The sequence below is a fragment of the Mesorhizobium sp. P160219 genome (genome assembly GCF_057786095.1).
The window spans coordinates 2,322,791-2,379,078 of sequence record NZ_JBYNWG010000001.1 but is presented as its reverse complement, the minus strand read 5'-3'; the positions used below and the strand labels follow the sequence as shown (position 1 = coordinate 2,379,078).

The 56,288-nt window shown below is 62.1% G+C and carries 53 protein-coding genes and 2 pseudogenes (2 of these 55 running past the window's edge); 16 read left to right on the top strand and 39 right to left on the bottom strand.

Annotated features, from left to right (window positions below; genetic code table 11):
- From AC3EMP_RS11450 to AC3EMP_RS11415, 8 genes are all read right to left on the bottom strand, one after another.
- On the bottom strand, window positions 1-1,464 hold the 5' portion of the coding sequence (locus AC3EMP_RS11450) for a thiamine pyrophosphate-dependent enzyme (RefSeq protein ID WP_023695158.1). The gene continues 303 nt to the left of window position 1, outside the view; only the first 1,464 of its 1,767 coding nucleotides appear in the window; its start codon is at window positions 1,462-1,464; the stop codon falls past the left edge of the window.
- Between the two features lie 9 nt (window positions 1,465-1,473).
- Window positions 1,474-1,635 (bottom strand): hypothetical protein, encoded by a 162-nt coding sequence (locus AC3EMP_RS11445; protein ID WP_023695157.1) that lies wholly within the window; start codon window positions 1,633-1,635, stop codon window positions 1,474-1,476.
- 116 nt (window positions 1,636-1,751) lie between these two features.
- Window positions 1,752-1,940, bottom strand: a complete 189-nt coding sequence (locus tag AC3EMP_RS11440) for a hypothetical protein (RefSeq protein WP_023707234.1) — start codon at window positions 1,938-1,940, stop codon at window positions 1,752-1,754.
- 174 nt (window positions 1,941-2,114) lie between these two features.
- Window positions 2,115-2,360 (bottom strand): hypothetical protein, encoded by a 246-nt coding sequence (locus tag AC3EMP_RS11435; protein ID WP_023667758.1) that lies wholly within the window; start codon window positions 2,358-2,360, stop codon window positions 2,115-2,117.
- A 13-nt stretch (window positions 2,361-2,373) separates the two neighbouring features.
- Window positions 2,374-2,589: a hypothetical protein gene (locus AC3EMP_RS11430; protein ID WP_023667757.1), complete on the bottom strand. Its 216-nt coding sequence runs from the start codon at window positions 2,587-2,589 to the stop codon at window positions 2,374-2,376.
- Window positions 2,590-2,776: 187 nt separating this feature from the next.
- Entirely contained in the window at window positions 2,777-3,904 is a 1,128-nt protein-coding gene (locus AC3EMP_RS11425; protein WP_352712820.1) for an NAD(P)/FAD-dependent oxidoreductase, read from the bottom strand.
- A gap of 60 nt (window positions 3,905-3,964) precedes the next feature.
- On the bottom strand, window positions 3,965-5,506 hold the full coding sequence (locus AC3EMP_RS11420; RefSeq protein WP_023667755.1) for an amino acid ABC transporter permease/ATP-binding protein: 1,542 nt from the start codon (window positions 5,504-5,506) through the stop codon (window positions 3,965-3,967).
- A gap of 94 nt (window positions 5,507-5,600) precedes the next feature.
- Window positions 5,601-6,443: an ABC transporter substrate-binding protein gene (locus tag AC3EMP_RS11415; RefSeq protein ID WP_023692311.1), complete on the bottom strand. Its 843-nt coding sequence runs from the start codon at window positions 6,441-6,443 to the stop codon at window positions 5,601-5,603.
- A 213-nt stretch (window positions 6,444-6,656) separates the two neighbouring features.
- Here AC3EMP_RS11415 and AC3EMP_RS11410 point away from each other — a divergent pair, with 213 nt between their 5' ends.
- Window positions 6,657-7,751, top strand: a complete 1,095-nt coding sequence (locus AC3EMP_RS11410; RefSeq protein ID WP_023692312.1) for a LacI family DNA-binding transcriptional regulator — start codon at window positions 6,657-6,659, stop codon at window positions 7,749-7,751.
- Window positions 7,752-7,937: 186 nt separating this feature from the next.
- On the opposite strand, the gene AC3EMP_RS11405 is transcribed toward AC3EMP_RS11410, so the two are convergent.
- The 8 genes from AC3EMP_RS11405 to AC3EMP_RS11370 form a co-directional block, all read right to left on the bottom strand.
- Window positions 7,938-9,356: an NAD(P)/FAD-dependent oxidoreductase gene (locus AC3EMP_RS11405; protein WP_352712822.1), complete on the bottom strand. Its 1,419-nt coding sequence runs from the start codon at window positions 9,354-9,356 to the stop codon at window positions 7,938-7,940.
- Complete coding sequence (locus AC3EMP_RS11400; protein ID WP_023695150.1) at window positions 9,353-10,216, bottom strand: PfkB family carbohydrate kinase; 864 nt, start codon at window positions 10,214-10,216, stop codon at window positions 9,353-9,355. Before AC3EMP_RS11400 ends, AC3EMP_RS11405 begins: the two co-directional genes overlap by 4 nt.
- Window positions 10,213-11,067 (bottom strand): sugar phosphate isomerase/epimerase family protein, encoded by an 855-nt coding sequence (locus AC3EMP_RS11395; protein ID WP_023686872.1) that lies wholly within the window; start codon window positions 11,065-11,067, stop codon window positions 10,213-10,215. Before AC3EMP_RS11395 ends, AC3EMP_RS11400 begins: the two co-directional genes overlap by 4 nt.
- A 21-nt stretch (window positions 11,068-11,088) precedes the next feature.
- A complete protein-coding gene (locus AC3EMP_RS11390; protein WP_023686871.1) occupies window positions 11,089-11,949 on the bottom strand; it encodes a carbohydrate ABC transporter permease in 861 nt (286 codons plus the stop codon).
- Window positions 11,946-12,905 carry a carbohydrate ABC transporter permease gene (locus tag AC3EMP_RS11385; protein WP_352538458.1) on the bottom strand — a complete coding sequence of 320 codons (960 nt, stop codon included), beginning with the start codon at window positions 12,903-12,905 and terminating at the stop codon, window positions 11,946-11,948. Before AC3EMP_RS11385 ends, AC3EMP_RS11390 begins: the two co-directional genes overlap by 4 nt.
- 11 nt (window positions 12,906-12,916) lie before the next feature.
- A complete protein-coding gene (locus AC3EMP_RS11380; protein WP_352712825.1) occupies window positions 12,917-14,239 on the bottom strand; it encodes an ABC transporter substrate-binding protein in 1,323 nt (440 codons plus the stop codon).
- 28 nt (window positions 14,240-14,267) lie between these two features.
- Complete coding sequence (locus tag AC3EMP_RS11375; RefSeq protein ID WP_023753932.1) at window positions 14,268-15,281, bottom strand: SIS domain-containing protein; 1,014 nt, start codon at window positions 15,279-15,281, stop codon at window positions 14,268-14,270.
- Window positions 15,282-15,454: 173 nt separating this feature from the next.
- On the bottom strand, window positions 15,455-16,477 hold the full coding sequence (locus tag AC3EMP_RS11370) for a LacI family DNA-binding transcriptional regulator (RefSeq protein WP_023753931.1): 1,023 nt from the start codon (window positions 16,475-16,477) through the stop codon (window positions 15,455-15,457).
- 1,011 nt (window positions 16,478-17,488) lie between these two features.
- Between AC3EMP_RS11370 and AC3EMP_RS11365 the strand changes: the two genes are divergently transcribed.
- The 6 genes from AC3EMP_RS11365 (at window position 17,489) to AC3EMP_RS11340 (ending at window position 24,391) form a co-directional block, all read left to right on the top strand.
- A complete protein-coding gene (locus tag AC3EMP_RS11365; protein ID WP_023692318.1) occupies window positions 17,489-18,568 on the top strand; it encodes a substrate-binding domain-containing protein in 1,080 nt (359 codons plus the stop codon).
- Window positions 18,569-18,933: 365 nt separating this feature from the next.
- A complete protein-coding gene (locus AC3EMP_RS11360; RefSeq protein ID WP_488494617.1) occupies window positions 18,934-19,926 on the top strand; it encodes a substrate-binding domain-containing protein in 993 nt (330 codons plus the stop codon).
- An 80-nt stretch (window positions 19,927-20,006) separates the two neighbouring features.
- Window positions 20,007-21,521, top strand: coding sequence for a sugar ABC transporter ATP-binding protein (locus AC3EMP_RS11355; RefSeq protein WP_023704356.1), 1,515 nt, complete (start codon window positions 20,007-20,009; stop codon window positions 21,519-21,521).
- Window positions 21,514-22,521, top strand: a complete 1,008-nt coding sequence (locus AC3EMP_RS11350) for an ABC transporter permease (RefSeq protein WP_352712827.1) — start codon at window positions 21,514-21,516, stop codon at window positions 22,519-22,521. Before AC3EMP_RS11355 ends, AC3EMP_RS11350 begins: the two co-directional genes overlap by 8 nt.
- On the top strand, window positions 22,518-23,543 hold the full coding sequence (locus tag AC3EMP_RS11345; protein WP_023667740.1) for an ABC transporter permease: 1,026 nt from the start codon (window positions 22,518-22,520) through the stop codon (window positions 23,541-23,543). Before AC3EMP_RS11350 ends, AC3EMP_RS11345 begins: the two co-directional genes overlap by 4 nt.
- Window positions 23,540-24,391, top strand: a complete 852-nt coding sequence (locus tag AC3EMP_RS11340) for a sugar phosphate isomerase/epimerase family protein (RefSeq protein ID WP_023704358.1) — start codon at window positions 23,540-23,542, stop codon at window positions 24,389-24,391. The genes AC3EMP_RS11345 and AC3EMP_RS11340 overlap by 4 nt, the downstream gene beginning before the upstream one ends.
- Window positions 24,392-24,594: 203 nt before the next feature.
- Here AC3EMP_RS11340 and AC3EMP_RS11335 read toward each other — a convergent pair whose 3' ends face one another.
- A complete protein-coding gene (locus AC3EMP_RS11335; protein ID WP_050588079.1) occupies window positions 24,595-25,119 on the bottom strand; it encodes an ABC transporter permease in 525 nt (174 codons plus the stop codon).
- A 120-nt stretch (window positions 25,120-25,239) separates the two neighbouring features.
- Between AC3EMP_RS11335 and AC3EMP_RS11330 the strand changes: the two genes are divergently transcribed.
- Window positions 25,240-25,569: a GMC oxidoreductase gene (locus AC3EMP_RS11330; RefSeq protein ID WP_023740511.1), complete on the top strand. Its 330-nt coding sequence runs from the start codon at window positions 25,240-25,242 to the stop codon at window positions 25,567-25,569.
- 151 nt (window positions 25,570-25,720) lie between these two features.
- Here the strand turns inward: AC3EMP_RS11330 and AC3EMP_RS11325 are convergent, their stop codons facing one another.
- Window positions 25,721-25,885, bottom strand: coding sequence for a hypothetical protein (locus AC3EMP_RS11325; RefSeq protein WP_155922419.1), 165 nt, complete (start codon window positions 25,883-25,885; stop codon window positions 25,721-25,723).
- Between AC3EMP_RS11325 and AC3EMP_RS11320 the strand changes: the two are divergent.
- Window positions 25,845-26,098: pseudogene (locus AC3EMP_RS11320) on the top strand (MBL fold metallo-hydrolase); the annotation flags it as partial. The gene AC3EMP_RS11325 and the pseudogene AC3EMP_RS11320 sit on opposite strands and share 41 nt — an antisense overlap.
- Window positions 26,099-26,121: 23 nt before the next feature.
- On the opposite strand, the gene AC3EMP_RS11315 reads toward AC3EMP_RS11320, so the two are convergent.
- The 7 genes from AC3EMP_RS11315 to AC3EMP_RS11285 form a co-directional block, all read right to left on the bottom strand.
- Window positions 26,122-26,865, bottom strand: a complete 744-nt coding sequence (locus AC3EMP_RS11315) for an ATP-binding cassette domain-containing protein (protein ID WP_023686849.1) — start codon at window positions 26,863-26,865, stop codon at window positions 26,122-26,124.
- A gap of 9 nt (window positions 26,866-26,874) precedes the next feature.
- The gene (locus AC3EMP_RS11310; RefSeq protein WP_352712829.1) at window positions 26,875-28,074 is read right to left on the bottom strand and encodes an alanine racemase; all 1,200 of its coding nucleotides are present in this window, start codon (window positions 28,072-28,074) and stop codon (window positions 26,875-26,877) included.
- A gap of 12 nt (window positions 28,075-28,086) precedes the next feature.
- Window positions 28,087-29,055 carry an ABC transporter permease gene (locus tag AC3EMP_RS11305; RefSeq protein ID WP_023825893.1) on the bottom strand — a complete coding sequence of 323 codons (969 nt, stop codon included), beginning with the start codon at window positions 29,053-29,055 and terminating at the stop codon, window positions 28,087-28,089.
- Window positions 29,056-29,089: 34 nt separating this feature from the next.
- A complete protein-coding gene (locus AC3EMP_RS11300; RefSeq protein ID WP_023825892.1) occupies window positions 29,090-30,151 on the bottom strand; it encodes a substrate-binding domain-containing protein in 1,062 nt (353 codons plus the stop codon).
- 68 nt (window positions 30,152-30,219) lie between these two features.
- The gene (locus AC3EMP_RS11295; RefSeq protein ID WP_023726198.1) at window positions 30,220-31,281 is read right to left on the bottom strand and encodes a substrate-binding domain-containing protein; all 1,062 of its coding nucleotides are present in this window, start codon (window positions 31,279-31,281) and stop codon (window positions 30,220-30,222) included.
- Window positions 31,282-31,312: 31 nt separating this feature from the next.
- The gene (locus tag AC3EMP_RS11290; RefSeq protein WP_352712831.1) at window positions 31,313-32,566 is read right to left on the bottom strand and encodes a M20 family metallopeptidase; all 1,254 of its coding nucleotides are present in this window, start codon (window positions 32,564-32,566) and stop codon (window positions 31,313-31,315) included.
- Complete coding sequence (locus tag AC3EMP_RS11285) at window positions 32,563-33,777, bottom strand: ROK family protein (RefSeq protein ID WP_352712832.1); 1,215 nt, start codon at window positions 33,775-33,777, stop codon at window positions 32,563-32,565. Before AC3EMP_RS11285 ends, AC3EMP_RS11290 begins: the two co-directional genes overlap by 4 nt.
- Before the next feature lie 696 nt (window positions 33,778-34,473).
- Between AC3EMP_RS11285 and AC3EMP_RS11280 the strand changes: the two genes are divergently transcribed.
- Window positions 34,474-35,820, top strand: a complete 1,347-nt coding sequence (locus AC3EMP_RS11280) for a family 1 glycosylhydrolase (protein ID WP_352712834.1) — start codon at window positions 34,474-34,476, stop codon at window positions 35,818-35,820.
- A 237-nt stretch (window positions 35,821-36,057) separates the two neighbouring features.
- Entirely contained in the window at window positions 36,058-36,399 is a 342-nt protein-coding gene (locus tag AC3EMP_RS11275) for an SDR family oxidoreductase (protein WP_460221634.1), read from the top strand.
- A 172-nt stretch (window positions 36,400-36,571) separates the two neighbouring features.
- On the opposite strand, the gene AC3EMP_RS11270 is transcribed toward AC3EMP_RS11275, so the two are convergent.
- The 7 genes and pseudogenes from AC3EMP_RS11270 to AC3EMP_RS11240 form a co-directional block, all read right to left on the bottom strand.
- Window positions 36,572-37,114 (bottom strand): protein TonB, encoded by a 543-nt coding sequence (locus tag AC3EMP_RS11270; protein WP_245260041.1) that lies wholly within the window; start codon window positions 37,112-37,114, stop codon window positions 36,572-36,574.
- A gap of 240 nt (window positions 37,115-37,354) precedes the next feature.
- Window positions 37,355-37,585: pseudogene (locus AC3EMP_RS11265) on the bottom strand (Arm DNA-binding domain-containing protein); the annotation flags it as partial.
- Between the two features lie 291 nt (window positions 37,586-37,876).
- Window positions 37,877-39,439 (bottom strand): glutamine-hydrolyzing GMP synthase, encoded by a 1,563-nt coding sequence (guaA, locus tag AC3EMP_RS11260; protein WP_352712836.1) that lies wholly within the window; start codon window positions 39,437-39,439, stop codon window positions 37,877-37,879.
- Between the two features lie 55 nt (window positions 39,440-39,494).
- Window positions 39,495-40,160 carry a 5'-methylthioadenosine/S-adenosylhomocysteine nucleosidase gene (locus AC3EMP_RS11255; RefSeq protein WP_352712837.1) on the bottom strand — a complete coding sequence of 222 codons (666 nt, stop codon included), beginning with the start codon at window positions 40,158-40,160 and terminating at the stop codon, window positions 39,495-39,497.
- Window positions 40,160-40,618 (bottom strand): PaaI family thioesterase, encoded by a 459-nt coding sequence (locus tag AC3EMP_RS11250; protein ID WP_023686843.1) that lies wholly within the window; start codon window positions 40,616-40,618, stop codon window positions 40,160-40,162. The genes AC3EMP_RS11255 and AC3EMP_RS11250 overlap by 1 nt, the downstream gene beginning before the upstream one ends.
- An 84-nt stretch (window positions 40,619-40,702) precedes the next feature.
- Complete coding sequence (locus AC3EMP_RS11245; RefSeq protein WP_352712839.1) at window positions 40,703-41,155, bottom strand: TspO/MBR family protein; 453 nt, start codon at window positions 41,153-41,155, stop codon at window positions 40,703-40,705.
- Between the two features lie 74 nt (window positions 41,156-41,229).
- On the bottom strand, window positions 41,230-42,519 hold the full coding sequence (locus AC3EMP_RS11240) for an RsmB/NOP family class I SAM-dependent RNA methyltransferase (protein ID WP_352712841.1): 1,290 nt from the start codon (window positions 42,517-42,519) through the stop codon (window positions 41,230-41,232).
- Between the two features lie 318 nt (window positions 42,520-42,837).
- Here AC3EMP_RS11240 and AC3EMP_RS11235 point away from each other — a divergent pair, with 318 nt between their 5' ends.
- Window positions 42,838-43,515, top strand: coding sequence for an MIP family channel protein (locus tag AC3EMP_RS11235; protein ID WP_023681822.1), 678 nt, complete (start codon window positions 42,838-42,840; stop codon window positions 43,513-43,515).
- 64 nt (window positions 43,516-43,579) lie between these two features.
- Here the strand turns inward: AC3EMP_RS11235 and katG are convergent, their stop codons facing one another.
- Window positions 43,580-45,775 (bottom strand): catalase/peroxidase HPI, encoded by a 2,196-nt coding sequence (gene katG, locus AC3EMP_RS11230; RefSeq protein WP_023751745.1) that lies wholly within the window; start codon window positions 45,773-45,775, stop codon window positions 43,580-43,582.
- Window positions 45,776-45,915: 140 nt separating this feature from the next.
- Between katG and AC3EMP_RS11225 the strand changes: the two genes are divergently transcribed.
- On the top strand, window positions 45,916-46,824 hold the full coding sequence (locus AC3EMP_RS11225; protein ID WP_352712729.1) for a hydrogen peroxide-inducible genes activator: 909 nt from the start codon (window positions 45,916-45,918) through the stop codon (window positions 46,822-46,824).
- A 107-nt stretch (window positions 46,825-46,931) separates the two neighbouring features.
- On the opposite strand, the gene AC3EMP_RS11220 is transcribed toward AC3EMP_RS11225, so the two are convergent.
- The 5 genes from AC3EMP_RS11220 to hisS all read right to left on the bottom strand — a co-directional run bounded on the left by AC3EMP_RS11220 (window position 46,932) and on the right by hisS (window position 53,614).
- Window positions 46,932-48,035 carry a calcium:cation antiporter gene (locus AC3EMP_RS11220; RefSeq protein ID WP_023704465.1) on the bottom strand — a complete coding sequence of 368 codons (1,104 nt, stop codon included), beginning with the start codon at window positions 48,033-48,035 and terminating at the stop codon, window positions 46,932-46,934.
- Window positions 48,036-48,130: 95 nt separating this feature from the next.
- The gene (locus tag AC3EMP_RS11215; protein WP_352712731.1) at window positions 48,131-49,891 is read right to left on the bottom strand and encodes an AMP-binding protein; all 1,761 of its coding nucleotides are present in this window, start codon (window positions 49,889-49,891) and stop codon (window positions 48,131-48,133) included.
- Between the two features lie 231 nt (window positions 49,892-50,122).
- The gene (gene hisG / locus AC3EMP_RS11210; RefSeq protein ID WP_352712733.1) at window positions 50,123-50,824 is read right to left on the bottom strand and encodes an ATP phosphoribosyltransferase; all 702 of its coding nucleotides are present in this window, start codon (window positions 50,822-50,824) and stop codon (window positions 50,123-50,125) included.
- A complete protein-coding gene (locus AC3EMP_RS11205) occupies window positions 50,821-51,939 on the bottom strand; it encodes an ATP phosphoribosyltransferase regulatory subunit (protein ID WP_352712735.1) in 1,119 nt (372 codons plus the stop codon). Before AC3EMP_RS11205 ends, hisG begins: the two co-directional genes overlap by 4 nt.
- 172 nt (window positions 51,940-52,111) lie before the next feature.
- Complete coding sequence (hisS, locus tag AC3EMP_RS11200; protein ID WP_023686833.1) at window positions 52,112-53,614, bottom strand: histidine--tRNA ligase; 1,503 nt, start codon at window positions 53,612-53,614, stop codon at window positions 52,112-52,114.
- A 203-nt stretch (window positions 53,615-53,817) separates the two neighbouring features.
- Here hisS and AC3EMP_RS11195 point away from each other — a divergent pair, with 203 nt between their 5' ends.
- A complete protein-coding gene (locus AC3EMP_RS11195) occupies window positions 53,818-54,060 on the top strand; it encodes a hypothetical protein (protein ID WP_352712737.1) in 243 nt (80 codons plus the stop codon).
- A 126-nt stretch (window positions 54,061-54,186) separates the two neighbouring features.
- Here AC3EMP_RS11195 and AC3EMP_RS11190 read toward each other — a convergent pair whose 3' ends face one another.
- Complete coding sequence (locus AC3EMP_RS11190; protein ID WP_352712738.1) at window positions 54,187-54,825, bottom strand: DNA-3-methyladenine glycosylase I; 639 nt, start codon at window positions 54,823-54,825, stop codon at window positions 54,187-54,189.
- A gap of 209 nt (window positions 54,826-55,034) precedes the next feature.
- Here AC3EMP_RS11190 and AC3EMP_RS11185 point away from each other — a divergent pair, with 209 nt between their 5' ends.
- Together AC3EMP_RS11185 and AC3EMP_RS11180 are read left to right on the top strand one after the other, a co-directional pair.
- Window positions 55,035-55,778 (top strand): L,D-transpeptidase, encoded by a 744-nt coding sequence (locus AC3EMP_RS11185; protein WP_352712740.1) that lies wholly within the window; start codon window positions 55,035-55,037, stop codon window positions 55,776-55,778.
- A 271-nt stretch (window positions 55,779-56,049) separates the two neighbouring features.
- Window positions 56,050-56,288, top strand: partial view of a bifunctional 5,10-methylenetetrahydrofolate dehydrogenase/5,10-methenyltetrahydrofolate cyclohydrolase gene (locus AC3EMP_RS11180; RefSeq protein WP_023804489.1) — the 5' portion only. Its footprint extends 682 nt past the window's final position; the window shows 239 of its 921 coding nt (coding positions 1-239); it begins with the start codon at window positions 56,050-56,052; its stop codon lies off the right edge, out of view.

Below are 56,288 nucleotides of genomic sequence, written 5' to 3'. Positions count from 1 at the left end.
GAATTGCGGGTTGCCGAGGAACATCATCTGCTCCCAGGCGATCTGATTGAGCATGCCGTTCTTGAGCACGAGCACCTTGAGTGGGACCCGGTACCGAACTGCCGTCGAGAACTCGCCGAGTTGCATCGCGAGACCGCCGTCGCCGACGACCGCGAAGACCGGCCGGCCGGGAAAGGCCAGGCCCGCGGCGATCGCATAGGGCAGTCCGCATGCCATCGAGGCCAGCGCGCCCGAGACGCCGAAGGCCTGCCCGTCACGCAGCTCGATATGGCGGGCCGCCATCTCGGTGTTCTGGCCGGAATCGGCAACCAGGATCGCATCATCGGGCAATCGTTTCCCAAATGCGCGTGTGACCACCTGGGGCTTGAGCGAAGTGGCGGCCTTTTGCTCCGACTGCGCCATCATCTCGCGCCAGCGTCGCATGCCCGCCTGCGCCTTCTCGAGGAAGCTGCGATCATCCTTGCGCTTCAGGCGCTTGTTCAGCAGTCGCAGCGTCACGGCGGCATCGCCGGCAAGGCCGGCCTCAATGGGATAGCGCAGGCCGATGCGCTGCGGGTCGCGCTCGATCTGCACCCCGCGCGCCTGTCCCGGCTTCGGGTAGTATTCGATGTAGGGAAAGGTCGAGCCGACGACGAGCAGCGCGTCACATTCCTCCATGATTTCCTGCGACGGCAGCGTGCCGAGAATCCCGATGCCGCCGGTCGTCAGCGGGTGATCGTCGGGCAAGGCAGCCTTACCGAGCAAGGCCTTTGCGACGGGGGCACCAAGCAGCTCCGCCGTCTCTTCCAACTCGTGCCTGGCACCAAGCGCGCCCCGACCGGCGAGGATCGCGACCTTTGTCGCCCCGTTCAGGATCTCGGCGGCTTTCGCAAGTTGTTCTTCGTCGGGAAGCCTGCTTCCTTCGAACCAACGATCCGGCGTATGCGACGGTTTGTTGCGCTTCGAGCGCTTGGCTTGGTCGAGCGTGTGCTCCTGCACATCGCTGGCGATCGACAGATGCGCAACGCCGCGACGTGCCAGCGCCGACCTGCAGGCGAGACCGGCCAGGCTTTCCATATGCGCCGCGTCGGAGACCTGCGCGTTGAAGACGGCGACATCGCTGAAGACGCGCGTCAAGTCGACATCCTGCTGGGTGAAGGTCTCGATAAGGTCGTGGAACTGCATGCCGGTAATGGCGAGCACCGGCGCTTGGTCGAGCTTGGCATCGTAGAGTCCCGTCAGGAGGTGTGTGCCGCCAGGGCCGGAAGTTGCGAGGCAGACACCGAGCTTGCCTGTCCATTTTGAGTAGGCGCACGCCATGAACGCCGCGGATTCCTCGTGCCGCACCTGAATGAAGCGGATGCGGTCCTGCCGCCCGCGCAGCGCCTCCATGATGCCATTGATGCCGTCGCCCGGCAGGCCAAAGATGATATCGACGTTCCAGTCGATCAGCGTCTCGATGAGGATGTCCGCGGCGGTCGGCATGTCTCAGTCCTACCGCGATGCGGATCCCGCCGCCTGGCTGCTCTTGTTCGCGGTCTTGTCAGTCTTACGCTGGTCTTTGTTGCCGCCGCGATTGCCGCCATGCAACTGGTCGGAAGATTGAGCGGTCTTGCCGTCTTCCAAATTAGTGGCCATGCGCAAAGCTCCCTTCATCCGGCCTGCCTAACCAGAAAGTCGGTGAGATGTTCCGTGCCCGAAGGCAATGCCGCCTACTCAGGTGCCCAAGGGAAACGTGTCAGGTATTACCCTCGATGAGGCGTGTTCGGCAGTTAGCGGCTGAACAGGCGAGGTGCGATCGAACAGACGAAGGCATCGAACTGCTGCGAGGCCGAGGATTGCATGTAGTGGCCGAGGCTGTCTGATCGCCAAAAGCTCTCGCGGCAGAGCTGGCCGATGTTCAGGTCGCGTCTTCGCAGGTCCCTATAGCCAGAGCGCAACGCCGCCCGGACCGTCCCCATAGGCGAACTCCTCGCACCCCTCGTCGACGATTTCTCGCCCGGGATTCCGCCTCAGTGGCGAAAGGACTCGTTCGTCGCGCACACCGCGGCGGGCGATGTGCGCCTCGACCATGCGGTGCCTGGCGTGCCGGTAGTCTGGGATGGCTCCTCGATAGCCTTAAAAAGACGGCAGGCTTAGTCGTCCTGCCTGCGCTTGTGGTGCTCGCTCTCCTGGTTTTCGCCGCGGATCATCTGGCGATCGTCCTTGTCGGTCAATTCCACGCCCTCGTCGCGTAGATTGGCGCCGTCTTGCCGCGCCTCGCGCTCCTGCTTGGTTCTCTTCAGCTCATCCTCGGCATTGAAATCGTCGCCGGCATTGCTGGTGTTCTCGCGCTTTTCGATGATGCGCAGCTGCTGCTCGTGGGTCTTCCGGCCGGCCATGGCAAGGCGCCTCCTACTTGTTCGTGCGTCCGGTCTGGTCAGGATTGATGCCGCCCTGAGGCGTGACATCGTTCTCGACATCGCCTTCGAACGTATTGTCCCCATCGAGAGCATCGTTCTCGTCGAGCATATCGCCGCCCTTGACCGCGCCCTTCGAGGTGCCGATTCCCGGGTTGTCTCGCAGATCCTTGTCCGTGGGCTGTTTAGTCTTGGGGTGTTGGTTGGTCATGGAATTTCTCAGCGCTGGTTGAGCTTGGACGAACGACGGTCCTGGCGCTGTCCAACTTCAACGTGGAGAAAATGTTCCGGAACATATTCGCTTGTCAGGTGCGCGTAAGCGGCCAGGCGGCCGCCGTCTCGGCTAGCGAAACTCCAGGCATGCCACATTACATCCCATTCCGAGGCGAATTGGCAGGCTAAAGTGAAAATCGAGACGGTCGAAAGCTTGCAAGGAGTGGGTGCTCTGTTCCGGTGGCGATCTCGGTTGCAAGCAGTTCGCCGGCAATCAAGCCAAGTGTTGCGCCGCTGTGGCTGAAGGCGACGTAATACCCCTCGATCTCCCGCAACTGGCCGAAGACCGGCTCGCCGTCTCCGGGGATCGGCTTGGGCCCGACACCGTAGCTCTCCAGTTCCAATTTCGGATGACCGTCGAGAACATTCGACGCTTCGTCGAGAAGCCCCTGGATGGTCGATGCTTTTACGCGATAAGTCCCGTCCGGATTGACTACCACCTCTTCTTCCGACCAGGCAGAATCGAGCGCGAGGGCGCCATCAGGCGTCGGCCGGATGGCGACGCGCGGCGTGTTGAGCACGGCGCGTAGCGGCAAGTCGACTGGCTTGGTCCTGACCAGCAGCGCGATCGGTGTCCCATCGGCAATACGCTGACCGGCCACTGCGACCATTCGCGGCACATCCGCACCGGTCGCCAGAAGCACCGCGTTGGCGGCGAAGCTGATCCCGCTGGTGGTGGTGACGCCGGTGGCGCGGCCGTTGGCGACGGTGACGGTAGCGCGTCCGGCCTCGGTGACCACCTGGCCGCCCCGCTCCACGAATTCCGCGATCAATATTTCAATCAGCGACGGCAGGTCGACCCAGCCCTCGCCCGGGTTGAAGATCGCGCCTTGAGGCGTGACAGCGCTTGCGCAGACACCCGGCGCGACCAACCTTATGGCGTCCGCGGACAGATGCTGCGCATCATAGCCGAGACGTTTTTCGTGAGCGAAGACATCGGCGATCTCGTTTGAGGCATCGTCCGCATCCCACGTCAGGCCACCGTCGAAACGCAGCCAGGCGGCATCCGGGCATCGCGCCGACAAACTGCGGTAGCGGTCGATACCGATCATGCGCAGGCGATGATATTCAGCCGAGCGCCTGCGCGCCGAATTGATCCAGGCGAGCGAGCGGCCGGAAGCTCCCTTGGCGAGCGGTCCATCATTGACCAGCACGGTCTCGATGCCGAGCCTTGCAAGATGAACGGCCGAGGAGACGCCAAAAATGCCGCCGCCGACGACAACGACCTTGGAAACCTGATGTGATGTAGCCATGAGATATCTTTCACTGGTGGAGGTTGGGTTGGGCGGCCGTCTTGAAGGGCTCATGCGTGATCAAAGCACTTCGGCAAGGAAGTGCTTCAGACGCGGGCTTTTCGGCGTGTCGAAAATCGCGGCAGGCGTGCCGGCCTCGATGATGCGACCTTCATCCATGAAGACGACCTGATCGGCGACCTTGCGGGCGAAGCCCATTTCATGCGTCACCACGACCATTGTCATGCCGCGCCGGCCGAGATCCGCCATGAGGTTGAGCACACCCTTCACCAGTTCTGGATCGAGTGCGCTCGTTACCTCATCGAACAAGATGACCTCCGGGTCCATCGCCAATGCACGAGCGATTGCCACACGCTGCTGCTGGCCACCGGAAAGGCTCCCTGGACGATGGTGTTTGCGGGTCGCAAGCCCGACGTCGGCAAGGCGCGCCTCGGCGATGCGCTCAGCTTCCTGTACAGGGAGCCCCTTTACCTTGGTCAGCGACAGCATGACGTTTTCGAGCGCGGTGTGGTCGGGAAACAGATTGAACTGCTGGAAAACCATGCCGACACGCCGGCGCAGTTTTTCAGGCTTCATCGCCAGGATGCTCGCACCATCGAGCAACACCTCACCGCCCTTGGGCTCGACCAGGCGGTTGAGGCAGCGCAGCAGGGTCGACTTGCCCGAACCTGATGGGCCAATCACGCATGTGACCGTGCCAGGCTTGACTGCCAGGCTGACGCCTTTGAGAACATCGAGGTCGCCATAGGCCATGTCGAGATCGGTGATGGCGAGACTGCCGCCCTTGAAGCGGGGCAGCGCTGAGCGGGCATCAGAGCCGGCCTCCGAAGGTGCACTGCCGGTGGCGCCCTCCAGTTCGCTCACTTCGGCCAGGCCGCTGATGACGAGGCCGGCCTTTTGCTTTCCGACCCGCAGCGAGTTGTCGATGTAGTTGACCACATGGGTCAACGGCACGGTGATGACGAGATAGAACACGCCGGCCAGAAGCAATGGCGAGAGGTTTCCGGTGACCACTGCCTGGTCCTGACCGACACGGAAGATCTCGCGCTCCGAGGCGAGCAGACCGAGGAAGTAGACAAGGCTTGAATCCTTGACGTTGCCGATGAACTGGTTGACGAGGGCCGGCAAGACGCGGCGGATGCCTTGCGGGATCACGATCAGGCGCATGCCTTGGCCGTAGCTCATGCTGAGCGCCCTGCAGGCCTCCATCTGCCCGCGCTCGACGCTCTGGATGCCCGAGCGGAAGATTTCGCCGATATAGGCGCCGGCGATCAGGCTCAGCGCAAGAATGCCGAGCGGGAAGGGCGAAGGGCCGAAGATTTCACGGCCGATGCGGGCAAAGCCCTGGCCTATCAGCAGGATGGTGACGATCGCCGGCAGCCCACGGAATATATCCGTGTAGACCCGCGCCGGAATGCGCAGCCAGCGCGATTGCGAGATGCCCATGACCGCCAGGATCATGCCGAGGATGACACCCAGCACCGTCGACGCGGCGGCGAGGATCAACGTGTTCTTCAATCCGATGGTGATCATGCTGGGCAGCACGTCCGCCATGGCCTGCCAGTCGAGGAAACTGCGCCGCAGGTTTTCGAGCCAGTTCATTCGCCCCCCTTTCGGTTGCGCTATTCACATCGTCCGCATCAAGGACGGCGGCGTAATCCGGCCGCCGGCATGAGAGCCAGCGGCCGGGTACGGTCTACTTCTTGGGAAGATACTGGTCGGGCATCGGCGAGCCGGGGAACCACTTTTCATAAAGCGTTTTCCAGGTGCCGTCCTGCATGGCCGCATGAAGGGCGGTGTTCAGCGCATTGCGGAGCTTGTCGTTGCCCTTGCGCAGGACGAAGCCGGCCGGCGCGTCAAAGGAAGGAATATTGACCGCGATCTTCAGGTTCGGATAGCGAACGCCATAGTCCTTGGCAGCCTCGTAATCGAGGAAGTGGGCATCCACGGTTCCGTTGTTAAGCGCCGAAACGGCGGAGTTGTTGTCGGGGAATTTGACGAGATCGGTTCCGACAAAATTCTTCGCCGCGTAGATTTCCTGGAGCGTGCCTTGCACGACGCCGAGACGTTTGCCCTTGAGCCCGTCCGCCGACGTGATCGCCTTGTCGGCAGTAAGCACGGACAGATAGCCTGCGATATACCCGTCGGAAAAGTCGACGGTCTTCTTGCGTGCTTCCGTCGTGCCGATTGCCGCGACCGCGACATCGAAACGCTCGTTTGCAACCGAAGGCATCAGCGCCGAGAATTCCTGGCCGGTGAAGATCACCTGGTCGGGCTTGAAGCCAAGGCGGCTCGCGACGTTGCGGAACAATTCGATGTCGAAGCCGGTGAACGACCCATCGGCCTGGGTGAAAGCGTAGGGTTTGGCATCGCCCATGGTTCCGACGCTGATGACCTTCGCATCAATGAGGCCATAGGGATTGTCATCCGCGGCGGCCGCTCCTGAAACCAGCCCGGCGCCGACGCACATCGCCATAAGAGCCATTGCGCCGGTTCTGACCGGGCACATCAACGACTTGAGAATTTCTTTCCTGCTCATGTCTTTCTCCACTCTGAAGGTCTGTTCTTCTTGGTATTTCCGTCGAGCCGCCATCTGGCGCGCCGACATGCCCTTGCCGAAATCACGGTCCGTCACGCCTCTCGGCTCCACTCCTTTTAAAGAGACCGGTCTCATATTGCGTGAGACCGGTCTCTTTGTTAATCGTTATCGCCACCTTGACCTCCCGTCAACAACTCTTGTAGTCGTCATCCGATGAAAAGGACCGCCCCCAAGACCCCGTCGATAACGGTCAGCGACGTCGCCCGCGCGGCCAACGTTTCGAAAGCGACAGCCGCGCGCGTGCTCGGCGGATACGGCGTCGTCAGCGACATGATCCGCGCGGAAGTCATGGCCGCGGCCAAGGCCTTGGACTATCGTGCGAACGAGCTCGCCCGCAGCATGACGACCGGCCGCTCCGGCATCATCGGCGTGGTTGTCGGCGACATCGAGAACCCGTTCTTCAGCCTCGCGGTACGCGGCATCAGCGACGCGGCAAAGGCAGCCGGGTTCAACGTCATCCTGGCCAATTCCGGCGAGAAGATCGAGGCGGAAAAGGCGGCCGTGAAACTGCTCATCGGCAAGCGCGTCGACGGGCTGATCGTCACGCCGTCGGAATCGCGCGACATCGCGCACCTGCGCGATATCCACCGCTCGGGCCGACCGCTTGCCCTGCTGGATAGGGCGCTGGCAGATCTGGATGTCGATACGGTCACGACCGACGATCGCGGCATCGCCATGCTGGCGACCCGCTTTCTAGCCGATGCCGGCCACCGCAACATCGCCTATGTGACCGCGGTCGACGCCGAAGGGCACGAGTACCGCGATCTCGGGCAGATCTACACCTCGTCGGTCCGTGAGCGCATCGACGGTTTCCTCACCGTGTGCCGAGAGGCCGGACTTGATCGGCCAGAACGCTTTGTTCGCCTTGGCGCGACAAGCCCCACCGAAACGCGCAGGGTTGCCGGCGAGATGCTGTCGGCGCCGGATCGGCCGACGGCGATCCTCGCCTCCGACAGCGTCATTGCGCTGGAGATCTTCAAGGTGACCCGCGAGCGCGGCCTGCGGGTTCCCGACGACATTTCGCTCATCACTTTCCATGATGCGGACTGGACGAGCGTCACCACGCCGCCCATCACCGTTATCGACCAGCCCGTCTACGCGCTTGGCAAGAGCGTCGCGGAATTGCTCATCCGGCGATTGAAGGGAGATTCCCGCCCGGCGGAAAGGCTCGTTTTGCCGACCGCCATCATTGCACGCGGATCCGTTGGCCCGCCCTTGAATGGAAAGCCCCAAGTGCGCCAAGCATAGGTGTGGCGGCGATACGGCCCACATTGAATACGCTAGGGAGCCAAGGTCGACGCACCCCCGCTTTAAGACTGATACGGGTCAATGAAGCCCAGCAAACACCCTGATCGCAATGCCACGTCCACCGTCATCGGGACGGCACGTGCCGGCTCATGGTTTGAAGAGCGTGACGATGAGCCAGATGCCCGGCTAATTCTTGCGCCTGCCTGGCTTCAGGGCCGCCAAAAGATTGGTGATCCTGCCCGCCTTGCGGTTGCGGATCTCGGCCTCGTTCTTGCGGCCCACCGCCGCGCGGACAAGTCTGGCGCCGAGATAACGCAAAGGCTCGGGCGGCAGCGACATGCGCCGCTCCATGCCGACCAGACCGCTTTCGCTCCAGCGATCCTTTCGCTCGAGCACCAGGCTCGCCAGAATGCGTCCGGCTATCGGCGTCTGCGCGATGCCGGTGCCGTTGAATCCCATGCCGTAGAAGATATTGGGATGATCGCGCAGGTGGTCGAAGACAGGAACGTGTTCAGGCACGCAGTCGATCGGCCCCGACCAGTCATATTCGATCGCCACACCGCGCAGCGACGGGTAGACCCGATGCAGCTCTCGCATATTGTCGCGACCGTGCTCCGGGCTGCGGTTGAAGCTGGCGCCGAAATTTCCACTGAAGGCGACGTTGCCGCTGCCACGACCGAAGACCACCCTGCCCCCGATGGTGCGCTGGTAGTAGAGCACCTGGGCCTGGGAATCGCAGATCGAGGCACCGTCGCGCCAACCGATGCTGTCGAGCAGTTCGGGAACGGCGGCAGTGGCAATCACCTCGCTGCCGACCACATAAAGATGTCGCCGCAGTTCCGGCAGCGCGGAAAGCCAGGCGTTGGCGGCAAGCACGATTTTGTCAGCCCGTACCGCGCCATGCGCCGTGCGCACCGTGCATGTCATGCCGGGTTCGATGGCGAGGACCGGGCTGCGCTCATGGATGATGACGCCGCGTGCCAGTGCCAGCTTGCGCAATCCGATGGCAAGTTTGGCGGGATGGACCGTGCCGGCAGTGGTCTCGACGACGCCGACATAGGAGGCCGATGAACCGGTGCGGCGTTGAATGTCCTCGGCTGTCAGCGGGCTGAAACGGTTTTCTCCAACAGCTGCCGTCAAGGCCACGGCGGTCTCCCAGGCGCCTTCCTGCGCAATGGAGCTTGCTGTCCACAACCATCCGTCCAGCCTCAGGTCCATGTCTATGGTGCCGTTTTGCTGCAGCGTCTTCAGCTCCGCGATCGATGCCACCGTGTCGGCGCACAGCAGGCGCGCTTCCTCGAGACCGACGACCGCACTGATCTGGTCGATTTCGGCGAACCATGAATGGACCTGACCGCCGTTGCGCCCCGAGGCCCCCGATCCGCACAGATCGGCTTCAAGGATCACCACCCGCGTTTGCGGCGCAAGTTCAAGGATCCGCAGCGCCGTCCACAGACCGGTATAGCCGCCACCGACGATCACCACGTCGGCGCGCTCGTCGCCTCGCAATGGCTCGGTCGCAGGGGCGGCGGCAATGTCCTGCAGCCAAAACGACCGGTCAGATGCAAGCGCGACCGCAGGCTGCCGCAAACGAATTGTACTCACGCTTGGGCTCCCTGCGCATCGACAATGAAGCTGGCATATTTGGCTGGCAGCCAATCGGGTATCGGACGCGGTCTCTGGGGAAACCCGCCAAGATGGGTGCAGGTCTGCGCCGCCGCGATCGACGCCCTGTGCAATGCCTCCAGGGCGCCGAGGCCGCCGAAATGGAAGCCGGCGAGGAAAGTGGCAATGAAACTGTCGCCGGCGCCACACGTATCCACGACATCGACAAGCGTCGCCGGCGCATGCACGACATTCGTGCCATCGTCGAAGTAGGAGCCGCGTCGACCACAGGTCAAAACTACCTGCCTTGCGCCGGCCGCCCTGAGCGCGCCCAGCGATGGCTCGATGGGAACATCGACATCGTCCGGTCCGGACGCAAACAAAAGCGGGACACCGTCGAGCGGCAGCGCCATATGGGCGGTCGATAGATCGATGCTGAACGGCACATGGTCCGCCACCAATCGTTGAACAAGGTGCTTGTTGGCGTTGGTGCCGAGATGCACCCAGTCGGCCGCGGCGATGACCGCATAATGCGCGGGCGCCGGCATGTAGTTTTCGCCCACACCGAAGGATTCGTGCAGGAACTTCCGGTCGCCGGATTCATCGCGCAGCAAGGTGACGGCCGTATCGCCGGGACGCCGTTCGACGTCGTCCGGAGATAGGCCGGCACCTTGCAGTTCGGCAAGCACCACGTCGCCTTCGGGATCGTTCCCGACGGCGCCGAAATAGCGCGCGGACCAGCCGTTGCGCCGCCATTGCGCCGCGACATTCAAGGCATTGCCGCCCACCGTCATCAAGTTGTTGGTCAAATAGGCATCAAGGCAATTGTCCCCGACCGCGATAAGCTTTTTCGACCTCATGCCGGCACCGTTGCGCGATCGATATACGGCGCGATGGCGCCAAGGCAGCGTGTCCAGGCTTTTACCGGATCGAGCGCGTAGGAGCCGTTGCCGAACGGCTCGAAGGTGAACTTACCGGCATAGCCGAGGCGCGCGAGTTCGCTGACATAGTGGTCGAGCGGCAGCGTGCCCTCCCCCCACACCAGATGCCCGCCTGGCGTGCCGTCGACCAGATGAACATGCGCCAGCCGCGAGCCGAACAGGTCGACATAGCCGGCCACGGTGTCGCCGGCCGTGGCCATGGCGACAGTGTCGAGCACGATATCGATATTGCCGGCGCCCACCTCATCCAGCATTTGGCGCAGGCCTGCCGCATTATTGACGAGGTTGCTCTCGAACCGCTGCAACGGCTCGAGCAGGCAGCGCACCCCGTTTGCGGCGGCGCGCCGGGCGATCTCGCCGATCGAACCGACCGCGCGGTCCCATGCCGGTTGCCGGGGTTCGCTCTCGTAGCCCCGGCCGGGCGTCAGGAAGAGATAGCGGGCGCCAAGCGCCGCGCAGATGTCGGCTGCACGCCAAAACCGCTCGATGCTGTCCTGGCGCAGTGCGGCGTCGCCGGAGGCAATGTTGATTGGATACAACACCTGCTCAGGCGTAAAGCACCAGGCCGACAGCTCGTTGTCGGCGAGTACCCGGCGAACGGATTCGACACGTGCGTCCGTGGCGTGGAACAGGTCCAGATGCTGGGCAATCCCCCACAGCTCGATCTCGCGCAGGCCAAAGCCTCGGATCGTCCTGGCGACCTCATCGAAGGGGAAGTGCTGGAAGCTGAAATTGGCTCCGATCAGCTGATGAGCAGCGAGCTGCGGCATGAAGGCTCCTTTCGGGAATTGTTATTTGCCGATGCCTTCGGCCAAGCCACGGATGAAGTAGCGTTGCGCGCCAAAGAACACGATCACGATAGGCAGCGCCGAGATCGTCATGGCCGCGAACACCACGGCATAGTTGGTCCCGTGGGTTGCCATGATCGACGTCAGTCCGACCGGCAGCGTCTGCACATCCGAGCCGCTCGTGAAGATCATGGCGAAGAGATATTCGTTCCAGGCGAACAGGACGTGCAGGATGACGCAGGAAATGATGATCGGCCGGCACAGCGGCAAGGTGATGCGCCAGAAGATCTGACCCTCGCTGGCGCCATCCATCGTCGCCGCCTCGTCGATGTCTTCAGGCAGATCCAGCATGTAGGCGCGGATGAGGAAGGTGGTGAACGGCACACGGAACGCCGTGTAGAGAATGATCAGCGCCCAGTAGGTGTTGTAGAGACCGAGCGCCTGCAACATCTTCACCAGTGGAATGATCGCCACCGTGGGGCTCAGCATCAAGCCGCCCAGAACGATGGCGATAACCAGCGGCTTTGCCGGCATCTTGGTGCGGGTCAGGCCGAAAGCCGTCCAGGCGCTGATCAGCACGGTGCATATGGCCGAAGCGACGGTCACCAGCACCGAGACTGTCACGTAGCCACGCACGCCCTGGTTCCACGCTTGCACGTAATTGTTCCACGACCAATGGGTGGGCAGGGCGAAGGGATCGCCGAAGATCTGCGCATTGTCCTTGAAGCCGCTCAGCGCCATCCAGATCAGCGGATAGATGACGACGACACCAAGGCAGACCAGGAATGAATAGAGCAACGTCCTGGCGATGACCGACCACACATTGACGTGCCGGCTGCGACCGGCTGCGACCATCGCACTCATAGCTGCACCCGGCGGCGCTTGGTGTACCAGAGCTGTGCCGCACCTGTGAGCATGGTCAACATGAAGATGACGGCGGCGATCGCCGCGCCATAGCCGAAATTGTCCTCGATGAAGGCCTTCTGGTAGAGCCACGTGCCCAGCACCTGGCTGCTGTTGTTGGGCCCGCCCGCGGTCATCACCATGACCTCGTTGAACACCTGGAACGCGCCCGTGATGGTGACGATGATCATCAACCCCGTCATTTCCCGGGTCAGCGGAAAGGTGATGCTCCACAGGCGGCGAAGCGGGCCTGCGCCGTCGATCGTTGCGGCATCGTAGAGGTCGCGCGGGATCTTCTGGATGGCGATGGCGAACAGCAGCGTCGAATAGCCAAAACCCTGCCATTGGCTCATGGCGATGATGGCATAGATGGCGGTGTGTTCATTGCCGAGCCAAGGCATGACGAGCTGGCTCAGTCCAACACGGCTGAGCGCGGCATCCAGCAAGCCGATCTGCGGCTGGTAGATGAAATAAAACAGCAGGCCGGTCACTGTGATCGAGATTGCCGACGGCACGAAATAGACGGCGCGCCACAGCCGGCGCCAGCTTTCGCTTTTCAGGTCCTCGATAATGGCCGCCAGCAGGAACGCGCCGAAGACCTGGAAGATGACGGAGATGAGAGCGTAGAGGCAGTTGTTCCACAGCGCCAGCAGCACGACCGGGTCATGCAGCAGCCGGTCGTAGTTGGCGAGGCCGACATTGGTGACCTCGCCGGTGTAGATGTCCTGGTCGGTGGTGCTGACGATGAAATTGTCGACGATCGGATAATAGACGAACCAGCCGATGAGGATGAGCGCGATCGCCGCCCATCGCAACGACAACAGGTTGGCGAAGCGCGCCCGCCGGCTCTTTGGCCGTTGCGGCTTGGCGACGCCGATGTCGGCGCCGCTGTCCACTGTGTCCGAGGCCCTTGCCATGCTCGCCTGCTTTATTTGGCCGCGGATGCGGCATTGCGCACCTCGTCCATCACTTGCTCGGGCGTCATCGAGCCGCCCGCCAGCGCCTGCAGGCTGGACAGCCAGACGGCGGCGACGCGCGGTGGGTTGGCCGTATCCAGCCAGGGCATGAGGTATGAGGCGGCGTTGATATCCTTGAGGCCGTCGACCACAGCCGCGCTCATGTTCGATTCCGAGGCGCCGCCGATGGTGGCGCTCGGCTGGCCATAGGGTGGCGCAGACAGCACCTGCGCATTTTCCTTCGAGGTCACGAACTTCATGAAATCGATCGCCAGCGGGATGTTCTTCGATGCCGCATTGATCATGTAGCCCTCCGGCGCGCCCTCGATCGACTTTGCGTCACCCTTTGCGCCGGCGGGCACCGGCAGCCGGAAGAATCCGAAATCGGCGGGCTTTAACGCCGACTCCGGCGTGGCGGCCTGATCGAACTCGATGATTTCCTGGTAGTACATAGCGGACTGGGCGTTGGTGAAGGCCTGGAGAGCCGAAGCATAGGATGTGCCGTTGACGCCGGCGCCATCGGTGCAGCGCTCGACAAGCTGGCTGAACTGCTTGAGTGCTGCGACGTAGCCTGGATCGCTGTATTGGGCGGTGGCCGGATCGAAGTCGCGTTCCAGCGCTGCCTGCGGCACGTTGTAGGCGAGCAGCTGGCCTGCAAAGTGGATTGCGGGCCAGGCCTCCTTGTTGCCGAAGGAGATCGGTGTCACGCCGGATTTGCGGATGGCGTCGCAGCTGGTCAGCAATTCCTCGAAAGTGGCGGGTGCCTTGAGGCCGAGCTTGGCGAAGATCTGCTTGTTGTAACCCATGAACTTGGCATCCTGGTAAAGCGGAATGCCATAGAACTTGCCGTTGTATTCGAACGCCTTGACGGCGGCCGGAGACAGCGACTTGCCCCACTCGGTATCGGGACCAATGACGGGCGTGAGATCAACGGCGCGATTGCCGCGCACGAAATTGCCACCCCAGCTGCCTGTCCAGGAGAAATAGATATCGGGCAGCGAGTTGGAAGCGACCAGCGTCTTGGTCTTGCCCTTCACGCTGTCGTCGCTCTCCTGGATAAGTTCGACCTTCACATCCGGATGGAGCTTCTCATAGGCCTGTGCCAGGTTGACGAAATAGGGCGACAGCTGTTGCAGCCCGAACTTGGTCAGGACCGAAAGCGTGCCGGTGTATTCCACCTTGGCGTTTGGGTCGGCCGTGACAGCCGGCGAAGCGGCGGAACTGCCGCTTATCGACAACCCCAATGATGATACCGCGGCCACCGTGACCGCCACGACTTGCAGCGAACGTTTCATGGATAGCTCCTTCAGAGGTAAGAGGGGATCAATATTCCACGCGTTTGTAGTAGCGACGGGTGGTCAGCGGGTGGTTGCGCAGCACCTCGAGATGGGCGCTCAGCCGCTCGAGCAAGGTGGCGAGCAGAACCGGCGAGATCATGCCGCGGACCTTTGCGGAGATGCCCGGCAACTTGACCGAGGCCGCGTCCAGCGTGCGAACGCGGTCCGTGTAGCGCCTGGCGAAGTTCTCGACCCGGTCGGCCAGGGGCCGAAGGGCATCTTCGCCCTTGAACACGAAAACGCTGACGCCCGGCTCGACCAACTCGAGCGTACCGTGGAAGAAGTCGGCGGCGTGCACCGGGCGGGTGCGAATCCACTGCATCTCTTCGAGGATGCACATGCCGTAATAGTGTGCCTCCGGCCACACCGAGCCGGCGCCGGTGAAGATGTGATAGGTATCGTCCTTGATTGTATGGGCCAGTTCGGCCGCCCTATCCTCAAAGGCAGCCTTGGCGTCGGCAAGCAGATCCGGCAGCAGTTTGAGTTCGGCGACAGTGCCATCAAAATCATCATATTCGCCGCGCTCTTCCAGCAGGGCCAGGACGATCAGCAGCGTCTGCAGGTAGAAGGATTCCGACGAGGTGTCGTCTTCGGCGAAGTTCGTGAAATTGTGGTCAGCCTCCCGTGCGATTGGCGTATCCGAATGGCCGGTGAGCGAAATCGTGCGCACACCACGTTTTTTCAGAAAGGCCATGAGCTCGACGCCTTCCTTGGTCGTGCCCGACAAGGACGGGATGACCACCACGTCCTTGCTGTCGAGACCGGCGGGCGGATCGATCACGACCTGCGCCGGATAGGCACCGCTCACCGGGAAGGTAGAACAGCGCTGCGCCAACTCGATCGCGGGCAAGGTTAGAAGCTGCACGCCGCCGGTGCCCATGAAAAACAGCCGCTCGACGCCATCTGCCAGCAGTGTGCGCATGAGTGAGCGAACCTCACCTGCGACGGCGACGGCCCCGCTTTGGATCTTCACGAAGCGGTCCCTATCGAAGTTCAGCATGACGTTTTCCTTGTATTTCGCATGTGACAGGCCTCTAGCCCGCCTTAGGCGTCGGTGGGCCGTCTAGCTCGTTTTTCCGATGTGAGATCGATCTCACAAGCAATAATGGGCACGCAATTTCGCCAATGGCAAGTCCTTTAGACGAAATTCTCCGAAATCGAGGGGTTTGCTCTTTAGCGCACAGCGCGCCGGGCAACCGATCCGCGTACGATCAAGCGGGTCTGAAATCGGGTACGGCGCGGTGCAACCTTTTTGCCGGCAAGCCGCTCCAGCAGATATCTGGCGGCGAGCGGTCCGATCTCGGAGATGGGTTGCGCCACGACCGTTATCTGCGGATCGGTGAACGTGGCGAGGTTGAAGTCATCGAAGCCAACCACCGACACATCATGCGGAATCGAGAGCCCCATTGAACGCAGGCCAAGAAGCGCGCCTTGCGTCATGAGGCTGTCCACCGTGAACAGTGCGGTCGGGCGATTGCGCCGGCTGAACAGGCGGATCGTGGCTTCGATGGCGTGCTCGACGGTCGAGCGCGATACGCCGATGAGCGCTTCATCGATTGCGATCCCATGCGAGTGGAGCGAGTTTTGGTAGCCAGCCAAGCGTTCCTGTGCCGTAAAGATGCGTGACTCGTCGCGCAAAAGACCGATCCGGTGGTGACCGTTGCCAACCAGATAGTCCACTGCCTCGCGTGCCCCGCCCTCGTTGTCGACGACGACGCTGTCGCATTGCAGGTCCTTTACCACGCGGTCGATGAGCACGATCGGTGCGCCTTCGCGGGCCAGTTGCACGATATGGTGGCTGTCGGTTGCAGACGTTGGGGCAAGGATGAAGCCGCGAATGCTGAGCGAGCGAAGGCTCTCAAGCAGTTCTTTCTCCTGTTCTACATTCTCCTCGCTGCTGGCAATCAGAAGATTGTGGCGGTGCTTGCGCAGTTCCACCTCTATGTCGTGCGCGATTCGGGCGAAGAACGGATTCTGGATATCGCCGGGCACGAAGCCTATGATCGGCAATTGTCCGCTGCGCAGCGCCTGCGCGACGAGGTTGGCCCGATAGCCCAGCCTTTCGGCTGCCTCAACCACGCGGAGCGCCGTCTCGTCGCCAACGTAACCATAGCTGTTGAGCGCCCGGGCGGCCGTGGCGCGCGACACCTTAGCCGCTGCGGCAACGTCCTTTAGTGTGATTCCTTTCTGGGCCACAGGTAACCGTCCTTCTTGGATCTGAACATTGCGTCAGATCATCCTCGGCTCGTCTTGCCGGCATCGTTGTGCGGCATATCGGACGATTCTCAAACTGCGAACATAGCTTTCGCAACTCCTTGCCACCTAATCGAGATACGCGCGCTGTTTGGCTATCTGGAAATTTGATCCACGAATGCACCTACATGTTGTGCAGTCAGTTCATTGCCTTGCACTGCCAGCATACGGCAATGAGTTCACGCCATGGTCCAGGCGGCCTCCCTGGCATCGATCATAACACCGATGGAGACGACTAGCCTTGCCGCCAAACTCGTCCAGCGATTGGAGGCGAGCTTTCAAAAAGGTCGAGCCAGACGCTCAAGGCCCGCTGCACGGAGAGCCATAGGCTGGGAGACTCTGAGCAAATCGGGAATCTGAGTCGCTTGCTCTGAACCGTCGGCATCATGCTGCTAACCGGTTTTGATCCTCCGGGGCTCCGCATTGGCAATAGCGACGAAAATGCTGTCGAGCAGACCCTTGTCGCGGAAGGAACTTGCCAAGCAAGGGCACCTCGGCCAAGTACGCACAACGCCCGGAGACGAAGGCGCATCCGGCAGCACCCTTTTGGGGCCAGATAGAGACTCAGAAACCCAAAACTTTCATCTTCCCGCTATTGAAACGGAGGACTCGATCGTGACGCGTGCGCCCGACCATCGCCAACGGTGGGCTCCAAACTGATCGAAACTTCTCGTCGACCTTTGCAAGGTGATTGATCATCGGGGAGACCAAAGCCGAAACACTGGGGTTGGTGTCTCCAGTGACGCTGAACGAAGCTTCAGGGAAAATCCCAAATCTGCCGATTTCCCTGGCGCTGTCATTGCAACGATCGAGACAATCAGGGAGACCGGACCAGAGGCACGAGAGGCCGCGTCCTTCCGTGGGGTCGCTCCTCCAAACCGTTTGACGCAATTTAGAGATGTTGCCTTGACCCCGCACTAGCGTCTACTGCATCTCCCAGCGGGAGCGTCACGAATGGCGAGAAAGTCTGTCCGACGCAAGTCAACGATTTATGATATCGCGGTGGCGGCAAAGTCGTCCCCGACCGCCGTCAGTCTCGTCCTCAATGGCTCGTGGCAACAGCACCGGATCAAGGCGGAAACCGCAGCGACCATCCTCGATTGGGCTGAGCGGCTTGGCTATGCTGTCAACCTCAAGGCACGAGGATTGCGGCTTTCCCGATCCGGACTCGCTGGAATGATCTTGCCACATTACCGCAATCGCTTCTTCGCCGGATTGGCCGAAGCCTTTGAAGCGGAATCCCGCGTCCACCGCTTGTGCCCGATCGTCGTCAGCACCCATCGCAATCCTGATAACGAGTTGAGTGTGACGGAAACCCTGCTGGCTCAGCAGGTGGAATTTCTCTTCCTTGCGGGCGTTCGTGACCCCGATCCGCTGAATGATCTGTGCCGGGCAGCGGGCGTCCGGTGCATCAACATCGATCTGCCAGGCCGCCGGGCTCCCTCAGTTGTTTCTGACAACTACGGGGGCGCCAAGGCGCTCACAGAGATCATTGTTCAGAAATTGAAAGAACGAGGGGGCTCCACCGAAGATCTCTTCTTCTTTGGCGGGGTCAGCGATGATGACGCAACACGTAGCCGTTTGCTGGGTTTTCACGATGCGCTGGCAGCGCATGGGATTGTTACGGGCCCGGGCACGATTGACTGCTGCGGATACGCACCGACCAACGCTGCTCGGTCTCTCGCTGCACGATACGCTCAGCTTGGGCATCTGCCCTCAGGTATGTTCGTCAACGGCGTGACCGCTCTTGAAGGAACATTGCGGTTCACTTCGACACTAGCCTCAAGTGAGCTTGGACGGGTTGTTGTCGGAAGCTTCGACTGGGATCCATTCGCGGCGCATTTGCCCTTCGATGTGACCATGGTCCGACAGAATGTCGAGGTGATGATTGCTGAAGGATTTTCGCTTCTCGAGAATTATTCGATAGACCACTTTCCGCTGGTGACCGTACCGACCAGCTTTGGGCGAACCGGAGAGCATGACGGCGCCCAAGAAGATTGGGATTCGGCATCCAAATCGAGCATCGACCACTAGCAATTCTTTGTCACGAGACATCGTTGCAGAAGTTCAACTCCGTTCATCAGCACCTCGGATCTGGGTAGCACCGCCTCGACCCAAGGCTCGCGGGGGATCGCATGTCGTTTCTACGGGTGCAGCCTGAGTGCGAAAGGGCGGATCGTTTACATCAATCGAGAAATGTTTTTAGACGCTGGTGGCGTGACCGCCTTGCTAAATCTATTTAGCACCTTGACCGGCCGGCATTCAAAGTCTTTTATGGCGCGTTCTGGGAGGAATGCGGCGCCGAGTGCGTCAATGCCGTAGGGCCCAAAGGGGTGGGCCAAACAAAGCCGACATGGGCAATAGGCAACCCAAAAACTCGTCAATCAGGGAGGAACTAAATGTTAGCAAAAACTATACTCGCGGCGGCGTTCGGCGCAGCCCTTTCGGTCGCCACAATGGATGCTGCACTGGCGAAGGACATCAAGGTTGGAGTCGTCGTGAAGATCGGCGGTATTCCCTGGTTCAATGCGATGGAAACGGGAATAAAGGAAAAGTCGAAAGAGCTTGGCGACGACGGCTTCATGGTCGGGCCGACCAGCGCCGACCCGGCACTTCAGGTCCGCGCGATCGAAGACCTGATAGCTCAGGGCGTCAGCGTAATTGGGGTCGTGCCGAATGATGCAAACGTTCTCGAGCCAGTTCTAAAAAAGGCGCGCGAAACGGGCATCAAGGTTATAACTCATAAATCGCCGGACCAGGTGAACGCTGATTGGGACTTCGAAATGGTCTCGGCCGTTGGTTTCGGTGAGGCCCATGCTAAGCTATTTGCCGAGAAAATGGGCGGCAAAGGCAAGTACGTGGTGTACGTAGGTTCTCTTACTGTGCCCGCACACAATGCCTGGGCCGATGCTGCAATCGCCTACCTGAAGAAGAACTTTCCCGACATGCAGATGGTTGGCGACAGATATGGCGTCGCCGAGAGCGCCGATGACAGCCGAAAGACGGCTCTGGATGTGCTTGCCGCCAATCCTGACCTCGGCGGCTTCCTGACGTTCGGCAGTCAGGGACCGATCGGCGCCGGACGCGCGATCGAGGAGCAGAAGCTTGGTGACAAGGTGGTTCTTGTCGGTTCATTCTCGCCTAGCCAAGGCAGCGCAATGCTCAAATCCGGCATTATTGACGGCGGCTATATGTGGAATCCTCTGGAAGCGGGCAAAGTATTCGTAACGATGGCTGATTTTCTGGCGGGCGGCGGTGAAATCACCGACGGCATGACGATCGAAGGTCTGGGTGTCGTTCACCCTGACTTCAAAACCGGCACCATCATCGTGGACGCTGTGCAGCCTATCACGGTCGAAACGGTCGATGGTCTTGCAGCCCTAGGGCTTTAGATGGCGGACCATGGCTGGCGTGCCGGGGTGGCAAATCAATCCCGGCACGCCCCATCCTTGTCATTTCAGAAGGGCCCGCCGTGAACCTCGTCGCGTCTACGACGCAGGACCTCCCATCGGTTCTGTCGTTTAGCAACATAAGCGTCACATTTGGTGGCGTTAGAGCCCTCCAGGATGTCGCCTTCGAGGTTCTCCCGGGTGAAGTGCAATGCATCGCCGGTGAGAACGGCAGCGGCAAGAGCACCCTGATCAAGGTAATCACCGGCGTTTGTCAGCCGCTAGCCGGCGCAAACATGTCGATCGCCGGAAAGTCTGTCGACATCATGTCGCCGGCTGCGGCGCGCAGCGCCGGGGTGGAAGTCATCTGGCAGGACCTCGCACTGTTTCCTGAAATGACAGTCGCGGAAAATATCGGGATCAGAACTGTCCTCGGCAACATGCCTCGGCTCGTCGATCATTCGCGCATTCGCGAGGTGGCGCGAGGGCTGTTGGCGCGGCTTGGCGCCGACCTCGATGTCGACGCGCCTCTGCGTAGCTTTGCAATCGCCCAACGTCAGATCGTCGCCATCGCCCGGGCGCTCGCCGGCGATGCGAAGGTTATTTTCATGGACGAGCCCACATCGTCGCTTACTCAATCGGAAACAGACCGGTTGCTCGCGATCGTTCGAACACTCTCGAATGAAGGCATGGCCATCGTCTTCGTCAGCCATCGCCTTGCGGAAGTTCTGGAGATCTCAAGTCGCGTCACCGTTCTGCGCGACGGTAAGGTCGTTGGGGTGTTCCCGACCGCCGGAATGACCCAATCACGCCTCACCGAACTAATGACCGGCAAGACGTTCGACCAAACCGTGAGCACGAGAAACCTTAGTGGATCACCCGTCGTGTTGAAGATCGATCGATTGACCCGCGCAGGCGACTATGACGACGTTTCGCTGACAATACGGCGCGGTGAAACGCTTGGCCTGACCGGGCTACTCGGCGCCGGTCGCACAGAACTCGCGCTTTCTATTTTCGGCATGCTGCGCCCAGACCGCGGCAGCATCGCACTCAACGGGACGGTTCTTCATCTGAACTCCAACCGCGACGCAATCCGCGCGGGTATTGGATATCTCTCCGAAGACCGCTTGTCCCTTGGTCTCATACAAGCTCAGTCCATCGCCGACAACGCCGTTATCCCGGTGCTCGACAAGATCCTTGATCGAGGGCTGATCTCCTCGGAGAAGAAGGACGCGCTCGTCAATCATTGGATCGAGGAATTGGCGATAAAAGTCGGGCGGCAGACCGATGCGATTTCCACGCTCTCGGGCGGCAACCAGCAAAGGGTGGCCATCGCCAAATGGCTGGCGGTCGGCCTGAAACTGATCATTCTTGATTCGCCAACCGTGGGGGTGGACGTTGGCGCGCGGGCCGGCATCTTCGAGATTGTCGCCAAGCTCGCTGCCGAAGGCCTGGCGATTCTGCTGATATCCGATGAAGTGCCGGAGGTCTATTTCAACGCCGATCGTATCCTTCATATGGCTGCGGGCAAGATAGTCGCCGAATACGATCCGCACGCCATCCCGCTCGGCGACCTGGAAGCTGCCGTCTATGCGTAACCGCGGCAAGCTCTTCCGGGCTCATCCCACCGAGACATGGCTCGTTGTGGTTCTTCTCATCATGAGCGCAGGTCTCTCCGTTGCGAGCGACAAATTCTTTACCATTGCCAATCTCTTCAATCTGCTCAACACAAGCTCGACAAATCTGATCTTCGCGGTTGGGCTGCTGGTGGTGTTGATCGCTGGGGGCATCGACATCTCCTTCGCTGTGGCCGCGTCAGTGGTTCAATACGTTGTGGCGCTGGCTCTAGCCCAAATGGGAGGTGGTGATTGGTTCATCGGCCTCACCTTGGCGGCAATTGTCGGGATCGCCCTGGGTGCGGTGAACGCCGGCCTCATCTGCTATTTCCAGATCATTTCAATCGTTGTCACCATCGCCACCTTCAATATTTTTTTCGGCCTGCTGATGTTCTTCACGCACGGTGTATCGATCTACAATCTGCCTGCATGGTGGACGCATCGCACTGTGCTTTTCGAGTTCCAACAGGCGAATGGCAATTGGGCCGAGCTAACACTGCCGGTTGCGATCATGGCGGTCTGCGTCGCCGCCACCTGGGGGCTTATCCGGTATACCACCACGGGACGGCAGCTATACGCTTTTGGCGATAACCCGGAGGGCGCCCGTCGCCTCGGTATCAACATCGCGGCGATGCACTTCATTGCCTTCGGCTGGCTTGGTTTGATGGCCGGGATCGCGGGACTTGTGCAGGTGCACTATTCCCAGGAAATCGTGCCCAACGCATTGGTGGGGCGCGAGCTGGACGTGCTGGCAGCTGTTGTCCTTGGCGGTGCCAGGCTGGGTGGCGGGCGCGGCACCGTGCTCGGTTGCATCCTTGGCGTGTTTCTTGTGTCGGTGACGCAAAACGGGCTGAACCTCCTCGGCATCTCTCCCTATGCTTTCAAGATGATCGTCGGGGCGATCATCTTGATTGCCATCACGCTGTCCAACGCGCCGCTCGGGCATATCCTCGCGGGCTTGCGGCAGAGGATGGGTACATGACGCAGCGCGTGCTCGAAACTGGAGCGCTACGGCACGGATTCTTGCGCCGTCTTGCCGGCACGTTGGGCGCCGAGAATATCGGACTTTTGCTGGCATTGATTTTGGTGATTGCATTCTTCGGATCTCTCTCGCCGCGATTCCTGTCCAAAGCTACCTTTGAATCGGTGGCCTTCCAGTTGCCTGAACTTGGACTGCTTACGCTCGCGATGTTGATGCCGATCATCTCGGGCGGCATCAATCTCGCCGTGACGTTCACGGCCAATCTCTGTGGCCTCACGCTCGCCTGGGTTCTTCAGGCCAACGGAGGACCGGACGCAAGCATCTATGCCTTTCTACTCGGTTCCGTTCTTGCGGTCGGCGTTGGCACGGCAAGCGGCTTGGTCATGGGCCCGGTGATAGCCTATACCGGCGCGCACCCCATCCTCGTTTCGCTCTCGGTGATGATTTTCCTGCGCGGCCTTGGCGAGTTTCTGACCCGCGGCGCCGATATTTCGGGCTTTCCCGAATTCATCCAGCCCCTGGGCCACGGCAGCATCGTCGGCATTCCTGTCCCGCTGCTGATACTGCTCGGCGCAGTCATCGTCTGGCATGTTTTGATGACCCGAACCAGGCTTGGCTTTTCAAACTATATGGTCGGCTCCAACATCGAGGCGACGCGCTATTCCGGCATCTCGACGCGACGCGTGATCATTCTGATCTACGCGCTGTCTGGCGCCATGTGTGCGTTGGCCGGCATTATCATGATGGCACGATTCAATTCCGTCCGTGTCGGCCATGGCGAGTCCTATGTGCTGATTACGGTGCTTGCCTGCTTTTTGGGCGGGGTGAATCCGTTTGGCGGCTTCGGCAAGGTCGTTTCGGTCTTCCTAGCCCTCATCGTTTTGCAGTTGCTTTCTTCGGGACTGAATCTCTTGGGCGCCAGCCAGCACCTGGCCACAGCCATTTGGGGCATCATGCTGATCGGCGTCATGATCTTGCGGTGGGCTGCCGGGCAGCTCAATTTCATGAGGATAACACGATGAAGGGTTTTGGCGTTCATACGAGCATGTGGACGAGTGGTTGGTCCGTAGAGGGCGCCGAGCACACTGTAGCGGCGGTGAAAAAATACGATCTCGATTTCATTGAAATTTCGCTGGCCGATCCATTTTCTTGCGATGCCGATCACACCCGCAAGCTGCTGGCGGCAAATGGCATGCAGGCGGTGTGCTCGCTAGGGTTGCCCGAATATGCGTGGGCATCGCGCCACCCACAGGAGGCGATTGACTTTCTCAAGGTGGCTATCGACAAGACGGCCGACATCGGAGCCCAGGCGCTATGCGGCGTAATCTATGGCGGCATCGGCGAGCGTACTGGCGTGCCACCTACGCAGGACGAACTTGATAACATTGCAAAAGTGATGACGTCCGCCGCCGCGCAAGCCAAGTCTCGCGGCATCGAACTCGGTGTTGAAGCCGTGAACCGCTACGAGAACCACATCATCAACACCGCGGCTCAGGCGGTGGCACTAATCGAGAGAGTCGGCGCCGACAATATGTTCGTGCACCTTGATACCTATCACATGAACATAGAGGAGAAAGGTATGGGCAACGGTATTATCGTCGCCCGCGATTACCTCAAATATATCCACCTCTCCGAGTCTGATCGCGGCACCCCAGGCGAGGGCAATTGCAATTGGGATGAGACGTTCGCAACGCTGGCCGCGATCGGCTTCAAGGGCGGGCTCGCGATGGAGAGCTTCATCAACATGGATCCGCGTCTGGCGTTTGGCCTCAGCGTGTGGCGTCCGGTGGCCGAGAGTGAAGCGGTTGTAATGGGCAACGGTCTGCCGTTCTTGCGCAACAAGGCACGGCAGTACGGGCTGATCGCATAAGTTACATCGCCATGCGAGATCGAAACTCGGCACATCATGAGCCGACTGCATCGACATTGCGGCGACTGCCTTCGAAGCAGGAGCCGCTTGAGAGGCAATATTGCGGCGTTTTAGATCCCGGCCTTCGGCTGCCCCCCGGGCGCAAGCAGCCAACCGGTCGGCGATCGCAACTGCCGTAACAATCTATTTCACCGGCTCGGGCATCACAGCCTACCTTCGGCGGTTGCGAGCCGGCCCCGCATCAATTCGCGGCGCTTTCGAAACTCTGTGTATTCCTGGTCGGCCAGTACCCCGATCAGGATCACCGATCCACTCACGGCAAAGTTGAGTGAGGAGGGAATGCCTAGAAGATTGACAAGGTTCTGAAGCACCTGCAGCAAGATCGTTCCAAGCACCACACCAATGATTGAGCCTTCCCCGCCCCGCAACGAGAACCCTCCAAGGACGGCGGCGGCGATCGCGTAGAGCTCGTAGAAATTGCCGTGCGAGCTTGGCAGGATCGAGCGTGTGAGAAAGATGGATGACAGCGCCGTCAGCCCGGCGCAGATCACATAGGCGCAGATGATAACCCGGCCGGTACGGATTCCCGAAAACCGCGCGGCCTCTTCATTTTTGCCGACGGCGTAGAGGTATAGTCCGAAGGCGGTACGGTGCAGAACGACCAACATCACCGCCGCCAGGACAAGCAGGAAGACAAAAGAATGAGGAATGGGAATGGAGGTAGGCATTGTTGGTAAGAACCGAAACCAGATCGGTGCGACCGGTGGTGAGATATTCCAGATCCTCGAAGCGGGTTTCGTAGGGAAAGCCTGCCGTCGCATCTTGGTGTTGCCCTGCTGCTCGCCGGCATGAAGATCGCCCGCACCATCCTGCGTCAGCCGGCCCTGCAGGCGGTGATCGCCGAGGAGCTGTCGCTGGGCGGGGCCGCCGACCTTTCCGATCAGTCCATAACAGACCACATCCTCGAACACGCCAAAACGGTCTATCACCCCTGCGGCACCTGCCGGATGGGCAGCGATGACCAGGCGGTGGTCGACCCGCAATTGCGCGTGCGCGGCGTGCCGCGCCTACGCATCTGCGACGCCTCGATCATGCCGCGTCTCATCAGCGGCAAAACCAACGCGCCGGTGATCATGATCGCCGACCGCTGCGCCGATTTCATCCTCGGCAGCGCTTAGCGAAAAACGGGCAGCCGAGAGAAATCCAGGCTGTTTTGAGACGGTGTATCTGTCCAGCGCATGCAGCGACTTGTCGCGACCGAAACCGGACAGCTTGACTCCGCCGGGCGGCACGGTGATGTCGGCGCCGCCATACATTGCATAGGTCCTATCAAATCGAGACTGGGACAGCGATGCCAACGCGCTGCTGTTGGCCGCCAGAAAGCTGGTGCGGATACGCCTGGAGAAATTCAGGCGATGCAGGCAGCTTCACCAGACGCAGCAGTTCCAGCAGCATCCATGACGGCGCCGAAGTCGCGCCCGGCTTCCAGATCATCGCTGCGCCGGCCACACGCCCGGCCACTCGGTCTACCTCGCAAACTACGGCAAGGAACAGCGCATGATTTCGGCCGACACGATGTATGTGCCAGCGCTGCTGGCGCCGCATCCGGAGTGGCAAGGCAGCTACGACCAGGACGGGCCGATGGCGATCACCACGCGGCACAAGCTGATCGATCGCGTGATTGCCGACAACATCCGGATCTCGGGCGGGGGCTCTCAGAGAGGTTCCTGCTATTGCTGCTGCAGGCCGGTGATCATGGCAATGATCTCGTTCTTATCGGTCTTCGCGGTCTCGCGAATTCCAATCTGCTTGCCACGCCTGAGAACACAGATGCGGTCGGAGAGCTTGAAGACCTGGTCGAGGCTGTGGCTGATGATCAGGATGCCGACATTGCGCTGCTTCAGCGACTGGACGATAGCCTCCACCCGGGCGGTTTCGGCAACGCCCAGCGCCGCCGTCGGCTCATCCAGCAGGATCAGCTTGCTTGCCCAATGCGTGGCGCGCGCGATCGCAACGCCCTGGCGCTGGCCGCCGGAGAGATCGCGGATAGTGGCGTGGGCGGAGGGGATGCGCACGTCCAGTTCCTTCACCAGTTTCTCGGTCTCGTCGATCATGCGGCGGCGGTCGAGCAAACCGAGGCGGTTCAGCGGCTCGCGGCCGAGGAACATGTTCATGTAGACCGTCTGCTGGTCGGCCAGCGCCAGGTCCTGGTAGACGACCTCGATGCCGTGCGCGCGCCCCATGGTGGCATTCGACATCGTCACCGGTTTTCCTTCGATGACGATGGTGCCGGACGAGGGCGGGTGGACCCCCGAGACGATCTTGACCAGCGTCGACTTTCCGGCGCCGTTGTCGCCGACGAGTGCAACGATCTCGCCCGGGAAAACCTCGAGCGAAAAACTCTCGATCGCGGTGATGCCGCCGAAATTCTTGCGAATGTCGTGCAGCTGAAGGATGGGCGCGCTCACCGTCATGTGTTTCTCCTAGACTGGCCAGGCATAGGGTTCACCGAAGCCGTTCTCGATGGTTTCCACTTTCGGATTGTCCGTCGAAATGCCCGACACGCCGACAATATGGGCGCGGGTGACGAAGGCCTGGCCACGGAAGCCGAACACGGCGCTGTCGCCAGGCTTCGGCGCGTTCGCGCCGGCGGCATCGATCATGGCGTAATAGTCGATCGCCGAGGGCGGCGGCACCTCGACGCTGCGCAGTGCCGAGCCTGCCGTTGTCGGTTCAGCCGAGACGATCGCCTTGACGTCGTAGTCGGGGAAGATCGGATCGATGTAGAAGCCGCCGCCAAGGCAATAGGCCTTGCCGCCGGAGAGATGCGAGACCTCGGCGAGATAGAGCACCGCCGGCAGCTCCGGCAAATCTTCCATGACATGCAGCGCGGTGGTGCCATGTAGTCCATTGCCGGGCTCGCACTGCGTCGCGCCGGCCTCGGCGAGTGCCGCCAGCATAACGCTCGACGTGGTGCCCGGCGCGTTGATCTCAATGTCCTTGCGGCCTGCCTTAGCCAGCGCTTCCGCAGCTTTCGCGAGCGTCGCCAGATTGGGGGTCGGCAGCACTTTTCGCGAAGCATGGTCGAACAGCAGAGCAGGGAAAGTGGTGATGCCGGCGAAACGGCCGCCTTCGACGGCATCCAGCCGGTCGGCGACATCGATAATGTCGGCGGCATTGAAACCGCCTTCATGGCCGCGATAGAAGATATCGCCTTCGGCGGCGATGCGGGCCAGCAGATGCTGCACATAGCCGGCCGCCTTGGCGCCTGTTGCCGCTTCCCCAGCCTTGGTATCATTGAACACGGTCCAGTAGTCCGGCTTGAAGGTTTTCGCCGCAGCCGCCGCTTCGAATTTTGCGACCTGCTGGAGATGGCCGAGATGGCCAAGCTTCATGCCTGCCTTGTGGGTGGCGCGGGCGCAACCCATGTCGACGGCGACCGCGCGGTCAATGCCGCCGCGCATCACAGCCCGGCAGAACGACGAGGAGCGGCCGACCTGCTTGGTCATGGCGAAGATCTTCAGGCCGTTGCGGTTGGCCTCGCTCTTGAGAACCCGCGCATTGGCCTCAACCATGTCGAGATCGAGCACATAAGCATTGGCCGGCAGCTTACCTTGCTGGTGCAACCGGATAGCTGATTCGATGAAGGCGGGGTTGCGGCGGCGCAAAATGTCGAGAAACATGGATGGCTTCCTTCAGCGGTTCTTTTCGCGCAGCGACACGGCGACTGCGGTCAGGATGATGAGGCCACGCACGATCATCTGGTCGGAGACCGACAGGCCCATCAGGATCAGGCCGTTGTTGAGCATGCCCATCATCAACGAGCCGACCAGCGCGCCGACCACGGAGCCCTTGCCGCCATTGAGCAGCGTGCCGCCGACGATGACGGCGGCGATGACCGTCATCAAGTCGGTTTCGCCGAGAGTATATTTCGCCGCCTGCAGGCGACCGGCATAGAGCAAGCCGGCAAGACCGGCGAGCCCGCCGCTGATGGTCAGCACGGCGAGCCTGATCCTGGGCACGCTGATGCCCGATACGCTTGCGGCGCGGGCATTGTCGCCGGTCGCCAGCACATGCGCGCCGAAACGGGTCTCGCGGAACACCAGGTGGCCGATGGCCACGGCAATCACCGACCACCAGACGAGTGAGGGGACACCGAGCAGCGAGCCGGAACCGAAGAAGCCGGTGAACGCTTCGTTGGTCACCGAGATCGAGCGAAGGTCTGTCATCGAACGCGAAACGCCGGCGAACAGGCCGAGCGTCGCCAGCGTCACCAGGAAGGAGGGCAGCCTGACATACGCCACCAGCACGCCGTTGATGACGCCGATCAGCAGGCCGGCGCCGAGGCCGGCGACTATCCCTGCCGGCATGCCGTACGCGTTGATGGTGACGGCGGCTGCAAGGGCCGCCACCGCCACGATCGAGCCGATCGACAAATCGATTTCTCCGGCCGACATGACGAAGACCAGGCCGATGGCCATGATCGTCACCGGCGTCGTCTGCAACACGATGTTCGATAAGTTTCGGACGGTGAGGAAGCCGCTGTCCCTCAGCACAATGGCGAAGAACAGGAAGATCGCCAGGAAACCGAGGTAGACGACGTATTGCTGCAGGTTGGAGCGGCTGGCGAAGCTGCCACCGGCACTGGTGTTGGCACTGGACATTTATCCCTCCGGTGGTGAGCGCTTCGCCTCGAGCCTATTTCATCGCGTCCGCGATGGCCGCCGGTACGTCCCTGTTGAGGGACTTCTTCCAACCGTCCTTCACCGTGTCCTTGGTGACGGCGATGGAATCTACGGCATAGAATGGTTCGGCCTTTTTGCCGACCAGCGAACCTGCCGAGGCGCGCGCCAGCGTCACGCCGATGCTGTAGGCCTCGTCGGCGACGAGGGCCGCGATGTTGCCGCCCTTGACCATGTCGAGCGCGGCAGGCTCGTTGAGGTCGAGCGTGACAATCTTGGTGTGCGTGTTGCCGGCGCCGCGCAAGGCCGAAAGCACGCTCAGCGCCGGTTCGGCCCAGGTGACATAGATGCCGTCCAGGTCCGGATGCTGGGTGATCATCGCCTGGGCGATGTCTTCGCTGCGCGCCGGGTCGGCCATGCCGGCGTCGTCCTCGATCTTCATATCGGGATAGTCCTGCTCGATGGTCTTCTTGAAGGCCTGGTCGCGCTGGTTGGTGACGTAGAAGTCGGCATCGTGGAAGATGTAGCCGACCTTGCCTTTCTTGCCGAGCGCCTCGGCCATGGCGATGCCGGCCTTGTTGCCCATCTGAAAGAGATCGTCGGAGACGATGGTGACATAGTCCCTGCCCTGCTTGTAGCCGGCCGGGGAATTGTCGACGAAGCCGAGCTTGACGCCGGCCTGGCGTGCCGGATCGTAGACCGAAGCTGCAGTCGCCGGATCGACGGGAAGCGACAGGATGATCGACGGCTTTTTGGCCATCACCGTCTCGATATCGGCCTTCTGTCGCGCGGCGTCGAAACCGGCATCGGTCTGCGCCACCACCTCGATGCCGAGGCGCTTGAATTCGTCATGGGCGCCGGCGTTGACGGCGTTGGTGTATTCGCTCATCTCGTGCCAGACGAGGGCGGCGGTGAACTTGCCGTCCTTGATCTGCTGCTCTTCGGCTGGCGTCAGCGTAAGACTGCTCGCCGGCACCGGCTTTTCACCATTCGGTCCTGTGGTGACGCCTTCAGCGGCGAAGGCGTGCATGGCTAGCAGGCTCGCCACTGTCGTTATGATTAAAGATGCTTTGCGCATGTCCCGGGTTCCCTTTTTGTTGTGTCGAAGAAAAGCTCCGGTGCGGCGGGCCGCGCCGGAGCGAGAGCCTACTTGGCCGCGTCGAGCACCGGCTGCGGCGCGTCGCGGTTGAGCGAGTCCTTCCAGCCCTGCGCGACGTTCTCCTTGGTGACGGTCAGGGCCGGGGCGACGACGAAGGCTGGTGTCGGCTGGCCAAGCAGCGACTTCATGCCGGAAGCAGCCATGGCGCGGCCGAGTTCATAGGCCTTGTCGGCGACGAGGGCTGCGACATTGCCGCCCTTGACCATGTCGAGCGCGACCGGCTCGGCGAGGTCGAGCGTGACGATCTTGGTCCTGGCGTTGCCGGCGCCGCGTAGCGCCGACAGCACGCCGTCGGCCGGCTCGGCCCAGGTCACGTAGATGCCGTCGAGATCGGGATGCTGCAAAAGCATCGCGTTGGCCAGTTCCTCGGCGCGGGCCGGGTCGGATATGCCCTGTTCGGCGACGATCTTGATGTCGGGATAGACCTTCTCGATGGTGGTCTTGAAGGCTTGGTCGCGCTGGTTGGTGACATAGTAGGCAGCGTCGTGGAAAATGTAGCCGACCTTGCCCTTGCCGCCGATCGCCTTGGCCATCGCGTCCGCAGCCTGCTTGCCCATCTGGAATAGATCGTCAGTCACGATCGAAGCGTAATCGGTGCCCTGCTTGTAGCCCTTGGGCAAGTTGGACAAGAACACCAGCTTGGTGCCGTCCTTGACCGCCTGGCGGAAGGCTTCTGCCGAGGTGACCGGGTCGAGCGGCAGCGCCAAGATGACGTTGGGCTTGGCGGCCAACGCCGTCTCGATGTCGCTGCGCTGGCGGGCGGAGTCGAACTGGGCATCCGTTTTGACCGCAATGGTGATGCCGGCGCGGGCGAATTCGTCGGTGGCGCCGGCGGTTACCGCATTGGTGAAATCGGACGAGGTGTGCCAGAGCAACGCTGCCTTGTAGCTCTTTTCCTTGAGGGCGGCGATGTCGGCATCGCTTAGGATCACGTCGGCGCTCGGCGTGGCGCTCTCGCCCTGCGGGCCGACCGTCTGTGCGGAAGCTGGGTTGGCGGCAAGCATCAATCCGCCGGCAAAGGCGGCGGCGATCAGTGTCTTCATCGGCATGTCAGTTCTCCCATTTTGCTTCGTTGGTGGTTCAGTCGGCCACGCCGCAGTAGCGGGCCATGAAGGCGGCGAAGCCGACTATGCCGGCGAAATATTCCTCGACATCGACGTGCTCCTCGAATGTGTGGCAATTCCTGATGTCGCCGGGCGCGCAATAGACGGCAGGAATACCGAGCTGATTGATGATGAAGGGGGACTCCGACCAGAACGGTGCGCCCTCGATGACGCCGCGTCCGCTCATTGCGCCGGCCATCGCGTCGGACAGCATGGCGACTTCCGCCCGCGTTTCGCCGATCTCGGCAGCGGTGCCGCCCAGCCTGTGGTCGCGGCCGGCGGGGTAGGCGAACTCTACCGAAATATCCGGATCGGTGATCGCGCCGCGCACGGCAGCCTCGATCTCGGCGGCGGCGGTGTCGAGGTCTTCGCCAGGCAACAGCTTACGGATCAGCGAGAGCGTGCAGCGCTCGGGAACGGCAATGTAGCCGCCGCCGGCAAGCCCGGTGATAAGCAGGAAGCCGCGCCCGACCAGTTTGTGCTCGGCGCGCGCGGCGACCTCATCCGAATGCTTCCAAAGCGCCGTCATCGCGGCATGGCTTGCACGGAGCGCATCCTTGCCGAGTTCTGGCACACCGAAATAGGCGGATTTGCCGGTAATCGAGATATCGGTGATGAAGAAGCCGATCTGCGCCGCATAAACGGCCAGGCGGGTCGGCTCGACATAGACGCTGAAATCGGGTGCTGTGACCTCGCCGGTCTCGATGCGTCCGACGAAGTGCTTGATCCCGGCGGAAATGCCGGTGCCGGGCTGGCCGCTCTCCTCGTCGCCGATGAAAGCGAAGGCGACGTCGCCCTTGAGGCGAACGCCTGCCTTGTCGAGCAGCGCGAGTGCCGCAAGCGAAGCAGTGATGCCGGCCTTGAGGTCGCCGGAGCCTCGGCCCCAGACAGCACCATCAATGATCGGGGCGGCGAACGGATCCTCACGCTCGGTGCCTGCCCAATGCTCGCGCCAGCCGTCGACATGGACGGTGTCGGTATGGCCGATGAACAGCAGGCGCTTTCCCTGGTCGGCCCCCTTGCGCTCGCCCCAGATGTTGGGCCGCCCAGGAAGGAATTCCGTCCTGGTCAGGCCGCTGAGGTCAAGGTCGCGCATCCTGGCTTCGAGGAAGTCGACGAAGTTGGCTTCGTTGCCGGTGATGCTCTCTCGGCCGATGGCGCGGCGAAACAGCGTTAGTGCGTCGTCACGGTCGAGCGCTGCCTGCAGGCGGGCGGTAATATTGCGAGTCATATCGCGGCCTCCTTCAGCGCGGCGGCCTGGGCAGGCGGCAGCGAAATCCGGCCATCAGGCGCGTCGACGCCGAACAGCGTGTTGTGCAACTGGCCAAGGCCGATTGCCGCCGCGCCGATGAGGGCTGCGCGTGCGCCGAGTTCGCTCGCCTCGACCCTGACCGGATAGGGGAAGCATAGCGGCAGAAGCGCCTGCACCCTGGACAGGATTTCGGGCCGCAACCCAATCGAGCCGCCGAGGATAAACTTTTCTGGATTGGCGATTGCCGCGATTGCCGCAACGCCTTGCGCCAGATGGCGGGCAGTTTCGTCGAGCACGGTGAGCGCGTCCTTGTCGCCAAGCGCGGCATTCTCGAATATTGCCGGCACGGAGACCTGCCTGCCGGCGAGGGCGTGGTAGCGATCGGTCATGGCGTGGGTGGCCACCGCGCGTTCGAATGCGCCGGTGCGCAGTGATTCCTCGGCGAAGGGATCGGCCCCGATCGGCATGAAACCGATCTCGCCGGCGGCGTGCCCAGCACCCCGCACCAGATGGCCGCCCAGCATCAGCCCGCTGCCGATGCCGGTGCCGAGCGCGATGTAGGCGAGATTGTCGATGCCCTGGCCTTGGCCGAGCCAGTTCTCGCCAAGCACCGCGAGGTTGACGTCGTTTTCGATCATCACCGCGACGCCGAGCGCTTCTTCGAAGGCATCCAGCACATTCATTGTGTCGAAGCCGGCGATGTTCGGCGCCATTAGGATGCGGCCGGTGGCCGGGTCAGGAGCGCCAGGCGCGCCGATGACGGCCAGGCGTATCTTCTTGCGCGCGACGTGCTGTCTGGCCGCGGCATCGAAGGCCAGCGCTGCAATCTGATCGACGACGAACTGGCCGCCGCGCGGATCGGTCGGTGTGGCGGCTTCGGCAAAGATCTGGCAGGCAAGGTCGGTCAGCGCGACCCGCACCTTGGTACCGCCAAGGTCGACGGCGATGATATAGGCTGCGTCGTGGACCAGTTCGTAGGTAACGGCGGTGCGCCCGACATGGCCGCTGGTGCGGCCGGTTTCCTGGACCCAGCCCTCCTGCTCGAGCCCGCGCATGATTTCGGAGATGGTCTGCTTCGACAGGCCCGTCAGCTTGGCGATCGAGGCGCGGGAGATCGGCCCGCCCTGGACGATCGCTTCCATCACGGAGCGCTGTGAGAACTGACGGGATATGCGCGGCAGGTCAGTCACATTGAACTCCGGTTAATTCGTTCTATGACCGAACTTATTATTCGGAACTGGACCTGTCAATGTATGTTCGCGAGCGGCGGTTTTTGCGTACGCGAACATTGATCCGGAGGCAGGATTCAGGCGCGTTGCTGCTGTTCGGCAGAAGATAAATGCGGTCAGCGAATGGCTAGATCAGCTTCTTGAATCATTGGACGAACAGCTTCGTAGCCATTGACGAATAATGATCATGCTAGTCTTGAGGGTCACTGTTTTCTACAGGAGATCAATACAGCGGATGGTCGCCGGTCCATATCTCTCGTATCTCTCGTATGGGTCTGTCGAACCAAAGGACTTGGCTTCGAGAATATCGGTGATGTACCGCGGGTCTGCCTCCTGCCTCCCAGTGAATGGCTCAAATGGGGCCGGCAGCGGAACGTCCGCTTGCAGTTTGCAAACGTGGATAGCTACATACCGCTTTCACTTGCAAAGGCGCGTTTGACGCCAACTGGGCTGGCCCGAAGCCGACATCTCCGTCCAGCATAGTCCGACCATGTTCGGCGCAAGCTGCTCGCTTGAACCGTGGGATAGAATTCCGCCAATTTCAGGCACGTGGTTGTCAGGCGCCCACCGAACTTGACAAGCAGTCTTGCAGGAACTGCGTCGAGCACTGAACGTTTGACCAAGCGCGGGCATCTCCGCCTTGGCTAAGGACCATCAATGTTCACGTTCATGTTTGCCACCGGCATCGAGAACAGCACCCCCACCATTCGACAAGGCCGGGAGCGCGTCGACGAAATGGAAAAATGCCGCTTCTACGAACGATGGCGTACCGACTTCGAACTGGTCCAGGATCTCGGGGTGCATTTCCTCCGCTACGGACCGCCCATCCACAAAACGTGGCTGGGTGACGGACGGTACGATTGGGCATTCGCCGATGAGACCTTCGCGGACCTGAAGGCGAAAGACATTCTTCCGATCGTCGACCTTTGCCACTTTGGCGTGCCGGACTGGATTGGCAACTTCCAGAACCCGGACTTTCCGACACTATTCGAGCACTACGCCAGGGATTTCGCGATGCGCTATCCGTGGATCCAGCTCTTCACCCCAATAAATGAGATGTTCATCTGCGCCACCTTTTCGGCCCGCTGGGGATGGTGGAACGAACAACTGAGCAGCGACACTGCCTTCGTCACCGCCCTCAAGCACATCGTGAAGGCGAACGTGCTTGCCATGCGGGCGATTCTCGAGGTGCGGTCGGACGCCATCTTCATTCAGAGCGAATCCTCGGAATACTTCCACGCCGATTCTCCCGAGGCGGTCGGCAGAGCGGAACGGTTCAACAGCGAGCGTTTCCTGTCGCTTGACCTCAACTACGGTCATGACGTCGACGCGCACACCTATCGCTATCTTCTCGAAAACGGGATGACGGCCGAAGAATACAGTTTCTTCCTGGAAAGCCATCTGCGCAGGCATTGCGTGATGGGCACCGACTATTACCAGACCAACGAACATCGGGTTTGGGCAGACGGAACGACGTCCGGGTCCGGCGAGGTGTTTGGCTATGACGAGATCACGCGGCAGTACTTCAACCGCTACCGGCTTCCCGTAATGCATACGGAGACCAACATCAGCGAAGGCCCCAATGGAGACGAGGCCGTCTATTGGCTGTGGAAAGAGTGGGCCAACGTGCTGCGGATCCGCAACGATGGCATCCCCATCGTAGGCTTCACCTGGTACTCGCTGACGGATCAGGTGGACTGGGACAGTGCGCTTCGGGAGAACAACGGACGGATCAATCCGCTCGGCCTCTATGACCTCGACCGAAATCCGAGGGCGGTGGGGCGCGCTTTCAAGGCGCTGATCGCGAACTGGAACAAGCTGTTGGCCACACAAAGTGTCTGCCTTGCTTTGCCGGTCTTTCTTCCCTCACAGCAAGACGATGCCATTGTTCGCGCGCAACAGGATTATGCGCGCAGCCTGCTGAGCGTGGATCGGGTCGCTGAAGGCTGGACTGAACCACTTGCTGCTCCCCAGAAAGAGGTCGAACCCGATGCGCCTGGATAACAAGACTGCATTGTAACCGGTGCTGCAAGCGGCATTGGACTGGCCATCGCCATGCGGTTGGGCACCGAAGGTGCACGGGTGAGCCGACGTGGGTGGAGGCAAGGTCGAGAAGGCGCGCATCGGTTCGACAAGGGGCGCGCCGGGGAGGCCGCTATCACGGTGCTGTCGACTTGCGCTCACGCGTTCGGCAGGTTGGTAATAATCGTCAACAACGCGCCGGCCTGATAATCTTTAACCATTGAGGCATTCACTAGAGCGGGCTGGCTGAAGGTGCTGAGCGTCGACCTGCTGGGAGCAATTTATTTCGCCGGAAAGGCATTCGCTCATATGACATCTGGGGGCGTCATCGTAAAACATATTGAGTGTGCGCGGTCGAGACGAGCTCCGCATGTCGAGCTATACGCCGCGGCAAAGGCCACCCTCCTGTCTCTAACCGAGACCCGACGCAGTTCGCACCTTGGCCGACTGGGCATGAATCCGGACGATTACCGAACCAAATGGAACCTGCCTCGCAATTACCCGATGGTGGCACCCAACTATTCGGGAAGCGTTCCGCATATCGCCTCTAACACCCAGTAGCGGACAGCTCTCGCCTGAGGCGTCAGTCGTCGTTGAAGCGCTCCGGCATCGCATTCGAGGCCAAGGCTGGTGCACAAGGATCATGACATCGAATTCCACTCTTTACAGGAACAAGTGCCTTTCCTCGGGATTAGGATTCGACGCCGCAACGGCGTCGAACCCCAAAGGAGACTCACATGAAACGTAAGATTTTGACAGCTACAGCGATCTCTCTCTGTCTCGCCACCGCGGCCTTGGCGCAGTCGTCGGGAACATCCAGCGGCACGAACGGAACGTCCGGCTCATCGGCCGGGTCCAGTATGAGCTCTACGTCCGGCTCCGGCCAAAGCGGTATCCCGAGCGGCTGGGACAGCAAGCTCTCCGGCTCATTCTTCAGCGACGCCAATTCGGGAAGACTTCTGTCGCAGGATGAGATCCGCAAGAACTGGTCGTCCCTGAGCTCTGAACAGCAGGCACAGGTTCGCTCCGACTGCTCGAGGATGACGGCCAGTAACGGCACTGGCTCTGGCACAATGACCGGCACGTCAGGTAGCTCGGCTTCGACCGGCAGTGATACAACGGCGAGTATCGGCACCGGCTCTGGCACAGCCACCGGCACTTCAGGCAGCTCTGGTTCGACCGGCAGTAACACCACGGCCAGCAACAGCACTGGTTCGGGTACAACCACCGGCACGTCGGGATCCTCGAATACAGCTGGCGATACGACCGCCAGCACCAGCACGGGTTCGGGCGCGAACTCGGCTGCTCAAATGGCTTCGATGCGGCAACTCTGCACTCAGGTTCAAGGGATGTGAGTGAATGCGGCGCTCCGGGCCGGCTTGGCCGGAATAAGAAGAGGCCTTGAAGGCCCGGGCATCGCTTTGGTTTGGTAGCCATTTCGGCGCTGAAGTCGGCCGGAGACCGGGGTGACAACTCGGCGCTTGTCGCGCTGCTTTTCTATCGCCGGCGACCGTCACTCGCCAATAGCGCGCTTCGCGTCGAGACACTTCTCCCGGCTGAGGCAAGCGAGATTCCGTCCCGTCCATACCTGCCAAGATAGACCGTCTCGCGGCCTCCGTTGAGCCTGTAATCCAGCCGAAAGGAGATCGCGCCACTAGGCATGACGCGAACATACATGCCGTCACGGTCCGCAATCTTGTAGATTTCTCTTTTGGTTCAGGGCTTTAAGGGCGACGTCCGTCAGCATTCCCCGGTACCTCCTGAAAAGTACCGTCAGTACAATTTCGAGGCTCTTCGGCAGAACATTCGTTTTATCTCCAGTGCCTTAAGGCATCAAAAAACACCGTCAGAGCCTCATTGGATCTGACGGTACTTCGAAAAATCTGAGCTAGCAATTTGCGGAAGGTCCGTCAGCCGGTCCGTCAAATCCAATCTCCGCACCGATTGTCGCTGATTGTCTCCGAATGGATTTATACGTGTTATCAAATGGTTGTGGCGTACAATGGCGTGTTTTCGGCGGCGTTTGAGTGGGCCTGAATCACTCCCACTCGATGGTGCCTGGCGGCTTTGACGTCACGTCGTAGACGACGCGGTTGATGCCGCGGACTTCGTTGATGATGCGGGTGGCCGCCGCGCCGAGGAAAGCCATGTCGTAGTGGTAGAAGTCGGCGGTCATGCCGTCGACGGACGTCACGGCGCGCAGGGCGCAGACGAATTCGTAGGTGCGGCCGTCGCCCATCACACCGACGGTCTGCACCGGAAGCAGCACGGCGAAAGCCTGCCAGATGGCGTCGTAGAGGCCGGCCTTGCGGATCTCGTCGAGATAGATGGCGTCGGCCTCGCGCAGGATTTCGAGCTTTTCGCGGGTGATACCGCCGGGGCAGCGGATGGCAAGGCCTGGTCCGGGGAACGGATGGCGGCCAATAAAACTTTCGGGCAGGCCGAGTTCCTTGCCCAGTGCCCTCACCTCGTCCTTGAACAGTTCGCGCAGCGGCTCGACCAGCTGCATGTTCATGCGCGCCGGCAGGCCGCCGACATTGTGGTGCGACTTGATGGTCACCGACGGGCCGCCGGTGAAGGAGACGCTCTCGATGACGTCGGGATAGAGCGTGCCTTGCGCCAGGAAATCGGCGCCGCCGAGTTTCTTGGCCTCTTCCTCGAACACCTCGATGAACAGCCGGCCGATGGTCTTGCGCTTCGTCTCGGGGTCGGACTCGCCTTCCAGCGCGGAGATGAATTTTTCCGACGCGTCGACAAGGATCAGCGGCAGATTATAGTGCTGGCGGAACATCGCCACCACGCCGGCGGCCTCGTCCTTGCGCATAAGGCCATGGTCGACAAGAATGCAGGTCAGCTGGTCGCCTACCGCTTCGTGGATCAGCAAGGCAGCGACCGATGAATCCACGCCGCCCGACAGCGCGCAGATCACCTTGCCCTTGCCGACCTGTTTGCGAATTGTCTCGACCGCATGCTCGCGATAGGCGCGCATCGTCCAGTCGCCTTCGATGCCGGCGATGTTGTGCACGAAGTTTCTCAGCAGCCTGGCGCCATCCGGCGTATGCACAACTTCCGGGTGGAACATGATGCCGTACATCTTGCGCGCGACGTTGCCGAAGATGGCGAAAGGCGAGCCTTCCGACTTGCCGAAGACTTCGAACCCCTTGGGCAGCGAGATGACGCGGTCGCCATGGCTCATCCACACCTGGTGGCGCTGGCCTGGCGCCCACAGGCCCTCGAACAGCGGGCTGTCCTTTTCGATCTCGACGAAGGCGCGGCCGAATTCGCGATGGTTCGAGCTTTCGGCGACGCCGCCCATCTGCACGCAAATGGCCATCTGGCCGTAGCAGATACCGAGCACAGGTACGCCGGCATCGAAGACGATCTGCGGCGCGCGCGGGCTGCCGATGTCCGATGTCGAGGCGGGACCGCCCGACAGGATCACGGCTTTCGGATTGATGCGCTTGAAGGCAGCTTCGGCCGATTGGAACGGCACGATCTCGGAAAACACGCCAGCCTCGCGGATGCGGCGGGCGATGAGTTGCGTAAACTGGCTGCCGAAATCGACAATCAGGACTGTATCGGGATGATTGGCTGTCGTCATGGCGAGCCTTTAGAGAAAGAAACGAGTCGGCGCAATGGGGTGCGTAGCCCGACTTTCAGAGCGCTGCCGGCTCTTGCCCAGGCTGCTCCTTGTGTAGCGTGCCGGAGCCGATGGCCTGTTCGAGGCGCACGACTGCATCCGCCAGCTTCTCGTCGATGACATGCAGATATTCGGTCCAGTCGCCAACGTGGCGCAGATCGGCTGCACCGTCTGAAATGCCGCGCAGGCCGATAAGCGGGATATCGAACAACTGGCAGGCGCGCAGGCAGGCGAAGGTTTCCATGTCGACCATGTCGGCGGCGATGGCGTCATAGGCGGCACCGGTGATGATGGCGCCGCCGGTCGACAGGCTGGCTTCTTTAATGCCCGGTATCCTGAATGATAGCGGGACGGTCACCGGCAGGTCGAGGAACGGCGTCGCGCCTTTTTCGAAGCCTAGCGGCGAAGCGTCGATGTCGCGATAGCTGACCGAGACCGCCTGGTAGATTTCCGTCTGCTCCAGTGTGCGGCTGCCGGCGGAGCCGAGCGAGACGACGAGATCGGGCAGCGTCTTCTCAGACTTCAGCCATGACAGTTCGGCGCCGAGCCGCACACCTGCCTCGACCGGGCCGACGCCCGTCATCAGCGGCGTGAACAGTTTTTGCAGATGCGGACCGTACTCGGCCTGCGCCGCCATGACGAAGAGGACGTCCTTGCCACCAATTCGCGTAATTTTGGCCATCAGCCTGCTATCCCGTCACGGCCAACCACCGTCATCATCGTGCCGGTCATGGTCGCGATCAGCTTGGCCTCGCCATCGGCGGCAAAGGCGTAGGCCTGGCCGTCGGCGACGATGATGGTGCGGCCGGGCTTGGTCACCGAGCCGCGGAACAGGAAGCGTTCGCCCCGGCCGGGCGCCAGGAGATTGACCTTGAACTCGATGGTCAGCACGCCGGAATTTTCCGGCATCAGCGAGAACGCGGCGTAGCCGCAAGCCGAGTCCAGTGCGGTCGAAATCACGCCGGCATGCAGGAAACCATGCTGCTGCGTGAGTGCGGCCGAATAGGGCATTTCGATCTCGATGATGCCCGGCGTCACAAGCGTCAGTTCGGCGCCGATGGTCGCCATCGCCTGCTGGCGCGCGAACGACGCCCTGACGCGGTCCTCATAATCGGGTGCGGGTACGATCTTTGCTGCCATGGCCATCGCCCTGATTTATCTGCAAAGCTTATCGCAGACGCCTGAACGCCACGCAAATGCTTTTGCTGCACTGCAGCAAAGCACTCAGTTCAACAGGAGCAGCGACGCGTTGAGCAAGGTGGCGAAGGCTACCCACGCGGCATAGGGCGCAAACAGCCAGCCGGAAACCCGGTCGCGGTTCCACACCGTGGCTATGAACAGCGGAATGCTGGCGAGAAGAGCCAGGATCACGACCAGTGCCGGCCCCATCTGTTTGGCGCCGAAGAAAGTCGGCGACCACGCGAAGTTCAGAACAAGCTGGAGCGCCCAGATCTTCATCGCGGCGGCTGCTCGTTCCCGCTCCCATGTCCGCCAGCCGGCCACGGCGATCAGCACATAGAGGAGCGTCCAGGCCGGCGCGAAGACCCAGTTGGGCGGGTTGAAGGGCGGCTTGGCGAGCGAGGCATACCATTCACCCGGCAGCGTCGCATAGCCGATCAACAGGCCGCCGCCGAGCACCAGAAGGAGGAAAAGCAGAAGCGACACATATCTTTGCAAGAATTCTACCCCGTCTGGCGGCCGACGCCGCGCATCTGCAACTGGAGCGCTATGTCAGCCTGTCAATCGCAGCGTCAATTCGCCCGACGCAGCGCACAGAAATAGAAGCCGTCGGTGCCGCTCAGAGCCGGCGACAGCGAGATATCGCTTGTCTTGCCGATCCGGGCGGCCGCTGCGTGACCGGGGAAGCTGGCATCCCAGAGCGCGCGATGATCGACCGGAACGAAGCCCTTGTGCCGTTCGCGAAAGGCGGCGATCTGCTCGCCATTCTCCTCGTCGAACACCGAACAGGTGATGTAGACCAGCAGGCCGCCGGGTTTGACATAGGCCTTGGCCGCGTCGAGGATCGCCGACTGCTCGCCCTTGCGGGCATCGAGCTGTCTCTGCGTCAGCCGCCATTTGGCGTCGGGACGGCGCCGCCAGGTGCCGCTGCCGGTGCAGGGCGCATCCACCAGCACGATGTCCATGTGGCCTGCGAGGGGGCTGAGCTCGGCCGGCTTGGTGACGACCTGGACGTTGCGGTTTTCCGAACGGCGGATGCGGTCGAAGATCGGTGCCAGCCGCGCTTTTTCGGCATCATGGGCGAAGACCTGGCCTTTGTTGGCCATCGCCGCCGACAGCGCCAGCGTCTTGCCGCCGGCGCCGGCGCAGAAATCGAGCACCTGCATCCCGGCTTGCGCGCCGGCAAGGGCGGCAACGATCTGCGAGCCTTCGTCCTGGACCTCGAACCAGCCTTTCTGGAAGGCCGGCTCGGCCTGTACGTTCGGGTGCCTGCCGTCGCCGTCGATGGGCGGGATGCGAATGCCTTGCAGAGCGATAGCGGCCGGTTTGGCGCCGGTGTCGGCCAATTCAACCAGCACCTTGGCGCGGTCGGACTGCAGCGTGTTGACCCTGATGTCGAGCGGCGGGCGGGTCGCCAGGGCCGCCCCTTCCGCAACCCAGTCTGCGCCAAAGGCTCGTTCGAACAACGGCGCGCACCAGTCGGGTATGTCCGCCCGCACCGCCTCCGGCGCGTCTTCAGGCCGGCGCTCGGCCAGCGCCTGCAACTCGGCGGCGCTGAGCAGCGGCGGCGCGAACTTGTCACCCTGGAGCGCATCGTTAAGCGATTGCGGCGTCTGGCCCCATTCGATGAGCAGCGCGCCGAAGCCGATGGCGCGGGGCGTGTCTTCACCCAAAAGCCAGCCGGCGGAACGTTTGTGGCGCAGCGCGTCGTAGACGATGTTGCCGATCGCCGCGCGGTCGCCGCCGCCGGCAAAGCGATGCGACAGGCCCCAATCTTTCAGCGCATCGGCCACCGGCCGGTGGCGCCGGCCAATGTCGTCCAGCACTTCAATGGCTGCCGCCAGCCGTCCGCCCAGTCGCATTCGTCATTCCATCTATCGAGCACAGTATCTTTCGGCCTGCTCTTAGAGCGTTTCGCGTCGAGATTGAACCCCGCTTGAATTTCGCGGCGACGAGGCCTTCCGCTCGCGGCCGACAATTTCCCCGCCGGCAAATGTCCGCCCGCCGGCGATAACAAATCTCAAATATATGCAAGGTCTCTAATGTTGGTAACTGGCCGCCGTAAGCACGATCTGTGGCGCAATTGCTCTGCTTTCCAAGCTTTTGCGTTGGGAATACTCTTTGCGCCATGATTCGCGGCGCGGAAAAGCGGACCGACGGATCGATACGAGGAGAGGGCAATGAAAACGTATCTTGCGGAAGTTCTAGGGACATTTCTATTGGTGTTTATCGGCACGGCGTCGGTGGCGACGGGTGGCTTTCTCGCCGACTTGCCGCTGGGCCAGGAAGCCATCGGCCTGGCGTTCGGCATCGGCCTGATTGCGGCGGCTTACGCGGTGGGTCCCATCTCAGGCGCACATCTCAACCCGGCCGTCACGCTCGGCGTCTTCCTTGCCGGCCGGCTGCCGGCCAAGGATGTCATTCCTTACTGGATTGCACAAATCATCGGCGCCATCCTGGCCTCGCTGGCGCTGTGGATCATCGTCTCCGGCCAGACCGGCGGGCACACCACCGGTTTCGGCGCCAATGGCTGGGACGTGGCGAAGTGGGGGACGAGTTCGGCCTTCCTGTGGGAGCTGATCGGCACCTTCACCTTCGTCACCGTCATCCTCGGCGTCACCGCCGAGAAGCACTCGACGGCGTTCGCCGGCCTGGTCATCGGCCTGACGCTGGCCGGACTGCACTTCGCAATGATCCCGGTGACCGGCACCTCGCTCAATCCGGCGCGTTCGATCGGCCCGGCGCTGTTTACCGGCGGCGCAGCCCTCAGCCAGCTCTGGCTGTTCATCGTTGCGCCGCTGATCGGCGGCGCAATCGCTGGCGTCGTCGCCAAGGCACGCATCTTCGAAAAGGACTGATTTCGAAGCCTGCGAAAACGAAGGGCGCGGGCCTCGGCCCGCGCCCTTCGTTTGGGAGGTTGTATCAGGGAGCGATGTCGAAACGGTCGGCGTTCATCACCTTGGTCCACGCCTTGACGAAATCGCCAACGAATTTCCGCCCGGCATCCGCCGACCCGTAGACCTCGGCCAGCGCGCGCAGCTGCGCATGCGAGCCGAAGATCAGGTCGGCGCGTGTGGCGGTCCACCTGACTGCCCTGGTCTTGCGGTCGCGTGCTTCGTAGACCTCATGCGAGCCGGGCTCGGAGGCCGGATCCCAGATGGTGCTCATCGAGAGCAGGTTGACGAAGAAGTCGTTCGTCAGCGTGCCCGGCCTGTCGGTCAACACACCATGCTTCGAGCCGCCGGTGTTGGCGCCGAGCACGCGCAGGCCACCAACCAGCACCGTCATCTCCGGCGCCGTCAGGTTGAGCAGTTGCGCCCGGTCGACCAGCATGGCTTCGACCGACATCGGCGGTTTGCCCCTGACATAGTTGCGGAAGCCGTCAATTTTCGGCTCGAGCGCCGCAAAGGAATGGACGTCGGTCTGCGCCTGCGAGGCGTCGGTGCGGCCGGGCGTGAAGGGGACCTTCACCGCATTGCCGCCATCCGTTGCGGCTTTCTCGACCGCGGCGACGCCGCCGAGCACGATGAGGTCGGCCAGCGAGACCTTCTTGCCGCTTGCGTTGAACTCGTTCTGGATGGCTTTGAGCTCCGCCAGCACGGTGGCCAGTTCGACAGGCTGGTTGACCTCCCAGTCCTTCTGCGGCGCCAGGCGAATGCGCGCGCCATTGGCGCCGCCGCGCTTGTCGGAGTTGCGGAAGGTCGAGGCCGAGGCCCAGGCGGTCGAGACCAATTGCGAAACGCTGAGGCCCGAAGCCAGGATCTTGGCCTTCAGCAATGCAATGTCCTGGTCGCTGACCAGCTCATGGTCGACGGCCGGAACCGGATCCTGCCAGATCAGCTCTTCCTTCGGCACCAACGGGCCGAGATACCGCACGACCGGCCCCATGTCGCGATGGGTGAGCTTGTACCAGGCACGGGCGAAGGCATCGGCGAACTGCTCCGGATGCTCATGGAAGCGGCGCGAGATCTTCTCATAGGCCGGGTCGGCCCGCAGCGCGAGGTCGGTGGTCAGCATTGCCGGCGCATGACGCTTCGAGGGATTGTGCGCGTCCGGCACCGTAACCGCGCCAGAGCCGCCCTTCGGCGTCCACTGATGGGCCCCGGCCGGGCTCTTGGTCAGCTCCCATTCGAAGTTGAAGAGATTGTCGAAGAAGTTACTGCTCCACTGGGTCGGCGTCGTCGTCCAGGTAACTTCGAGGCCGGACGTGATCGCATCGCCGGCAATGCCGGTGGCATGCTTGCTCGACCAGCCGAGGCCCTGCGCCTCGATGCCCGCGCCTTCCGGCTCGGCGCCGACAAGTGCTGCATCACCGGCCCCATGGGTCTTGCCGAATGTGTGGCCGCCGGCGATCAGCGCCACGGTTTCCTCATCGTTCATTGCCATGCGCGCGAAGGTCTCGCGGATGTCGCGGGCCGAGGCCAGCGGATCCGGCTTGCCGTTCGGCCCTTCCGGGTTGACGTAGATCAGGCCCATCTGCACCGCGCCGAGATGGCCGTGCAGCTCACGGTCGCCGGAATAGCGCTTGTCGTCGAGCCACTTGGTTTCCGAACCCCAGTCGACATCCTGCTCGGGCTCCCAGACATCGGCGCGGCCACCGGCAAAGCCAAAGGTCTTGAAGCCCATCGATTCCAGCGCGACGTTGCCGGTGAGAATCAACAGGTCGGCCCAGGAGATCTTGCGGCCGTATTTCTGCTTGACCGGCCACAAAAGCCGGCGCGCCTTGTCGAGATTGGCGTTGTCCGGCCAGCTGTTCAGCGGCGCGAAACGCTGCTGGCCCGCACCGGCGCCACCCCGGCCGTCGCCGATGCGATAGGTGCCGGCGCTGTGCCAGGCCATGCGGATGAACAGCGGCCCGTAATGGCCGAAATCGGCCGGCCACCAATCCTGCGAATCCGTCATCACCTTGTGCAAATCCTCGATCACCGCATCGAGGTCGAGCGTCTTGAACTCCGCGGCGTAGTCGAAAGCTTCGCCCATCGGGTCCGAAAGGCTCGACTGCTGGTGGAGAACGCCGATGTCGAGCTGGTTCGGCCACCAGTCGCGGTTGGTCCTGGCGGAGGTTCCATGCGCGACCGGGCATTTGCCGGCGCTGTTGTCGTCGGTCATCGCGTCCATCTTGGCCTCCGAATTGCTGATTTATGTGTTGTTTTTTCCGGGCCGGCCGGGAGCCGCGCCACTCTGGAATGGTTCCAGACTAAGCCGTCTCTTCGATAAAAACAAATTGCCTTTCCTGTTTGTTGCGATAGGCTTTCCTTATGATTGGCTTGACCGTGCGGCAGATGCAATACTTCGAGGCTTTGGCGCAAACGCTGCATTTCGGCCGCGCCGCAAAACTTGCCGGCGTCAGCCAGCCGGCGCTGTCCGCGCAGATCGCCGAGATGGAGCAAAGGCTGAACTGCCGGCTGTTCGAGCGCGGCGGCAAGACGGTGCGGATGACGGAAGAGGCGGAAGCGCTGCTGCCACGCATCGAGCGCATCCTGCGCGACATCAGTGATGTCGAGACGACGGCCCGGCGCGGCCGCCCGGCCATGGAAGGCCGCTTCCGGCTGGGCATCATCCCGACCGTGGCACCCTATCTGCTGCCGCATGTATTGCCGGAACTGAAACGGCATTTTCCGTCCCTGCAACTCGAACTGCGCGAAGCAGTCACCGCATCGCTAGTCGAGGACACGGCAACCGGACGGCTCGACGCCTTCATCGCCGCGCTGCCGCTCGACCAGCCCGGCCTGGTCACCGAAGAACTGTTCGCCGACCGCTTCTTCCTCGCCGTGCCAGCCGGAGATCCAGCCTTCGCCTCGCCACCGGTGCCGCCGGAAAGCCCGGCGCTGGAGCGGCTGATGCTTTTGGAGGAAGGCCACTGCCTGCGCGAACAGGCGCTGGCCCTGTGCGGCAGCGTGCGTCCCGTAGCGATGGCAAGCTACGGCGCCACCAGCCTGACGACGCTGCTGCAGATGGTGGCGCATGGTCTCGGCGTCACGCTCATCCCCGAAATGGCGGCAAGGCCGGCCAGCGCCATGCCGGACCTCAAGATCGTGCCGTTCCAGGAGCCAATGCCGCAACGCACGATCTGCCTCGCCTGGCGCCGCAACAAGGTGCGGCATGATGAATGCGTGGAACTGGCGAAGATCATTCGGGGGTTGGATGCGGCGGTGCTGGGGGTGTGAGTCGTTCGGGTCTTAGATGGCGCCTTGGGAACCCCGAAAAGAAACTCAAATCAGGCGCGTTCGAGAATACCCGCCTTGATGGTTGGTCGCCAGATCGCACCAAAGCCTCAAGGGATAAATACCAGAAATACATACGTAAAAAACACAACGGCATGGACGATTCCGGTCAGGAAGGTCGTCCTTTCGTTGCTAAAGCTTACGCCGCATATGAAAAGCGCTAAAACCAAAAGTACGGCGTCAGCTTCCGGGAGCCCCAGGGTCAACCCTCGTCCCGTAAGCAGGCTGGCTGCTGCGACCGCAGGTATCGTCAAACCAATCGTGGCGCAAGCCGAACCCATTGCGACATTCAGGCCGCGCTGCAGCTCATTGTTGAGTGAAGCGCGAACCGCCGAAATGGCTTCCGGCATCAAAACCAGACCCGCGATCATTGCCCCCACAATGCTGTCAGCCTGGGTCACCTGGTAAGCAACGAGCGCATTTTCAACACTTGCGGCGACCTGCTCGGCGAGCATGACAATTCCGATCAGTCCGATTACCAGGAGCAGAGCGCTGGAAGAGATGCTTTTGTGAGGGGCGGTTCGCGCCGAAAGGTCGTGTGCCAGTCCTTCGATGAAATCGTCCCGGTGCCGGACTGTCTGCGCGAACACAAAGCTTGCATAGAGCAGCACGGAAAGAACGCTTACCAGGCCAAGCTGAGCTGCCGAAAATGTGCCGGGATCGGTGGTCCGCGTGTAGGTCGGCAGGATAAGCGTCATGACGGTCAGTGCGGCCAAAACCGCCAGATATGCGCTGGTCCCTTGCCGGACAATTGCCTGCTTGCGATGCCGCCAGCCGCCAAACGTGAGACACATTCCGACAACGCCGGTGGAGGCAATCATCACTGTCGAGAAGACCGATTCACGTGCAAGCGTGGGGTTGTTCTCTCCATGCAGCATCATGGAAACGATGATCGACACTTCGATTGCCGTCACGGCAAAAGTCAGCACCAATGTGCCGTAAGGCTCCCCCACACGGTGGGCCACCGCCTCGGCGTGATCGAGCACCACGAAAATAGTGATGAACATGATCGCACTCGAGAGCGCTCCGACGAGAATCCTGACGCTCGGCGAACCTTCGTCCACCGATAGCCCGCTGACTCTGACCGCAACGGCCAGTGCCAGCGCGGCCAAAGGCATCGCATAGGAAGTCGCTGATCGTGCGAAACCAGTCATTCAAGCCCCAATGCGTTCGGCGAACCTTGCGGAAGCCTGTCGAGCACCCCAATGTCGTTTCGAAGCCCGGCAGTCCCGTCCCCGGCGTTCAACCCTCAAGCCGTCTTCTGCACCACCAGCCCCAGTTCCTCCACCATCGCTTCCCGCATCAGAAACTTCTGCGGCTTGCCCGTCACCGTCATCGGCAGTTCGGTGCGGAAGCGGATGTAGCGGGGGATTTTGTAGTGGGCGATCTGGCCGGCGCAGAAATTCTTGATCTCCTGCTCGGTGGCGATCTGGTTGGGCTTCAGCACGATCCAGGCGCACAGCTCCTCGCCATATTTGGCGTCGGGAATGCCGAACACCTGCACCTCCTTGACCTTGGGATGGCGGTAGAGGAATTCCTCGACCTCTCTGGGATAGACGTTTTCGCCGCCGCGGATGACCATGTCCTTGACCCGGCCGACAATGTTGCAATAGCCCTCGGCGTCGATGGTGGCGAGATCACCGGTGTGCATCCAGCCGTCGGCGTCGATCGCCTCGCGGGTTTTTTCCGCGTCGTCCCAGTAGCCTTTCATGACGGAATAGCCGCGGGTGCACAGCTCGCCCGGCGCGCCGACGGCGACGGTGGCGCCGTCGGCGTCGATGGCCTTGACCTCGACATGCGGATGGATGCGGCCGACAGTGGAGACGCGTTTTTCCAGCGGATCGTCGACGCTGCTCTGGAACGAGACCGGGCTGGTCTCGGTCATGCCGTAGGCGATGGTCACCTCTTCCATATGCATCAGCGTCACCACCTTCTTCATCACCTCGATCGGGCATGGTGAGCCCGCCATGATGCCGGTGCGCAGGCTGGAGAGATCGAAGCTGGCGAAATCCGCATGGTCGAGCATGGCGACGAACATGGTCGGTACGCCGTAGAGGCCGGTGCAGCGTTCCTGCGCCACCGCCTTCAGCGTGGCGCCGGCGTCAAAGCCCTCGCCCGGGAAAACCATGGTCGCGCCCTTGGTGACGCAGCCCATCGTGCCCATCGACATGCCGAAGCAGTGATAGAGCGGCACCGGGATGCAGAGCCGGTCGTCGACGGTGAGCCTGATTGCCGCGGTGACGAAATTGCCGTTGTTGACGATGTTGGTGTGGGTCAGCGTCGCGCCCTTGGGCGCGCCCGTCGTGCCTGATGTGAACTGGATGTTGAGGGCTTCGCCCGGCTTCAGCCCTTCGGAGATGCGGTCGAGGCTGTCATGCTCGTCACGGCCGGCCATCGACAGCACGTCGGCGAAATTGAACATGCCGGGCGAGTTGTCATCGCCCATGCGGATGACGATCTTCAGCGCCGGCAATTTCTGCGCCTTGAGCTTGCCGGGGGTGGCCTTGGCGAGCTCCGGCGCCAGCGTCTCGATCATGCCGAGATAGTCGGAGGTCTTGAAACTGGCGGCGGTGACCAGCGCCTTGCAGCCGACCTTGTTGAGGGCATATTCGAGCTCGGTCAGCCGGTAGGCCGGGTTGATGTTGACCAGGATCAGGCCGATGCGAGCGGTGGCGAATTGGGTGACCAGCCATTCCCAGCGGTTGGGCGACCAGATGCCGACACGGTCGCCTTTTTCGAGGCCGAGCGCCAGGAAGCCGGCGGCGAGCGTATCGACCGTGTCCGACAATTCGCTCCAGGTGAAGCGCTTGTCCTGGCCGACGAAGACGGCAGCATCCTGCGTGGCGTATCTGCCGACCGTGTCGGAGAAAAGCTGAGGGATCGTCTTGTCGAGCAGCGGCACCGAACGGTCGCCCGACACATGTGCCCGGCCGTCGAGCGGAGCGATGAACGCCCTGCCGCGCCCGCGCAGATTGGTGGCGTTCTTGAGCTCGTCGAGATTAATCGCCATCGCCGTTTCCTCCCGATGAGTGAGCCTAGCAGCCTGATGGGGTGGTGGAAAGTACAGGCGGTTCCCCTCCCCCTCGAGGGGAGGGTGCCTCGCGAAGCGAGGCGGGTGGGGTCCTCGGCGAAGTGCTCGACTTCCTTGGTCACGGTCGACCCGGCTTGGGTGGTCTCGCGTCGAGCACTGCCGGAGCGACCCCACCCGTCCATCCGCCTTTGGCGGCTGTCCACCCTCCCCTCAAGGGGGAGGGAGCGCGCTCATCTTCGCGGCTATTTCCCGCACTAGCGCCTCATCCGCAGCAGCACGATCTTTCCTGGCAGCCACGAGGCAGGCCTGCGACTTCAGCACAACCCCATCGGCCAGCACCTTGAGATGGTTGGCGCGCAGGGTCGAGCCGGTGGTGGTGATGTCGACGATGACGTCGGCGAGGCCTGCCGCCGGTGCGCCTTCGGTGGCCCCGAGGCTTTCGACGATGCGGTAGACCTGGATGCCGTGCTTTTGCGAGAAGAACTGCTGCGTGAGCCGCCAGTATTTGGTTGCGATCCTCAGTCGCCTGCCGTGGCGCTGGCGGAAATCGGCGGCGACATCGTCGAGATCGGCCATAGTATCGACGTCGAGCCAGATGCCGGGCACCGCGACCACGACATCGGCATGGCCGAAGCCGAGGCGAGCGACGATTTCGGCGCGCGCCTCCCAGTCGGCGAGGTTTTCGCGCAGCAGATCCTCGCCGGTAATGCCGAGGTCGACCGAACCTTGCCCAATCTCGCCGGCGATTTCGGACGCCGACAGGAACGCCACCTCGATGCCCTCGGCGCCGTCGATGCGGGCGCGGTACTGGCGCTCATCGCCGGGCAGGCTGACGGCAAGCCCGGCCCTGGCCAGTAACTCCAAGGCCTGCTCCTTGAGCCGGCCTTTCGATGGGATCGCCAGCGTGATCATTGCGGCTCTCCCCGCAGCGCTTCGATGCGGTCGAGCCAGACAGAGAAGCCGACGCCGGGGATCGGCGTCTTGGCGCCGAGCAGGGTCAGCAGCCGGTCGTAGCGACCGCCGCCGGCCAGCGGCCGCTCGCCACCAAGTGCTTCGATCTCGAAAACGATGCCGGTGTAGTAATCCAGCGGACGGCCGAAGGCAGCGTCGTAGCGGATCGTCTTTGCAGGCAGGCCATGTGCCTCGATGGCTTTGGCGCGGGCGGCGAATTTTTCCAGCGCCGCGCCCAGCGAAAGCCCGGCAGAGGCCGCAAAACTTTCGAGCGCAGCACTCGAGCCGTCGAGCGGCACGTCGATGGCGAGGAAATCCCTGAGTGCTGCAAAGGCCTCGTTCGACAGCCGCACGCTGCGCAATTCGGCCTTTTCGATCAGCCGCCGGGCAATGTCGACTGGCGCGCGTCCGCCGGATGCCAAAAGGCCGGCCTCTTCCATGCCGCCGGCAATGTGGGCGGAAAGCGCTTCGAGATCGCCATCGAGCACCAGGGCCGCGACTTCGCCGTCAAGCTCACCGTTGCGTGGCGGGTTGGCGAGATCGGACAACGCTGCCTGCAGCATCGGCGCCGAACCGAAGGCACGCGCAAGTCGCATGCGCCAGCCGCGCGGCAGGCCGAGGGCCGCCAGCACCGCCTCGAAGATGGTCTGGTCGCCGAGCGTGATCGCAAGAGGTTGCGCCGGCAGCACCAGCTGCAGCAGCGCATGCGCATCGACCAGCGAACGCGCATCGGCCTCGGCCGTATCGCGGTCGCCGAGATCCTCGATGCCGGCTTGGAAAAACTCGTTGCCGCCCTCGCGGCGCTGGCGGAACACTTCGCCGAGATAGCTATAGCGGCGCGGCGTGCCGGCCTGCGAGGCGATGTGGTCGAGGCAGACGGGGATGGTGAATTCCGGCCGCAGACACAGCGTCTTGCCGGTCTCGCTTTCGGTGAGGAAGATGCGGCGGCGCAAATCCTCGCCGGCCATGTCGAGGAACGGATCGGCCGGCTGCAGCACGGCGACCTCCACCGCATGGGTGTTGCGGGTGGCGAAGAGCTTGGTGATTTCGGATGCGATGGCGGGGCGGGAGGTCATGGGCGGCGCGAGGCACCCCCCTCTGGCCTGCCGGCCATCTCCCCCTCAAGGGGGGAGATTGGCAGCTTACGGCGCAGCGCCTCTTCTTCACCGGCGGAGATTGGCGAAAGCCTACGCAACATCCAATCTCCCCCCTTGAGGGGGAGATGGCCGGCAGGCCAGAGGGGGGTGTTCAAGCGCCACCCTTCGCACGGTCGGCCGCCTGCGCCGCCAGAATCTTCTTCACCTCGGCGACCAGCTCGCTCTCCGCCACGGTCACCTGCGCTGGCCTTGCGGCCCGCCATTCGGCGTTGTCGGTGATCTCGGCCGACATGCGTGCGCCTTCGATCAGATCCTTGATCTGCAGCTCGCCCTTGGCGCGCTCGTCGCCGCCCTGAATGATGGCAACCGGGCTGCCGCGGCGGTCGGCATATTTCAACTGCGCCTTCATGCCGGCGCCGCCGAGATACATTTCGGAGCGGATGCCGGCCGCGCGCAGGCCGGCCACCATCTTCTGGTAGCGGCCGAGGCTTTCGGTATCCTTGTCCATCACCAGCACGACGACCGGCGCGATCACGTCTGTGGTGTCCAGCTTGCCGAGGTTCTTCAGCGCCGTCATCAGGCGGGAGACGCCGATCGAAAAGCCGGTCGCCGGCACCGGCTCGCCACGGAAGCGCGAGACCAGCCCGTCATAGCGGCCGCCACCACCGACCGAACCGAAGCGCACGATCTGGCCGTCTTCGTTGGGGATTTCGGCCAGAAGCTCGGCCTCGAAAACCGGGCCGGTGTAGTATTCGAGGCCACGCACGACGGAGCGGTCCATGGCGATACGATCTTCGCCGTACCCTGCCGCCCTGACCAAGGCTTCAATCGTGGAGAGCTCGCCAACGCCTTCCTGATAGATCGCGTTCGCATCGACATTGGAATCCTGGCGGGCCTGTTCCCTCGCTGTCGCGAGAAGAACGGCCTCGGCTTGCGCCTCATTCAGTCCGGCACCCTTGGCAAAGTCACCCTCGCCTTCCTTGCCGCCATCCCAGCGCCCCGGACCAAGCAGCAGTCTCACGCCTTCCGGTCCGAGCTTGTCCAGCTTGTCGATCGCGCGCAGCACCGTCAGCCGACGCCCTGCATTCTCATCGCCGCCAAGGCCGATCGCTTCCAGCACGCCATCGAGCACCTTGCGATTGTTGACGCGGATGACGTAGTCGCCGCGCTTGATGCCGAGCGCTTCCATCACGTCGGCCATCATCATCGCCATTTCAGCATCAGCCGCGACGCCCGGTGTGCCGATGGTGTCAGCGTCGAACTGCATGAACTGGCGGAAGCGGCCGGGGCCGGGCTTTTCGTTGCGGAACACCCAGCCGGAGCGGTAGCTGCGATAGGGCTTCGGCAGTCGCTCAAAATTCTCGGCGACATAACGCGCCGTCGGCGCGGTCAGGTCGTAGCGCAACGACAGCCACTGCTCGTCATCGTCCTGGAAAGAAAATACGCCCTCATTAGGCCGGTCCTGGTCGGGCAGGAATTTGCCCAGCGCATCGGTGTATTCGATCAGCGGCTGGTCGGCCGGCTCGAAACCATAGAGCTCATAGACCGAGCGGATCGTCGCCATCATCTTCTCGACGGCGCGGATATCTTCCGCACTGCGGTCGGCAAAGCCGCGCGGCAGCCGCGCTTTCGTCTTTTCCGATTTGTCGGCCATGGGATGGGTCTTTTCGCTTAGTAATCGATGACTTGTTTGGAGTGGGCGTGTCCTAACCGAAGCGGCTTTGTGCGGCAAGGGTTTGCGCTTTTTCCTTCTCCTCCGAAACAAAACGCACCAAAAGGAAACAATTCCGCCATCGGCGCGGCATCGTGCCGACACAATCAGAGCCGATAAGCGCGCCGAAACAAAGGGTTGGGGCCATGACTGCGGCACACAAGTTCGACATCAGAAACGACGGCTTGCATGAAGTCCGGCTGCGGCCGGCCGAGAGCCGTGCGCAGGTGACGGCGAGCCTCGGTCCGTTTGAGGTCACCGCCGACGAGCGCAAGGGTTCCACCATGCGCGAGGCGCTGATGACCGGATTGCTGGTGATTTATCCGGCCTTTGCGGCACTGGCGGCGATTGTGGCGGGATTGTTCCTGACTGGCGCCAGCGGGACGTGAGTTCCTTACCCTCCCCTTGTGGGGAGGGTCGACGCGTAGCGTCGGGGTGGGGGTGCGGCGCCAAGATACCCCCACCCGCGCCTTCGGCGCGACCTCTCCACAAGGGGGAGGTAGGGGGACAGCGCCCTACTTCGGCCTCTTAAAGGCCTTGCGTTCCTTCTCCACCTGCTCCCGGCAAACACACCCCTCGAGATGGTCGTTGACCAGACCCATCGCTTGCATGGAGGCATAGACCGTCGTCGGTCCGACAAAGCTCCAGCCGCGCTTTTTCAACTCCTTCGAAATCCTGATCGAGACCGCTGTCGTCGGGTTGGCCCGCAGGTGGGCGAGGTCGACGATCTCCGGCCGCTCCTCCGGCCCCGGCTCGAACTTCCAGAACCAGGCGGCCAGCGAGCCGAATTCATCCACCATTTCGCGCGCGCGTTTGGCGTTGTTGATGGTCGAGACGATCTTGCCGCGGTGGCGGACGATGCCGACATTGGCGACCAGGCGCTCGACATCCTCGTCGGTGAAGGCAGCGACCTTGTCGAAGTCGAAACCGGCGAAGGCCTCGCGGAAATTCTCGCGCTTGCGCAGAATGGTCAGCCAGGACAGGCCGGACTGAAAGCCTTCCAGGCAGATTTTTTCGAACAGCCTGCGGTCGTCGGCGACCGGCCGGCCCCATTCATGGTCGTGGTAGTGCAGATAGTCCGGCAGATTGCCGTGCCAGAAGCAGCGCGTGATCCCGTCGGAGCCGGTAAGCAGTCCGGTGTTGTCTTGCGCCATGGCCAATCCATCCGTTAACGCGCTTTCGCGCTGCATTTACCGCGGCTTTACCAGATTCCTGAACCCGGCGGTAACCACACCAAAAGGTTTACTGACAAAGCGGCATTTTACGCATTCCGATTTATGTTTCGGTTGCCGCTTCGCGCCAAGGATCGCGCAACCGGGGGCAAGTTCCGCCTCCGTCCGTTCGACGATCAAGGTGCGTTCCGATGAAGATCTTTTTGCGTTCCGTGCTCGGCGCCGTGGCAATTCTGGCCGCCGGCGTCGCTTCCTCCGCTGCCGGCGACCGCTATGCCGACAGGCCGCCGGTGATGGTGAGCCCCGACCTTTCCGCGCCCTGGGTGCTGCAGCTTGGCCGCGCGCCCGGCATCGTGCGGCAGAGCCGACAGGTGGTCCAACAGCCGCGCGTTCGCTATGCGCAGCCGGCGCGACCCGATCGGGTTCGCACTGCTTCCGTGCAGACGCCGGCCAAGCGCGTGGTGATGCGGCCGCAGATCAATCCGCTCTACCTGCCGCAGGAAGTCGCCTATGACGGCCCGCAGAAGCCGGGCACGATCGTCATCGATACGACGCAGAACTTCCTGTTCCTGGTCGAGAAGAACGGCAAGGCGCGGCGCTATGGCGTCGGCACCGGCAAGCCTGGCTTCGAATGGTCTGGCACGCACAAGATCACCAACAAGCGCGTCTGGCCGGACTGGCGCCCGCCAGCGGAGATGATCAAGCGCGAGGCTGCCAAGGGCCGCTACCTCCCGACCTATCTGGCCGGTGGCGAAGAGAATCCGCTCGGCGCCCGCGCGCTCTATCTCGGCACGACGGAATACCGCATTCACGGCACCAACCAGCCATGGACGATCGGCGGCTCGGTGTCTTCCGGCTGCATCCGCATGCGCAACGAGGATGTGGTTGACCTTTACGAGAGGGTCAATGTTGGAACGACCGTGGTCGTGATATAGTCGGCTACCGAATCATCTGGTCCAGAAGACTGGACCTTCAGGGATCGGGAAGAGTTTACGGGGGACGGGCCGTGTGGGGATGCGGCCAGTCAGGAAAGGGCAGCCTGGGAAACCGCGCTGCCCTTTCTCTTTGCGGCGGTAGCTGAGCCAGGCTGCGCCAGAACGTCGCGCCAGGGGGATGACGGTTCGCTTTCACGCTGCCTTGCCGCATTTCCCCTGCTATAGGGACGGCCAAACTCCCCTGCGCCAAACTCGCTGCAAAGGTTCAGCCATGTCTCCGCCAGACGATAGCCGCTATCTCCGGGGCGGCCCGGTCGCCCAGCGCATCATGGCATCCGTGCGCGAGGATGCCGCCATCGCCACCGCCGAAGGTTTTCCGCCCAAGCTGGTGTCGATCACCGTCGGCGATACCGCTGCCGTCGATGTCTATGTGCGCAACCAACGCGCCAAGGCCGCGCTTGCCGGCATCGGTTTCGAGGAGCGGCGGTTCCCCGCCGACATCAGCGCCGG

Bases quoted from the DNA above. Each gene is read 5' to 3' on its own strand.
- AC3EMP_RS11445 (WP_023695157.1), bottom strand. From the start codon at position 1,635: ATGAAGGGAGCTTTGCGCATGGCCACTAATTTGGAAGACGGCAAGACC.
- AC3EMP_RS11440 (WP_023707234.1), bottom strand. From the start codon at position 1,940: ATGGGGACGGTCCGGGCGGCGTTGCGCTCTGGCTATAGGGACCTGCGA.
- AC3EMP_RS11435 (WP_023667758.1), bottom strand. From the start codon at position 2,360: ATGGCCGGCCGGAAGACCCACGAGCAGCAGCTGCGCATCATCGAAAAG.
- AC3EMP_RS11430 (WP_023667757.1), bottom strand. From the start codon at position 2,589: ATGACCAACCAACACCCCAAGACTAAACAGCCCACGGACAAGGATCTG.
- AC3EMP_RS11425 (WP_352712820.1), bottom strand. From the start codon at position 3,904: ATGGCTACATCACATCAGGTTTCCAAGGTCGTTGTCGTCGGCGGCGGC.
- AC3EMP_RS11420 (WP_023667755.1), bottom strand. From the start codon at position 5,506: ATGAACTGGCTCGAAAACCTGCGGCGCAGTTTCCTCGACTGGCAGGCC.
- AC3EMP_RS11415 (WP_023692311.1), bottom strand. From the start codon at position 6,443: ATGAGCAGGAAAGAAATTCTCAAGTCGTTGATGTGCCCGGTCAGAACC.
- AC3EMP_RS11410 (WP_023692312.1), top strand. From the start codon at position 6,657: ATGAAAAGGACCGCCCCCAAGACCCCGTCGATAACGGTCAGCGACGTC.
- AC3EMP_RS11400 (WP_023695150.1), bottom strand. From the start codon at position 10,216: ATGAGGTCGAAAAAGCTTATCGCGGTCGGGGACAATTGCCTTGATGCC.
- AC3EMP_RS11395 (WP_023686872.1), bottom strand. From the start codon at position 11,067: ATGCCGCAGCTCGCTGCTCATCAGCTGATCGGAGCCAATTTCAGCTTC.
- AC3EMP_RS11390 (WP_023686871.1), bottom strand. From the start codon at position 11,949: ATGAGTGCGATGGTCGCAGCCGGTCGCAGCCGGCACGTCAATGTGTGG.
- AC3EMP_RS11385 (WP_352538458.1), bottom strand. From the start codon at position 12,905: ATGGCAAGGGCCTCGGACACAGTGGACAGCGGCGCCGACATCGGCGTC.
- AC3EMP_RS11380 (WP_352712825.1), bottom strand. From the start codon at position 14,239: ATGAAACGTTCGCTGCAAGTCGTGGCGGTCACGGTGGCCGCGGTATCA.
- AC3EMP_RS11375 (WP_023753932.1), bottom strand. From the start codon at position 15,281: ATGCTGAACTTCGATAGGGACCGCTTCGTGAAGATCCAAAGCGGGGCC.
- AC3EMP_RS11365 (WP_023692318.1), top strand. From the start codon at position 17,489: ATGGCGAGAAAGTCTGTCCGACGCAAGTCAACGATTTATGATATCGCG.
- AC3EMP_RS11360 (WP_488494617.1), top strand. From the start codon at position 18,934: ATGTTAGCAAAAACTATACTCGCGGCGGCGTTCGGCGCAGCCCTTTCG.
- AC3EMP_RS11350 (WP_352712827.1), top strand. From the start codon at position 21,514: ATGCGTAACCGCGGCAAGCTCTTCCGGGCTCATCCCACCGAGACATGG.
- AC3EMP_RS11345 (WP_023667740.1), top strand. From the start codon at position 22,518: ATGACGCAGCGCGTGCTCGAAACTGGAGCGCTACGGCACGGATTCTTG.
- AC3EMP_RS11340 (WP_023704358.1), top strand. From the start codon at position 23,540: ATGAAGGGTTTTGGCGTTCATACGAGCATGTGGACGAGTGGTTGGTCC.
- AC3EMP_RS11335 (WP_050588079.1), bottom strand. From the start codon at position 25,119: ATGCCTACCTCCATTCCCATTCCTCATTCTTTTGTCTTCCTGCTTGTC.
- AC3EMP_RS11330 (WP_023740511.1), top strand. From the start codon at position 25,240: ATGAAGATCGCCCGCACCATCCTGCGTCAGCCGGCCCTGCAGGCGGTG.
- AC3EMP_RS11325 (WP_155922419.1), bottom strand. From the start codon at position 25,885: ATGATCTGGAAGCCGGGCGCGACTTCGGCGCCGTCATGGATGCTGCTG.
- AC3EMP_RS11315 (WP_023686849.1), bottom strand. From the start codon at position 26,865: ATGACGGTGAGCGCGCCCATCCTTCAGCTGCACGACATTCGCAAGAAT.
- AC3EMP_RS11310 (WP_352712829.1), bottom strand. From the start codon at position 28,074: ATGTTTCTCGACATTTTGCGCCGCCGCAACCCCGCCTTCATCGAATCA.
- AC3EMP_RS11305 (WP_023825893.1), bottom strand. From the start codon at position 29,055: ATGTCCAGTGCCAACACCAGTGCCGGTGGCAGCTTCGCCAGCCGCTCC.
- AC3EMP_RS11300 (WP_023825892.1), bottom strand. From the start codon at position 30,151: ATGCGCAAAGCATCTTTAATCATAACGACAGTGGCGAGCCTGCTAGCC.
- AC3EMP_RS11295 (WP_023726198.1), bottom strand. From the start codon at position 31,281: ATGCCGATGAAGACACTGATCGCCGCCGCCTTTGCCGGCGGATTGATG.
- AC3EMP_RS11290 (WP_352712831.1), bottom strand. From the start codon at position 32,566: ATGACTCGCAATATTACCGCCCGCCTGCAGGCAGCGCTCGACCGTGAC.
- AC3EMP_RS11280 (WP_352712834.1), top strand. From the start codon at position 34,474: ATGTTCACGTTCATGTTTGCCACCGGCATCGAGAACAGCACCCCCACC.
- guaA (WP_352712836.1), bottom strand. From the start codon at position 39,439: ATGACGACAGCCAATCATCCCGATACAGTCCTGATTGTCGATTTCGGC.
- AC3EMP_RS11255 (WP_352712837.1), bottom strand. From the start codon at position 40,160: ATGGCCAAAATTACGCGAATTGGTGGCAAGGACGTCCTCTTCGTCATG.
- AC3EMP_RS11250 (WP_023686843.1), bottom strand. From the start codon at position 40,618: ATGGCAGCAAAGATCGTACCCGCACCCGATTATGAGGACCGCGTCAGG.
- AC3EMP_RS11240 (WP_352712841.1), bottom strand. From the start codon at position 42,519: ATGCGACTGGGCGGACGGCTGGCGGCAGCCATTGAAGTGCTGGACGAC.
- AC3EMP_RS11235 (WP_023681822.1), top strand. From the start codon at position 42,838: ATGAAAACGTATCTTGCGGAAGTTCTAGGGACATTTCTATTGGTGTTT.
- katG (WP_023751745.1), bottom strand. From the start codon at position 45,775: ATGGACGCGATGACCGACGACAACAGCGCCGGCAAATGCCCGGTCGCG.
- AC3EMP_RS11225 (WP_352712729.1), top strand. From the start codon at position 45,916: ATGATTGGCTTGACCGTGCGGCAGATGCAATACTTCGAGGCTTTGGCG.
- AC3EMP_RS11220 (WP_023704465.1), bottom strand. From the start codon at position 48,035: ATGACTGGTTTCGCACGATCAGCGACTTCCTATGCGATGCCTTTGGCC.
- AC3EMP_RS11215 (WP_352712731.1), bottom strand. From the start codon at position 49,891: ATGGCGATTAATCTCGACGAGCTCAAGAACGCCACCAATCTGCGCGGG.
- hisG (WP_352712733.1), bottom strand. From the start codon at position 50,824: ATGATCACGCTGGCGATCCCATCGAAAGGCCGGCTCAAGGAGCAGGCC.
- AC3EMP_RS11205 (WP_352712735.1), bottom strand. From the start codon at position 51,939: ATGACCTCCCGCCCCGCCATCGCATCCGAAATCACCAAGCTCTTCGCC.
- hisS (WP_023686833.1), bottom strand. From the start codon at position 53,614: ATGGCCGACAAATCGGAAAAGACGAAAGCGCGGCTGCCGCGCGGCTTT.
- AC3EMP_RS11195 (WP_352712737.1), top strand. From the start codon at position 53,818: ATGACTGCGGCACACAAGTTCGACATCAGAAACGACGGCTTGCATGAA.
- AC3EMP_RS11190 (WP_352712738.1), bottom strand. From the start codon at position 54,825: ATGGCGCAAGACAACACCGGACTGCTTACCGGCTCCGACGGGATCACG.
- AC3EMP_RS11185 (WP_352712740.1), top strand. From the start codon at position 55,035: ATGAAGATCTTTTTGCGTTCCGTGCTCGGCGCCGTGGCAATTCTGGCC.